Below are 42053 nucleotides of genomic sequence, written 5' to 3'. Positions count from 1 at the left end.
CGGGTCACCGCTTCGCAGATCGCTTCGGCATCGGCCGCATCGGTCTTGCCTCGTTTGATATACGGCTTGACATAAATAAACAATGTAATCCCCCGGCTTTGCCGGGGTGACTCCCAAATGTTTGACGTATCAGGGAGTCCATCGTGACAATCACCGTCGTGAGCCGCCAAAGCACACGAAAGGTCAAGTCACGATGGACGAGTTTGAGAGTCTAAGTCACACGAGGTGGGAGTGCAAATACCACATCGTTTTCATCCCAAAGGGTCGAAGAAAGCAGCTTTTCGGGCATATCCGATCAGATTTGGGGGAGGTATTCCGGCGACTGGCCGAGCAGCGAGAGAGCCGAATTGAGGAAGGGCACCTGATGCTGGATCATGTACATATGATGATCTCCATACCGCCGAAATACGCGGTTTCGCAGGTGATCGGCTACGTCAAAGGCAAGAGCGCCATTCACATAGCGCGCGTCTACGCCGGAAAAAGAAAAAACTTCACAGGACAGCACTTCTGAGCAAGGGGATACTTCGTTTCGACGGTTGGGCGGGACGAAACCATGATCCGGGAGTACATCAAAAACCAGGAAAAAGAGGATGCTCGGCTGGATCAGTTGAGCCTCTGGAGATAACCACCTTCAGGTGGTTCCCATTCGTTGGGCCGCGTCAGCGTCCCAGTCCAGCCGCTTTGAGCGGCTCACACCATAAAGCCCCCGGCTTTGCCGGGGGATATTTACTTCAACAGCTTGAACGCCCCGCAGTTGCTGTTCTGCATCGGTTTGCCGGGCGTGCGCGAGGCATTCCTTGGTGACGTCGTCGATGATGTTCAGGATGCGGAACCGGCGGCCGTTGGCGAGCTGGTCGTGGACGAAGTCCAAGGACCAGCGGGCGTTCGCCACCATCGGGACCGGGACCGGACGCCGGCAGTCCGATGGCCCGCTTGCGGCCGCGCCGGCGGCGGACCGACAGCCCTTCCTCACGGTAGAGCCGCTGGATCTTCTTGCGGTTCACCACCTTGCCCTCGCGTCGCAACAGGATGCGCAACCGTCGATAGCCGAACCGGTGGCGCTCGGCCGCGAGTTCGCGCAGGCGCGTCCGCAGCGCGGCATCGTCCGGCCGGCGGTGGCGGTAGTGTACCGTCGAGCGGTCCGCCCGATGATCGCGCACGCCCGCCGTTCGCTCACCTCGTGCTCGCGCACGAGATAGGCGACGGCATCTCGCACCACGGCAGGCGTCACCATCTGTCTGTTTGCTATAGGGTCTTTCCGGATCGTGAATGCTGGCCGCAGCCTGCGCGTATGTAAAATCGCATATCGCACCTAAATGCTGCAAAACGCAATTTTTTAGTGGAAATATGCGCCTCCAGAGGGCATTGTTACCGCGACCTTAACCGAAGGCGGTCGCAATGGCGAGACTGGTCCCCTCGGCGGGGGCACTGCTGGTGATGACGGCTGTAAGTGCGTTCGCCCTTAGCCCGAGCGAGATCTGCCGTAACCCCGAGATTGCGCAGCGGTGCTTGGCCTCCTGCGAGGCCGCTTGTGCCGACGCAAAATTCTTATCAGAGCACGCCCGCTATTGCCTAGACAATGGATTGATCGGCGTGACCGGGGCGCGGCCGCCGCGGGCGGATGCGCCCGAGTGTCAAGATGCGTTCCGGGCCGAGAGCACGAGCCAGTCGTCGGCGGATGCCCCCCGATCTGCGGGCGAGCCGAAGTGTGCGGAGGCGAAGAAGCTGTCCGAGCGCCTGAAATGCGAGTCCTTGGGGATGACGCCCGCGTGCGCGCCGAGCCCGCGGGATCTCGAGCAGAAGGCGAATCTCCTCACCTTCGAGATCGAGACGGAACTCACCAAGTACGGCGAGCTCCTGAAGCGCGACTGGACCCACGTCAGCAACAGGCAGCGACTGTGTGCGTTCTCCATGGCCGAGCTCGACCGGAACTACGAGATCGCAACGCAGAACCCGAAGATCCTGGGCGCGCTGCAGGAGCGTGCGAGTAGCATCCAGAACTGTCAGACCGTATGGGAGCGGCACGTGTCGCCACGTCAGGTCGAGGACATGAGCGCCGTAGGAACGGACACGGCGCCGAAGTCGCTGGATGGCTTGGCCGGTGGTGACAACCGGCGCGGCCTCACGCCTGTACCGTCGCCGTCCGACAGCCTGCCCGACAACTTGGTTCGGGACATGCGGACCCAACTCGACAAGCTGAAGCCCGGCATGGCTCGCTTGAGTGAATCCGTCCGCATCCTCCAGAACGCGACGAAGACGATCGAGCAGGTCGCGCGGTTTCACATGTTGTTCTGTGACCCGAATGGGACGGTGAAGGCGGGGAAATAATCGTACGACACGTGCCGGTGCTGGAATGTTCGAGAGGGAAGAATGAGACCGAGGTTCGGACGCGAGTTCGCGTGTGTCGCCGCGCTTGCCGCGGTGCTGGTCGGCGCGGGCGCATCGCACATTGTTCAGGCGCAGGTGCTCGGGCGGACACCCGACACGCAGACCACGCGGACCCAGGCCCCGTCGCCCGGGCGCAGCGGGGACTCCAAGATCGCCGAGATCTCCAAGCAGGTCGACGAGCTGTTGGCGGCGATGGAGGCGCAGTCGAAGCAGTTTCCGGCGGTCCTGGCGGCGATCAAGGCCAAGCGGGAGAACATCGAGAAGGCCGATGAGACGGTCACCGCGATGATCGAGCGCCTGAAGCAGGTCACGGAGAGCATGGACGACAAGTCCACGTTCCGCGCGGAGATGGCGTCGATCGAGCAGGCGATCAGTAGTCTCATCGACGAGGCGAGGGCCTCGAACGACGACGTCATCAAGGCGACCCTGCCGAATCTCGAGCGCAAGCTCGGCGAGCTCCGGGCGGCCGAGGCGCTGCGGGGGAGCACGATCATCGAAGCGCGCAACGTGATCCGCGAACTCGAAGACAACAAGACCCGCTTGAAGTTCCTGATCCGTGCCGGCGAGGTGGTCCGCGCCATCGATATGATCGTCGCCAATGTCGGCGAGTTCGCGAAGATCGTCGAGAAGGGCAAGATGGTCACGCGCGGCCTGCTCGACGCGAGCAGCCCCTGACGGTTCTCGCCATGCCGAAGACCGAGCGAACGATCGCCGCAACTGCCGTCGGCTGGTTCTTGGTGGTCGGGGCGAGCTACCTGCTCGCCCTGACCATCGCGCCGGCGATGCCGGACCTGCTGACGGGCGACGACTATCTGTCCGCGATGCTCAAGCGCAGCATCTTCTCGCTGTTCCAGGCACCGATGCTAGTCGGCTGGATCGCGCTCGTGCCTCATGCGGCCTGGCTGGCGGCCCGCCATCCGACCCGGGAGACCGCGATAGCCTACGACACGTTCGGCGCCTGGGCGCAGACCTTGTTCACGTCCTTCGGCTTCATGGGGACGGTCGTCGGAATCTCGGTCGCGGTCGCCGGACTTCGACAGGCGATGGACGCCGGTGACCCGAGTGCCCTGATCGGTGGGCTCTACACCGCGTTCGACACCACGTTCCTCGGCCTGTCGGGTGCGTTGACCATCATGTTCTTCCGCAAGGCGGCGCGCCTGTGGCTCGACACGTGAACGCGGACACAGATGCTGATCGGGCGTTCGGTGGGTTCGGGATCGTCATGACCGACATCTTCATCGCCGCGACCTCCTCGCTCATCATGGCCCTGGCGGTGTCCCGTCCGCACGAGCCGGTTCGGCTGCCGATCCAGGCCGATCTCGTCAGCTTCTGCCCGCGCGCGGGGCAGGCGGCGTTCCTCGTCGTCGCGGCCGATGCAGTGACGCGCTCAGCGCCGCGCACCGTCGCCGCGGCGGACGCGGCCGACTTGGCGCGCGCGGTCGGTCTGCTCGGGCTCCCGGACCGTCCCTTCTACACGATCGCGCTGGCATCGACGCCGTCGCGCCCACCGGGGCCCCGCTGCCTGCGCGAGTTCCAGCGCGACCTCGTCGACCGGCACAATCGCGACGTGATCGAGCCGGACGCGCCGCCCGATGCTCGGATGATCTTTACCGTCACGCCAGTCGCCGTGTCGCTCGATTTCGGAGAGTGAGCAACGTGCTGGGCGAGGATGAAACCGCCGCGATCGACCTGTCCGTCGGGTTCTTCGCGGCCGTGCTGGTGGCCTTCATCTTCGCGGCATTCAGTGCGGCGCCCGATGCGCCGCCGGTGCCGGTGACCTCGATCGGCCAGACTGCGGAGACGGTCGAGGTCCTGCCCGCGACCTGGAGCCCGGTCCGCGAGCGGGGCGGCTTCGCGATCGTGTCGGGGGGCATCGTGACGATGCTCGACCTCGGTGCCCTGGCCCGCGAGATCGTCGCCGCGCCGCCGGGCACCGCGGGGGGCGAGGACGGTCACGCCAGCTTCCACGCGGGCCAAGGCGCCGCACCGAACGAGTTCGCGGTCAATCTGGTGTTCACGCCCGGTGCGCTGCCGGCCGCCTGGGTGCGGGAAGTGACGCCCCTCGGCGCCGGCGCGCCGTGCCCGGGGAGCGTTCGACGGCTCCTCACAGCTTGGGTCGACCAGCGCGAGCCGTCCATCGCGCCGCTGCTGTCGTGGGCGTCGGCATGCCGGATCCGGCTTCGGGTCGAGGTGCTGCCGGCCGCGGCCGAGAGCGGTCGCGTCTCTCGCGCCATCGCCCTCGATGCCGGCAGCTTCGCCGCACAGAGGATCTTCCGGTGATTTGGCGGGCGTCCATGGTGGTCACCGTCGCCGCGGTCGTGTCGATCGCGACGGCAGCGGTCGCCAACGACGGCTGTGCGCGGAGCGATCCGGCGGGTGCGGTGGCACCTGCGGCGACCTGGACGCGGCACGGGCTCGAGTGGGTCTGGTCTGCTCCGGCGCCCCACATCGTCGACCGCTGCCGGGTCCGCGAGCAGCGTGAGGCGGGGTGCCAGGAGGGAGACGTCCGCTTCGGTGACACGGCGGCGATGCGCGGCGCGCTCGACGACATCGACTGGCCGCCGAACGTACGCCGCATGATGTCGGCTGCCGCCCTCAGCGACGTGCCGGAGCAGGCCTACGCCCTGATCGATGCCGCCCTCCACAGCGAGGGTCTCGACGGCACGCACCGGGCGATCCTCCTCAACGAGAAGATCCTCACCGCCCTGCAGTTCCGCGACACCTCCGCCGCGAAGCGGGTGCTGGAGGAAAGCGGGCCGCCGGGCGACGTGCCGGCGGCGCTGCTGTCGGATCGATTGTTCTTCCGGGTCCTAGTCGCCGAAGACGGCGCGACGCCGCGAGACTGGGCGAGCGTGCTCGACGAGCTGCTTACCGAGGCGCTCCAGAAAGACCCATCGCATTTCTCGGTGCGGGTGTGGCGCCTCCTGGCGTGGTTCAAGGGGCGGGCTGCCCGAAGCGAGGACAGCTGCCCCGGCGCGATTCGAGCGCTCAGCACGCGCGCGCTGGATGTTTCGCAGGCCAGCGCCTGCCCGCTGCTCGTTGGGCATGTCGACCACGTCATCGCGCGGCGGCTCGAATCGCCGGGCCTCGCCGGGAGCGGCCCCGACGCGTCCTGGCGCAGCTTCGTGACCGGCCTCCTCGCCCACGTGACACGCAATCGGCCGGTCGAGGCGGCCGCGCTCGGCGACCTCGCGCGGCGGGCGCGAGCCGGCAGCTGCGAAGAGCTGATGATCCGCGAGCTCGCCACCTTGGGGGAGACGCGATGAGCGCGCTCTTCGCAGCCACGGCCGTCGCCGGCGTCCTGCTCCTGCTTCCGCGGCCGTGCGCCGCTGTTCCGGTGGCCGCGGCGCTGGGGGCCGCGACGGTCCTGTGGGTGACAGCGTGGTCGATGCTGCTTGATCCGGCGGGCGCGCTGCTGCCGACGCTCGCGCGCCTGGCCGGCGGTCTCCCCGCGCAGGTCGCGGTCAATGTCGGCGTCGCGGTGACCGCCTGGGCGCTGGCGGCCGGCGTGCTGTGGGTGACGATATCGCGCCTGCCGCGCGGCGGGCTGGGCGCATCCGCCTCCGTGATCGTCGCGGTGTTGTGGGCTGTCGGCACTATTCTCACCGGCCTCGGGCGGGATGGTGCCTGGCCGTGGGAGTCGATCGCCGTCGCCGCGGTTACGGTCGGCCTCGCCGCTGGCCTCGGACTGCTGGCGCGGCGCGCCGGCGGCCAACAACCCGAGATATGACGTGATGTTCTCGCTGCGATCTGTATCCTTCACCTACGGCCAGAACACGACGGCGTGCGACGCTGTCCAGGGCGTCGTGATCGACGCGCTCGACACGCCGAAGACCGGCATCACGGCGATCATCGGGCCGTCCGGTTCCGGCAAATCGACGCTGCTGTCGATACTAGCGGGCTTCGTCCCGCCGACCATCGGCGAGGGCGGGCATCTGCGCTTCGGCGACGAGGATGCCCGAGGCGGCGGTCACGCGGCCGGCGACGTCGCCTTCGTCTTTCAGTCGTCGATGCTGCTCGGCGCGGCGAGTGGCGCGGCGAACATGCTGCAGGGGCGGGTCGCGGCCGGGACGGCCGGGCGGCCGCCGACCCTGGCGGAGACCCGCCGGCTGCTCCGCACGCTCGGCTTGCTCGATACCGAGCACACTCTGCTGGCCAAGCGTACCCGCCTCCTGTCCGGCGGCGAGGCCCAGCGCTTCGCGGTAATGCGGGCGCTGCTGACCGGCGCCCGCGCAATTCTCTGCGACGAGCCGACCAGCAGCCTCGACCGGGAGAATGCCGACGCCGTCATGTTGGCGCTGCAGCACTGGTCGCAGAGCTCCGGCCGCCCGGTCCTGTGGGTGACGCACGATCTCGACTTGGCGTCCCGCTACGCCGATCATTTCGTGTTCCTCTCCCGTGGCAGGATCGCTCGCCCCGACGGCGAGACTGCCGAGGCGCTCGATGCCGGCGAGCCGGAGCGGCGTCGTGCAGCGCTCGAGGGCTTCGCCCGCAAGCTCGATTGCCGCGGCATCAGGACGGCGAGTGGCGACGATGCTGATCGCGATGCCGCCACGCTCGACGTCGGCAAGTCGACCTATGCCCACTGGATCGCCAACGCGCTCTCGACCGACCGGCCGGGGGCCGTGCGCGTCGAGGACGTGCGCGCTGACCCGTTGATGCCGCTTGGCCTCCAGGCGCTGATCGGGCGGGTCGACCCGGGCTTCGCACTGCCGGCGACCGGTCGCATTCGTTACTGGTTCCGCACAATCGTCGGGTTCCCGCTCCGCTATTCCGGGTGGGGTCTGGCGATCGTGCTCACGGTGCTGCTCACCCAGATGTTCCTGGCGCTCATGCTCGGTCGAACCGCGACCGTCTATTCCGATGTTCGTCTGCAGGATCCGGCCGTGGCGCGCATCGTGTTTGAGCACGAGATCGTGCTCGATTCGGAGCGACGCGGCATAGGCACCGCGGAGCGGCTCTACGCGGCCACGACGCTGGTCGCGATCCGCGACGCGATCCGCGACGGACTGAGCAGGAGTGATCTGGCCCGGGGCGACCCCGACCGTGTAAAGGTGTTCGGCCGCCGCACCGTCCCCCGCTCTGAGATCCGGTTTTCCGAAGGCCGCGACGGCTGCGGGGAGTGGACGGCGCTGGACACGGTGGCGCTTGATCGGGACGACCCGCTGCTTCGCCAGACCGAGCTGGTTGGAGCAGGGGTGTCCCAAGCACGGATAGCCGCGATCGCGCAGCGTGCAACCGAGTCCGCCGGCCTTGCGGATGCCCCCGCACTCGCGATCCTCGACGTGCGCATCGTGGAACTCCTACGCCGCCACTGCGGGTTCGCTTTCGACGGCCCAGTCGAGGTGGAGTGGGCGGCCGTCGATGCGAACGGGCGGTCCGCGCCGGTTCGTCTCGAGATTGTTGGCGTCGCGCGTCAGATGCCTCCGCTTCATCCCGCCCCCGCACAGTTGCTGGTCCTTGAGCAGGACGTGCAGCGCATCGCCAACCGGGGCGAGATGCCGCCCGAGCCGTTCCGGATCGCGACCGCCTATTTCCCTATCTCCGGCTTCGAGACTGCCAAGACTGTGCTCCACGCTCGGGGCTACGTCATTCGGGACGACAGCGAGGCCGCGGTGCGCACGCTGCAGCAGATCGCCACTGCCGCGGACTGGCTACCCAGCGGGCTCGTCGCGCTCAACTTCTTCTGCCTCGGGTTCATCGTCTTCATCGTCGTCAACGGCCTGCTCGAACGCAACAAGCGGGTTCTGGCGCTGTTCCGCGCCCACGGTTTCGGGCAGCTCGACATGCTGAAGGTGATGACCTTGCACCTTGCGCCCGGACTTGCGCTGGCACTGGCGGCGCTGCTCGTCGCGATCCACGTTTCCTGGCCGGCACTTCGCGCCGTCGTGCCGGATGACTTCGGGAGCATGGAGCCGCATCGAGACCTCGCCTTTCTCTACACCAGTCTGATCGCGATCGTATGCTGGCTCTTCTCCGTCCTCGTCACCGTCGGTTCTTGGTGGCACTCCATGGGTAAACGTCTCACGAAATACCTGCAGGATTGAGCCGATGACCAAGCGAGCCTATCGCGAGAGCGGATTGTGGCGTGTCCCGGCAGCGCCGGTGGTTGCGCTGGTGCTGCAGCTGGTGATGGTCGCGCCGTTGGCGGCACAGACTTTTACGCTGCCGGCAACGCCGACCGCGGAGGGGAGCGGCGCCTCGACGCGCGCGGAGCCGGCAACCTGCGGCGACGCGCAGACACTGCTGGCGAGCGAACTGGTCGCCATGCACCGCCGTTTCGAGGAGATGGCGCAGAAGCTCGACGCCTGCACGGCACACGAGGCGGTGAACCGCAACAGCAACGCACGGCTCCTCGTCGATCTCGAGGCGTGCAGGGCTTCGGTCGACGACAGGCCGGCGTCGCCAGTGCGGACGTGCCCAACGATCGAATCGCTGCCGCCGCGCCAGCCGCCGCTGGCGTGCGAGGGCGGCGCGGCGCTTGAGACCGCCAATCGACGGATTCGACAACTTGAGGAGCGGTTCCAGAAACTCGGGCTGACGCCGGACGAAGGCTACGCCTATGTCGGCGGCGCGTACGAGTCGTTCGTGGCCAGCGACCAGCTCGTAGCGCGGCTCGGCAATGCGCCTCGTCTCGACGGCGTGAAATGCGGCGAGGCGCTCGAGTGGCTGACGCGGCAGACCGGCAAGGAGCAGCCCTACAAGCTCGCCATCTGGGTATGGCAGCATGGGCAGATCCGCGTCTGTCGCCGCGCGGCGCCGTCCGGCGCCACCGTCGAAGCCCCCGGCTTCGACGAGGAGGCCCACGCTCTGGTCCTGCGATAAGGGGAGAGGACATGGTCCGCCAACTTGGTCTCATCGCCGTTCTGCTGATGATGCTAGCCACGCCGGGCGCTCCGGCCCAGGCCCAGAACTTCGATTGCAAAAGGCTCCTGGGGACCATCAAGCCCGCGATGGATGCCCGCAAATATTTCAGTGACCACATTGAGTTTAATACTGAAATGCGAATTTCATCTCAGGGTATTGGCGGAAAGATCGGATATAAAATAGACGATGTCCTGGAGGTTGGTTTCCAGATTGGAGACAAGAACAATAGCTGTGTATTAGCAAATATTGGGTTCGAGCATATAAGCATTAAAAAAAATGGAGCACCTACGCATTTTAAAAACTTATATAATAATAAAATTGTTTTATTTGCTATACAGCAAGATCAAAAGAAGAGTATTGTTGAGAGGATTAATCAGTGGAAAAATGAAAAATATCGTATAAATTTCACGGCAGGCGAGTATTTTTTCGACAGAAAATACATAGGAAGCGCTGGATATATATTGAATAGAGACAGGTTCGAGTCTAATAAATTATTCGGCGACAAGCCGAGTGATGTATTCGTATTTTTGGGGGACGAAACGAGGCTGCGGGAGGGCGGGTTACCGGCCAAGTTCGCTATCGGCTCGTCCGATGGAAAGATCATCGTGGCGATGCTATGCTTTCCGGTGTCGTGCCGCGATCTCATGAAGCCCTTGGAGCAGAGCTCGCAGTCGGAAGAGGCGCAGTCAGCGAATTCTGCCACCAACGTTCGAGGATCCGGCGTGTCCGCGACGACTCCCTCGACGGCCACTGGTACCCAGGACCGGGGGGGATCGGCTTCGGCCGGCGCCCCACCGCCTGCGGTCGCCATTCAACGCTTCACGCTACGAGAACGCAGTGGGTTAGAGAAGGATCTCGCGATCGGCGAGTTCGGCAACTTCGCCTGCCTCCTGGTCGCGCTGGGTGCCAAGTTCATCGATCCTCGGACGCCCTGCGCCGGCCCATTGTTCGATCTCCTTCGGAAGGAGCGGGCGAGTGTGAACGTCCGCCCGAACGGTGATTGGCAGATCGTCCCGGTCGGAGCGCCTACCAAGGTGAAGATCCGCGTCCCCACCGGCCTGGATTTGAGCAGCTGCAGTCTGGATGTCTCCTACGAGGCGTCCCGCGGAGGGTCCCGGAGGCAGGGTCTTGATCCCAACGCGAACTCCTCCGAGTTCACCGCGTCATTCCGGGACGAGCCGCGCATCGAGGATGGGCGTGTCGCCATCACGGTCCAGAACGTCGGCAACCGGGCGGAGTGCGCCGTGGAGAAGCGGACTGTCGTCGTCGAGGCGTCGGGCGACGTCCTGGAATTCGATCTCGTCGAGCGGCCGTCGGCGACGGCTCGCGTCGTCTATGTTCCCCTCGCCAACGATTCCAGTCTCGACGCGGCGAAGTTCGATTCCTCAGCGCGGGGGGAACTCGGCCGGGTGATCCTTGAGGCGATCAAGAGTGCGCACGTGCGGGCGAAGACGACACGGTCGGACGTGGCCTGGGGTCTACAATCCGCTGAAGTGTTTGCGGTTTCGCAAACCAATCGCCCCCAGTCCCTGGTGCGGATGGAGAAAGCGACTCTACGCCAGAACCCGGAGAGCCAGTTCGTGGGGGCTCGGCACGCCCAACTCGCGGACAGCTCTCGGGACCAGTTGAACCTCGCTTCGGGCAGCCAGATCAGCAACCTCGTCCGCGGACTTCTGCCCCAGGGCGCGATCGCCGGCGACCGCGTCGTCCTGGTACTGATCGGCAACGGTGTCGCGAGGGTCGCCCCCGGCTCGGACATCTGCGACTCGAAGGTCTACGGTGATGTCCTCGCCGACCTCGCCAAGTCCACCTCCGCTTCGCTCCATCTCGTTGTGTTCCCGATCGTCCAGGCCGCGGCCGGGCGGGCCGTTCCGCTCGGCCGGCTCGACACCGCCGTGTCATCGTCCGGGTGGTCGACGGAGATGATCACGTGTCGCTCCCCGGATGTGCGCGTCACCGTTCACCCGTTCCTGGCGGACGAGTGGCGCAGCGCCGCGGAAATTGGCTTTCGCTTCGGCTCGGCACTGTCCGACAGGCTCGGCGCGCTGGTCGACGATCTCGTCTCGAGCAGGGAGCTGCGGTGATGGCAACCTCGTCCCTACGACTCGGCGCCTTTGCCGCCGCCGCGCTCGCCGCGGTCGTGGCCGGGACTCCGGCGCGCGGCCAATCCTTGGTGGAGATCGAGCGCCTTCGAGTCGGCTCACCGGCGGAGTGCCGCGCCCTCGCCGTCGACTTGGCGGGAAAGGCGAGCGGCGGACAATGGCTGGTCGGAGAGCGCATCGATCTGCTCGGCCAGCCGAACGCACGCACGCCGATGCGGCAGCTCGAGCGCGCGTTCCAGAAGGTCAGCTGCTACAACAAGGTCCAGATCGCCGGCCGTGATCTGGTGTTCGTGGCAGACGAGCGCTTCGAGACCTGCGGCTGGGTCGCCCGTAGCGATCTCCTGGACGAGCACACCATGCGGCCGCTCGCGGTCGGGCATCCGACCCGCGCGGTGTGCGAGACCCCGCGGGCGATGCTGTTCACCGAGTTCTGCAAGGCGCTACAGGGGCGGGCTGACAACCAAGCCGCCGACGAGACATGTCGTGGCGTTCCTCATGGGCTCCGCGCCAAGGGTATTCTAACCGGCTCGGCGTCCGGCCAGAAGTCGTACATCGCGCCGTTCACCACCGCCCCGCTCGGTGGCCGCAAGCTCGACACCAAGTCGTTCTTCTCAGTGCTCGAGATCCACGACGTGAAGCCAGGGGAAGGCGGGGCTCTAATGGCGCTTGCCGGCGACGGCGACGGCGATCTGTTCGGTTGGGTGAAGCTCGACGACCTTCAGCTTTGGCCGACCCGCCTCGGCCTGTTCTATGGCCCGAGCGGGCGAGGGGCGATGTTCCAGGCTCGGGGAGAGCTGATCCGCAACTGGCGGAGCGGCGCGCCGCCGCCGACCGTTACCTTCGACGGCAGCGCGGCGAGCCTCGCCGCCTACATCCACGGCCGGCTGCCGCTGCTCAGCTACCCGATCATTCGGACTGTCGACCCCGCGCGAACGCCCCAATATGTGAGCACCGACCCGCCATTCCACGAGGTGGTCTTCCTGGGCCGGATCGGACCGGGATCGGCGGCCCAGCTTATGGCCGAGACTGGACTTGCAGAGGCGATCGATCGCCTCCGTCGGCTGAACGTGATGCTCGTGGTCGATACGACCGAGAGCATGGTCCCCTACCTGCCGCTCGTCCAGCAGGGGATCATGGACTTCATATCGAGCTACTGGCAGCATCGATCCGATCCCACCAACCGCCTTCCCGAGGTCCGGATATCGGTGGTTGCCTACAGCGATTTCGTCGATGCCAAGCGCAAGGGGCTCAATGACCCGATTAAGACCGAAGAGCTCGTGGCGCCGATGCTTATCACGCCGGGCTTCGACCCGCGCGGCTCGCTGGCGCGCGTCTCGGCCCACAAGGGCCTCAGCGACGACGTCGGCGAGTTCAGCGAGGCGGCGATTGAAGCCGTTGCACAACTGAGCGGTCGATTCGACGCAAGAGGGTGGTTTGCAGACGCGCCGCGCGTGATCATCCACATCGCCGACCACGGCTCGCGCGAGGCGGCCGACGTGGCAGAGACTCTCCGCCGTCTCGAATCCAACAAGGTCTATTATGTCCCGATCGTCGTCGTGACGGACGACGAGGGCGACCCCCTGCGCGCCGAAGCTCGAAGACGCCTGCTGGGTCAGGCCGCGATGCTGTTCTCCCCTGTCGCGAGAACACCCGAGAGGCCGAACCTGCCGCAGGTGAACCTGGGGGATCGCGAGCGCTCGACCTCCGCGGTCGTCAAGGGCCAGCTTGATGACGTGCTCGCCGAAGTGGTCCGAACTCTCGGGGATGCTCGCGCCAAGGCTCTCGGCCGGGACGTTTCCGCCCAGGCGATGAATGCGGCGGCGTCTCGGATCGTCCTGAGCGAGCGCCTGCGCCAGCAGTATGGCCTGGACGACGTCGTCAACAAGCTGATCGTCCAGGCGAGCTCCGGCTTCGCACCGCTCAGGGTGCGCGAGCAGGGCATAGAGGTTCCGGTCGACTGGACCTACACGGTCGCGCTTGAGCCCCCGCAGCTCGATTTCCTAGCGCTCACGTTCGCGAACCTGTGCTCCTCGGCCGGCCGGCCGGAGCAGCGCGCCGCTTTTCGTCAGGCCATCGTCAAGCTGGCGGAGGCGTTCTCAGGTGACCAAGCGTGGACCGACGACGAGATTCGGGCCATCCTGGCCGACCTCGCGACGTTGCCGGGCGCCGATCAGAGCTTCCTCGCGGTGCCGGTACAGATCCTGCTCCAGAGGATCGACAGCACCGACCCAGAGGTCATTGAGGGCGTGAAGAAGGACGTGTGCTGGATCGGCTACCACCTTAACAACGCGAAAGCCGGACAGTATGTCGATCCTGCGAAGGTCGCGTGGACTGGCCGCGATTTCGTGTCCGGCAACGGGGTCTCGGCGATCAAGCGCACCTACCTTTATCGGCCACTGGTCGGAGCCGAGACGGTCTATCTGCCGTCGACCTTCTTCGTCCTGCCGTCGACCCTGCCGAAATCTCAGCAATGCGGGTTCTTCGGCTGCCAATAGAGCGACCCGACCAACGGGACTGAGCGATAGATTGCCTCTTGGCGCGAAGCGGCGGGTGCGGCGTCATAGCCTGCCCCATCGTACGTCTGTCCGGGTTCCAAGAAGGGCTCTCGACCGAGCCCGTCGTTTCGGGCGCGCCGAGGAAGCGCCCGGAAGCGGCTTTGGTCATCGGGTACGAAACACATGCCGAGGCTCGGCCGGGCAGCGTCTTAAGCTTCGATTCATCTCTTTCGTGTCGAATGAAGATACGGTCGAGATCTAAGACGCAAGCCGAGAACCACGACCGATGCGACGATCGAGGTGATATGGCGTCCGAGCGTTTCCCTTGGATTCCACGTCTCCAGAACCCCTGATTCGGAAAGGGCTGCCAGTGGCCCGGCTCCGGCTCAGTTCTAACGAAGCTCTCCGGTGTGTTCGACCGGAAGCCAGTGTCCGAGACGTTCACGCGGATGGCTCGATCACCGCGGCCCGCATGTCCGCTTTCGACGGGAGAGACTGTCCGATGCGTGCCTATCTCCAGACCTTAGTACCGAACGACGCGCGTGACGAGAACGGCGGGAGGCTGGTGGAATCCAGCATCGCACTTTCGCTCGTCGTCGGGCTGGCGGTGTTTGCTCTCGGAGGCGTGAGGTCGCTTGAGCCGATGGTCGCGGCTTTCGGCATCCTGCTGCGCTGAGGGGTCGCCCTAGGGAGCGTCGTCGTGCCGCTCGGCCAAACACACACATGGCCCTCAACCTCATCCGCAAGGCTCCAGGCAAGGACTCACTCCGCCTCAAGCGAAAAGTCGCCGCCTGGGACGACGACTTCCTCGCAAGCCTCTTGGCAGCCTGATTTTTTCACCCGATTGCCCTGCTCCAAAAGGAACGTTCACCGGCAAGACAGGCTACGCCAGTTTTACGGTGATGGCTCCTGGCAGCAACGCGAACCCAACCCGGGTCGATGGCTTGCGCCCAAACGGACGCGGTTCGTAGGGTGTCGAATCGGGTCCCAGCGTCTCCCGCAGCGCACGCTTCAACCGCGAGACATGCTCACGGAGAAACTCCTCCTCCCCAGCCGGCTCTTTCAGCCGCTGCCGCAGTCGTACAACGCGCGCAGGCTGCTGGTCCGGAAGTCTGGAATAGATGTCCAGAAATTCCGTCCAGTCGCATGTGCTCCAGCGAATGGCGCCATCCTCAGGGCCGAGGCGTGCGGTCCGCGCCGCCATCCATGCCGCGACGGCGAATGTAACCGGCTTGAGCGGAACCGCGATGCCGCCGCAGAATAACCGCCCCGCCGGCACATCGATCTTGATCACCGGTTGAGACATCGCGCTCTGCGCGGCCGCCACTATGTCCGAATAGCGCCAGTCTGCGGTGAGGAAGCCTCGCGGCAGGCCATCGCGAAGCCGCACGACCGGAATCTCGGCCAAAGTCAGCTGCGCTTCGGCTGTAGAGACGGGGCGCTGGTTGCGGTCCAGCAGCACACGCGGCATGCGTGGTGGAAAGAAGAACTGCGGGTGGGCCTGAAACGGCTCGGATACAAGCACATGCGACAGACGGTCCTGCGGCCGGCCGAATAGTGACAACGTATAGCCCAACAAAAAACCCATCGTCTTGCGACCGCCGGCGATGGAGGCGTGCAGCGCGCACTCCTGGTCGGCCGTGAATTCCCGCACCAGGCGGACAATCAGGTCCGCGGTCGCGGCATTGTCGGCTTCCGAATCGATATCGGCGAGCGGCGTGCCCGCGACATCGACGATCACGTGAATCCGCTCCGGCGTCAGCGCCGCGCGTAGGCCGGCGATGCGAATATCGGCTTCCAGTGCGGAAAGCATTGCGGTGGATTCGTCGAGCAGCGTCAGCATCGCCCGGTGCCGCCCTTCCAGCGTCGTCACCACATGAATTTCAGTCGGCACGAAGGGCGGGCTTGCCTGCGCCAAGCAATAGAGAGTTTCGGTGAGAACCTGCGGCGCAAGGCCGAGCGAGGCGAGCAGAACGCGGCGGGGAAAGTCGGCAGGGGAACGGGGCTCGGGCACGGGCGGCATCATCGTCGTCGCAATCGATCGTGAGCATAGATGACGGCGGTGCACGGCGGCAGTGCCGGCAACCTTGCCGCGCCGGACCTGCGGTCCGCGCCGCCATCCGGGCAGATCAGCCATTTCGGGAGCCGGCACATTATGTTACGTCGGCTTGAGCCGGATCGCGCCGAGCCCAGCGACGACGCCCTTGCCGGCGTGTACCCACTGACCCAGCCAGAGATAGGGAAACAGCGGCTCGAAGCCTTGCATGTCGAGCATGAAGCTGCCGATCAGGCCGCCGGCGCCGACATCCTTGTGCTGGTTGCCCGACCAGCGCATGCCGTCGGAGAAGGCGAGCATCTTTTCGGACGCGCGCAATGCGCGCCAGCGCGCCTTGAGGTCGTCAATGTCAGGCTCCAGCATCACGTCGCAGAACGCGGTGGACAGAGTTTTGACGCGCTGCACGAGGCTGCCCACCAGATTGCCGGGCTCGAAGGTGTCGGGGCCAATGGGTAACCCGTCGTGCACCAGACGCAGCGGCGTCGCCAGGATCACCCTGAGCCGAGGCGGACACGGCGGCACCGCCGGGAATTCCGCCACCGCCGCGGGGCGGAACCCATTGTGATCGAACAGCACGATGTCGACGCCGTCGTTGCGCCAAGCCGCCGTCACCGTTTGGAGATGGCCGCGGCCGCGCGTTTGCGTCCGGCCGTGTCCGGCGCCGAGCCCGACCCGCGCCGCGAAGTCGAAGGCGCCGAGCACCGCCTCCACCGCGCTTGCCGGACGGCCGATCAGCGTCAGCCCTATGCGTTCGATATCGCCACGGGCGACGGGGTGGGTTCCCATCCGGCTGGGCGCGTCGATGACATAGGGGCGCGGCGCGCCGGCGGACCGGCTGCCCTCGCCGATGAAGGTGTCATAGAGTGAGCCGGGCGCGAGCTCGCCGTGCGACAGGCCAGGTAACACGCCTTCATCGATGCGCTTGAGTGCCGGCCCCAGGATGCCGCGCCACAGATTGCCGCGGTTGCCCGGCAGCATCACCGGCTCGTCAATCATGAAGGCAAGATCGAGCCGCAGCAGCGGCAGCACCGGCTCCGCGACAGCGGACCGAACAGCGTCGGAGTGCGTCGCAGTCGACGTTGTGGGCGCCTCCGTGGCACCTGAATCCGGAATGCCTGCGGTCCCTGCGGCAGCTTTCGGCGATGCGTCAACGTCCGTCATGTCCGGCCTCCGAACGGCAACAGGGACTTGTTAGCGGGCGAATTTTTTGCAGTCCAGGCTTTTGGGCTGAAGCGGCTGCGGTGCCCGAGAGCATTCGCGATAAGGATGGCGGGCTGGACAGGCCTGCCTGGCAAGACGGGCAAGGCAGCGGTCAAGCCACGCATCCATGCTTCTGCATGGCAATCAGCCGGCCGATGCATGTTCTTTGACCGAAGCGATCTTATGCGCTATAATAAAAAAATGACAATACAGCCCGATCTGCCTTTGCTTCGCCTCCAGTTAACGTTTCGAGCCGATGAAGATCTGAAACATTTACCTGAGTTCCGCGGCGCTTTCTGGCGCAGCGTATTTGGATGCGGTCTGAGACGCCTTTCGGACCCGACGCGTCCGCTGTCGGAGGTTTGGCCCACTACCGTCACGACGGTCAGCACTGGGGCGCTTCAACGCGAAGACCTCTACAATACCGTGTTCGCGCCAGAAGACGAGAATGACATCCTGCCGAGGCATATCAAGTCGCCGGCCCCTTACGTTATCGACTCGCCGAGTGGCCCAAGAACGATCCCCGCCGGGGGAGTCGAAACCATCGGGCTCACTTTGATCGGCGACCGGGTCGTCGCGTCTGTTCCTGCCATTCTCGCCGCTTTCGCCTCCGCCGCTGAGCACGGCCTGGGAAGCGCCGACAAGACTGGACATCGCGGGCGCGCCACGCTGGTTTCCGCCGAGATTGCGTGGCGGGCGCCGGGCGATTGCCGGCCGGTGCTGCTGCCGACTGGAGAGGTTGCGCCGGTTGCCGCGGAAGTGCCGCCGGTTCCCGATTGCCCATCGGCCGTCGAGATTACCCTCGCGACGCCGCTGCGGCTGGTGCGGGCCGGGCGCCTGCTCGGCGTACGCAGGCTCACAGCCGGTGACCTCATCGAAGCGCTTATCCGCCGCGTCTCGATCCTGCAGCGAACGCTCGGATTTGCGCCGCTCGCGATCGACTTCCGAACGCTGTTCGCGCTCGGGCACGAAGCCCGCATGCGCGAGGCGGACCTCGTGTTTGCCGACCAGCAGCGCTGGTCATCCCATCAAGGTCAGGAGATCAATATGGGCGGCGTGCTCGGATCATTCCGGCTGCCACTTGTTGGCCTTGAACCACTGTGGCCGTTCCTGTGGTTCGGGCAGTTCGTCCACGCCGGCAAGGGTGCGGCGATGGGGCTGGGTGCGGTGCGGTTGACGTAACGCGTCTCGCTTGGAACGCATCCGATTTTCTGCTATTGGGAGAATGGGCGTTCTGCCCGCAACCGGAGAGAAAAGTGAAGATACCTCGAAACCAGACGAGCCGTAATGGCGCCGTGCGATCTAATATCCGCCACAAAATCGACGACAAATATCTCCTGCTCGCGGTGGTTGTGGCGATTGGCTTGGCGCTCGCCTTGAGCATGCCAATTGTGGTGCTTGCTTCACCGAATCAGTGACGGAGCGATAATTCGGCTGGCGGGTTCACTCGCCGGTCGGATTATTTTCGTTCTGCTCTCATGGGAAAAGCCGAGCTTTGGTGCCAGCCTCGTTCCTTCAGAGGATTGAGTCGTCGACTTGCGTGGAAACTAGATCGCACGCTCACGACTCCGCAGCCCTAGCGGCTGTATCGCTCGCATCCATCAGAGCATTGCCAAGCCACCCGCGGTCCGGAAACGGTCCGCGGGTGGTGCATTTTCATGAATGTTCTGGGGAACGCCGCTCAATAGCCCCGAGATTACAAATCGTCATCTCTGATAGATGCCGTTCAATCTCGCTGTCGGCGCCATCGGTCCGGTCCCATGACAACCGGCGCTTCCCGAGCTGGCAGCCGGTTTCCCCGCCTATTCCTTGTGATAGAGATACGGTAGCCCGATCTCGTCCCACAGCGGCGGCAGCGCCAGGCGCGGTCCCTCCGGCTTGTTATCCTTTTTGTTCTCCTGCGCCACGTTCTCGACGAACCACTCGTAGTTCTTGCCCTCAGGATGGGGCGGTACCGGCGGGGTGACCGGCTGGTGATGGCTCGCCCTTGGGTAATGAACCGGCCGTTCGTCCTCGAAGCCCTTCGCGGCCGCGAGGAACGCCTTCACCACCGCAATGTCGTCGAACTTCAGCTTGCCCCTGAACAGCGCCGACAGGTCGCGCTTGAAGGCACCGACCGGGCCATGGCTGGCCACAGACTCGGTGACGGATGCGTAAAGCGGCTGAAGCTGGACGGCCTCAACCTGGGACGCGGCGGGCGCCGTCTCCGCGGAGCAAGCGGATTTTGGTTTTTCGTACAGCGAGTCATAGTCGGCGCGGATCGCTTCGCCATCGGCGAGATCGACGGAGGTCAGCTCGACCCGCACGCTGCCGAAGCCGAGTGGCTTTCCGAACCCCATGCGCAGATAGTGCCCGTCCGGCAGGTTCAGCAGCCACAGCAGCGCGCCGAGTTCTGCCGACGCCAGATTGATCACGTCTATGGTGGCGGTGAACGTCGAGTCCCGCTCGATCCAGCCCTTGATCGAACGGTTCTGGTCATCGCGCCATTTCGTGGGCTCGCCCGGAACGCGCTGGCGCACGAACTCGCGGTAATAGGTCTTGTCGTTGTGCGTGACCGGCGCGGCCGGATTGGCGATCGCCGCCCTGCCGTCCCAATAGCCCGCGGCTGCGGTGGTGTGGCGATGGTGCGGGAACACTTTTCGGCCGCGCAGCGACTTCGCCTCCGCCTTGCCCTTATAGAAGGTCTCGTCGGCACTGCGGGCATTGGCCTGCGGTGTGCCGGCACGGTCGGCGGCGAGATAGAAGCGGGCCTGCTGCGGCTTGGGCGTCGACAGGATCGCCAGCGGCAGGCCCTCGCCGTCGAATTTGGTGATCGGCGCGTTCGCTGGATGCCCCTCAAACTTGAGCGAGTCGATGCGCAACTGGCCACGCACCATGTTGCGGTTACGTTTGGCACCGCCATCCTGGTTCACCCAGCCAAACACCCGGTCAGCCGGCGACAGCTCGTCTATAGTCCGGGCGGGGCGGACATTGGCGGGCAAGGCCTCTTCCGGCGGATAATCCGCCAACTCGCGGGCGATCATGACGGGATAGAGGTCCTTGACCTTGCCGTCGCGGCCGACCAACGCGTAGCACAGGCTGCCGGGACGCAAATTTGTCGCGTCGTCCTCGTAGATGTGGCGGGAAAACGCGGTCTTGCCGGGATCCTTGCCGAGATAGGCCTGCGGAGGAGTTCCGTTTTTCTCGCGCCGTTTCCTGGTGTCTTCGGCCACCTCGCGATAGTCCGCTACGAGCCGGCTCCAGTTCTTCGCAATCGCATCGAAGGGCGGGTGAAGCGAAGCATCAACGAACGGCGCGGTGACCGTGAAATTCTGCCCCGGAGCGGGAACGAAGAACACCCGCTCGTCATGCTTGCGGCTGAAGTTTTGGCCGGTTCTGCAGACATAGCCGATCGCCTTGATCGGCTTCACGCCGTCCACATAAGCGTGACCGCCCCCCCTGAGGGTCTCCGGCGCGTTGGCGGACAGCTTGCTCGTGTCGTGGCCATGGCGGATTTCCTCGACCCGCCAGTAACTGAAGATTGCGCCCTTCGCCACCTTGCGCAGCCAGCACACCACGGGATCGCCATGTTTCGGCTCGCGTTTGTCTGGGGGGCCGTCAGGGTATCGGCACCGGTGCGGGTCAGGGTTGGGGCCGTGCGCGTTGGGCGGAGCATATCTGTCATAGGCCGGCAGCCACGCCGCGTACATCGTGCCGCCCGGAATCCGCCAGCGATTGTTGTTGCCCATTTCGGGGCGTGCTTTGTCCCACTCGTTGGAATTGTGGGGCGTTGCCGTGCCCATCCAGAACTCGACCGAAGTCCCGTCGTCGCCGATGCGCGCCGGCACCATCGCCAGCCCCTCGCCCGCTGCCATGCGGCGGCCGAGTTTTTCGTTATGCCCCCGGAACACCCCCATTCTTGAACAGGTGATCGCCTCATAGGCCGAGCGCAGCACGCCCTTGAACGAGGTGATGGGGATCACCGGCTCTTTGCGATCGGTCAGCACGTCGACGGTGAGGTGACCGTGCCCGTTGCGGCGGCCACGTGCCGCGTCGCACACGATCAGCGGCGTGACGACGGTGAGCTTCACCCCGATGCGGCCTGAATAATGGCCGGGATGATAGGCGTGGTGGCCGACCGGGGCCCTGTGGCCAAGCCCGTTGTTGCTGCTGGGCTGCCCATCCGGCGTTGGGATGAAGTTGTAAGGGTTATGGAAGTGCGGCTTCAGCGCCGGTGGCTTCCAGTTGTCAGGCTGCGCGAACGGCCGGCCCGCCGCAGCTTCGTTGGCCGCGAGCCGCTGCTGCTCCTTCTCGGCGATCGTCTGGTCCGCCAGCCAGATGCGATCGATGTTGCCTGTTTTGAAGGTGAACAGCACATCGAACGCCGCGCCCTCCGGCGCGTCGATCTGCTGCAGCACGGGATCGAGCTTTGGAAAGATGGCACTGTGTCCCCGGGATTCGGCCCGGCCCTTGAACGTCCAGTCGAGCCGCCACGCGATCTGGCTCCCGGTCCGCACCCGTTTGAGCTTGCCGGTCTGCTCATTGCCCATCGTCGTGTTCCTTCTGGTGTTCGGTCGCGGAGACCACCGAAATCCCCGTCAACCTCTCGGCGATGACTGCGGCATTGCCGTGTTTGAAGCGCGCAATGTGCTCGACGGCATCGAGTTGCAGGTATTTATTGGCCTCTGCCTCGACCGGCACCGGGATCGGTGCCACCCGTGAGGATGACAGCCGGCACCAGCCTTTTGCATCCATGGCCTCGGTCTTGGTCTTGCCGAACAGACGGTAGTGGCGGCACAGGCTGCCGGTGGTCTCGATGGTCGAGCCCTTGTCCTCACCAGACAGCGCCTGGATGGTCAGGACGGACATCCGGCCGGTATCGGCGCCGGTGCGCTGCCAGTGCGCGTCCGTCCGCGGCCCGAACAAACGGATTTCGTAGGCGTCCTCAAGCCGCGCGGGATTGCCGGTTGCAACGTACAGCCCAGCGGTACCGACACGGGCGAGATCGAAGCGCCGCCGTCCCATCAGCAGGGCGAAGGCGAGCCCATCGGCAAGGCCGGCTCTCTTCAGCTCAGCGAGAATAACACCAGGCGGAATGCCATCACGCCGGACCTGATAGAGCGGGATTGTCGTGTTGGTTGTCATGCTGCCCCCGCAGTCTGGTCGCGCGCGTGCGGATATGAGTTCCAATATTCGTGCCAGTCTTTGTCGGCCGCCTCGAAACTCTGCAGCGCGTTCTTATCACGTGCAATGAGCTGATCCGCCGTGATCTCCTTGAAGGCGAATGTCTTCGCCTCCTCGCCTGCGGACTCCACGACGATCTTTTCCAGCTTGATCGAGCCAAAACCGCGGGTTGAGCCGAAGCCGACCGGAATGCGCTCGCGTGCCAAGTCACGCAGCACGAACATCAGCAGCACCACGGCTGCGCCTGCAATGTGCCCATTGGGCTCGTCGGACACGATCCGTCGGGTGTCGAGCGTCAGTCGGAACACGCCGCCGTCCGGCGTCGGCGGCTCCAGGCGGTTGAACAGCAGGTTCGCCGCAGCCGCGCCGGTCCAGCGGTCTATGGCGACGTGCTGCGACAGGCGCGCTCCGGTCCAGTTGGCGTCGATGGCATCCTGGGCGGCGCGGACGGCCTCATCGGACTCCGCGCTCGTTGCTTCCAGAATCCGGCGCCAGCGATCCGGCGTGAGCGGCGCGCCGACGATGCAGTCATCGACGCCGAGCGCGCCAAGGCCGACCCTGCTTTGTTGCCGCTTACTTGCGGATACCTCGCCTTCGTTGCCTTGCTTCTTCGCGGCCCGGCCCGGCCCGCCGAACAGCGCCTCGACCAGCGGGATCCTGATCTGCTCCAGAGAAATCTGCGTCAGGAAATCGTCGCCAGGGCAGCCATATGCTTTCGCCTTCGTCCGGCAGATGCGCTCAGCCTGGGCGCGCAGCACGCCCTTGATCGAGGCGCCGGTCAGCACCGGATTGAGAACCGCCTCCTTTTCGCCCCGTCCGCCGCTCACCAGCGGCAGCGCGTCGACCGTCAGGCCCTCAACGCCCGCTTTGTTCATAACCGGCGTGCTGGCGGTCCAGTGTATGAGGAGCACAACGCGACCACCGAGACATCGCTGGGCACCCTCTCTGAGAGCCTTCCAATTAAACGCCTCGCCTTTGCCCTTCAGCCGTGCCAGGATACCTGCCGCCTTATTCACGTCGTGACAGACGATCTGGATACCGCTTGCCAGGAGGCGGCCGAGGCCGCGGGTCTTGCCGCCACCGAAGCGGATGTCGCCGTTCTCCAGCGCCAGCAGCAGTGCCGCAAGGCGTTGCTTGGCCATCTCGACCGTGAGCGCGGGCAGTACGTCTGAGGTGGACGGTACCTCAAGCCGCAATGAGAGGCCGAAGGTGGTGCCAGCCGGCAGCACCTCGCGATCGTATTTGATGTTCTCCGCCGCCGCGCCGGTGACGCGGTCGATCCCCACCCCGTCGCGCAATTCAGTGGGCCCGCCCGCCAGCATCGCCGGTGCATCCTCGACCGACAACAGGCTGGCAAAGCCGAATTCTTTCGCACCTTGTCTGTTCTTGCCTTCGCCCTTTTCCTCGATCCGGCCCCAGATTGTGCGCTGATTTTCAGGGTCTTCCCCGAACGCTTCCTGCCACCAGCTGCGCATCGGGCCGGCGAGGCTGGTGCCGGGCAGATAGGGCTCGCCCTTGCCGTTTAGGGCGAGCGGGGCGTCCTGGCCGAGTTGATCGTCGCGGCTGCCGACGTGCAGTGGCACCTCGGCGGTGAGCACCGCTTGAACCTCGAAGATGGCGCAAAGCTTGCGAGCCATGGTTCATGCCTCCCCGGAAACAGGCGCCGTCTCGCGCTGGCTGCCTTCACTCGCCCGCTTGTGCTGACGTATTGCGGCGAGCAGGAACTCCGCCGTCGCCTTCCTGGCGAAGGTGCGTTTCGCCGCCGCCTCGTTCGAGACGATGAGCGCCTGCGCCAATGCCTGACCAAAGGCGGAGCTGGCTCGGGCAAATATGGTCCAGATCGCCCCCTCAGATGTCTCGGGCGGTTTGAGCAGATCCCGCAGCGTGCCGATCGCCCCGCCCCACGATTTGGCCCGCGCCGATGCTTTGGTCTTATCTAGATAATCGACCGCGGCCCGGAAATCCGGCTCATCGGCGCGCGGGTCGATCCTCGTCCGGATGTTGCCGAGCTGGCTCATCGGCGGTTTCACTTCGGCGCCGAGCGTCCAGCCGAGAAATTCCCGCCGGAGACCAGCATCTGCCGCGGCAAGCTCGGCGAAGGTACGCACCACGCCGAGAACCGCCACCTTCTCCACCCCGCGCAGGAATTTCTCAAGGTCGCCCGCCGCGTTGAACACATCGGACTCCTTGCTCGATCCTTCCGGATCATCCCTCCTGGCCCCCTTCTCCGCTTGGGGATTAAGCTGCACATTGTCGCGCAGGATTGGTGGATCGACGGTGATCTCGCCGAAGCCCTCACCACGGCGCATACCGAGCCCCACTGCCGAAAGACGATCAAGCGCCTCGGCGGAAGCGTTGGCATTGCAGACCACGATCACCGACCCGGCCTTCACCGCGGTCAGCGTCGGGCGTGGCAGACTCCACTGCGCAATCCAGCCGTCGAGCCGGCGAAACCGCAGGTCGCTCCGTACGTCGCACACGGTACCCTCGACCCCCGCCTCCTTCAGCATGTCCTGAAGCACGTCGGTCAGCGGCGCGAGGGCGCCCGCCGGAAGCACGAGGTCGCTGGCGACAAGCAGGACGAGGTCGCGGTCTTTGAATGCCTCCGGCATCGGCGCCAAAAATGGTTTCCCGACCTCGACCATCGCCGCGCCGAAGCCGGCCGCCTTGCCGCGGCCGAGCCGCGCAGGGACGGCGTGGCCTGCCAATGCGGCGGGGTCGGGTACCAGGCGCCCGGGGAAAGACCCGGCGAGCGTCGCGTCGATGATGAGCGCGCTGTAAAGCTTCGTGCCGGGCGGCAGCACCTCGGCGACATAGACGCCGCCGCCGGCGTCCTCGGTCGGCTTCTGGCGCTGATCCTCGACGGCATTGTGGGTGCGCAGCGTCGGCTTTTTTGCCTCGACGAGACGCAGGCCCCCGGTGTCCTCGATCGTGGTCAGGCAATAGCCCGAGCGCAGCGGCTTGTACTGCGCGGCGTCCGGCTCGGACTCCTTGTAAAGGCGGTTGCGCACTCGACCGGGCGGGCGTTTCGAGGCGCGGCCGGTCTCCGACGGCACGGCAGGGCCGACGTCGTCGCCCTTCTCCCACTCTTTTTTCTGTTCGAGCACGATCGGCAGCGGCACGCCACGCGTCCCATCGCGTCCCGGATAGGCCGGGAGTACGCGAATGCGGCCGGCACCGAGCGCCTGGGCAAATAGGTTACCGTGTTTCGCGGCACCGAGCAGGTTCGCCACGGCCTGGATCAGCATGGTGCCGGGCACGTGGTCGAGCGTGCTGATGACGTTGCCTTCGACCCGCGCGATCAGGGTCGTCGGCGTCGTGAGCGTGATCGTTAACGGCAGTCGATACACGCCGCCATCGACCGGTGGCGCGTCGTATTTCACCTCACCACCGGCATCATCACCCGGCACTGTTCGGCGCGGCACCGCAGCCTTGCGCTCGACCCGGGAGGCCAGCGCGGTGACCGCATCGTCGATCACCGCTTTCGGCGTCTTGCCGTTGACGATGACATCCACTTGGCAGCGCCCGGCGCCACGCCGGCGGTCGCCGCCGAGACGCTCGACGAGGCGCAACGCGGCGAGCGCGAAGTCTTGCGCGATTTGGTTGAACTCAGGATTGCCGCCGATCTCCTCGATGGTCGCGGTGGCATCCAGCAGCGCGCCGGTCCGCGCGATCTCGTCGAAGCGCAGGAAGTCATCCCTGGCCCGGCCACTGACAGGATCGATCGCCACTCCGCTCTTGACGAAGGTGAAGGCAGCCTGGGCCGCTTTCTTCTTGTTTTCCTTGATGAACTCGCCCAGTCTGGACGGAAAGCGCGCGTCCGTGACCGTCAGCAGCGCCCGCACCGGACAGTTGTCGAAGCCGCGCCCTTGGTCGATCGCCGGCTGGCTGCCGAACAGATCATTGACTAGGCGGGTGAAAGCGCCGTCAGCGCCCTCGTCGAGGCCATAGGCGAGCTGCTCGGCGGCGTCGCGCCAGATGCCGCGCAGCGTCGTCGACGGCACGTAGGGAAGGCCGCAGGCGTCGCGCGCAACGAGGCCGTCCACCGCGCCCTGCCGGCCGACCCCCGAGCCGATCCGCCAGTCCGACAGCATCTTGAGGCGCAGATTGAAGCTGGTCATTGTGCGGCTCCCGAGGCGGCGACGTCCGGCGTCGGTTGTGATCCTGCAGTGTCCCGCTTGGGGTCGATGTCGACGAGATCCATCGCGTCGAGCAGACGCGTGATCCATGTGATCTCGGTCCGCTCCTGGACCCTACGGCTGTCCTCCTCAACAAACAGGGCTGGCTCCGCGTGCCCCGGCGCCGTGCCGCCGAACGCCGTCCAATCGATCGTGTATCGCGTTGCGATCAGCTTCAGCCGCGCATCGGCGATGGCGCGGCCGGCGAGCACCGCCTCGCGCAACTCGTGCTGCTGCGAACGCGGAAACAGCGGCCGCCCTTCCTGGTCGCGCTTGCGGAGCTGCGCGACGGCAGCTTCAAGCGTGGCGAAATGGCGAAGGTCGAAACGCTCGGGGTCTTTCAAATGCGCCCTGCGTCCCTGATGCGACACCACGTAGGGGCGGGCGTAGGCGAGGCAGACCTCGTCCGTCGTCCCATCCTTCGTCTCGGTCTTCCATTCCTTGCGCATCGCCTGAAGGCTGCTGGAGGTGTCGCCATAGACCACCTGGAAGTCGAGCGCCGTCAGTCCGGGCGATCCGAGGTCCTCCTTCACCAGAGACTTCGCGCTTTTGGTCAGGGCCTCGGCCAGCTCGAACGCGCGGTGCAGGGGATGGTGCGGCTTGACGATGGCGACGCCGGCCGCCGCGCCAAAGTCCTTCTTGCCCTCGCACTTGTGAACGAGCGTGGGGATCACGTTGGCGTTGTCCTCGACCGTCTTCTCCTCGACCAATCGCTCGAACGCCGCCAGATAGGCTTTGGTGAACTGCACTGCCCGGCTGCCATCGCAGATTACGGTGAGATCATCGCCGCCCATCACGCTGACCGCGAGCGGGATTCCTTTGATACTCGTCTCTCTCCAGCGTCCGTCATCGCCGCAGCGACGGCGTTCAAACCATGCCGTTCCGAGCATCGGCAGCGCCGCCTTCAGCGCCGCAACGCCAACCAGATCGAGCGAGACCGACAGCTCGCGATAGAGGTCGAAATAATCGCGGGCTTTGCCGTCTTTCTTGCAATAGTCGGCAAGGTTCAGGAACACTTGGCCGAAGCCGTTGCCGTCGGCGTGGACCACGGCAAGCCAGTCCACTGAGTCTTCGAGATCTCTTGGGTTGCGCGCGATTTCCAACCCATTAAGTTCAAGGTCGGCTTCGGCGCGCTCATAGGACGTCCAGTCGTCATCTTCAGGGCGGCTTTCGGGTTTCGCCGCCTTGCGCTTGGCGATCGACGTCGCCGCGAGCAGCACCGGTTCGGGACCACGATCCACAAAGCCCTCTGCCGGCAGGCCGGTGACGTCGCAGGGCGCGACCATCGGCTGGAACGGGAAGCGTGCCTCGGTCGGCGGCAGATCGAGCCGCAGCCGCTCGATTTCCTTGAACAGACCCTCGACCAGCCGTCCGGCATCTTCGGCCGGCGCATCCAGTGAAAGCGGCCTGCTCACCGCGCCGCGCACGGTCAGGCCCGGCGCCTCCTCCAGCGCCCGGCGGGTCACGCAATAGACGATGTCCTCGCCGACCGCCTGATCGCGCACCAGGAACACCGCCTTGCCCGAGGTGCAGACCACCGGCTCGACCGCCGGCGTGCTACCCGCTCCAAAGCGCGGCGCCGTGTTGAGATAATCGACGCGGTCCTTGATGATCGGGTTCTCGGGCTTCCGCGGTCCGCCCAAACTGGCGGCGGCTTCGATCGCCCATTGCGTGCCGACGCGGGTGATCAGGTCGGATGCTCCGACGACGTCGCGCAGCTTGTTCGACTGGAAGACGAAATCCTGATTCGACGCCGTCTCGATGAGAACGACGTGCACGTGTTGAACGCTCATGTCCCCGCCCTGCTTTTCGCGCAGAAGGTTCACAACCTTAAGATCAGACTGTCAAGTCCGGCAACGTTGCGGCTTGCCCAAGTCTTCGCCTTCGTCGCAAGGTTGTCGTCCTTTAGGAACTCCCGGCGCCGTGCAAATGACAGCGTATCGATGGAGCTTGGGGAGCGACGCAGATGACCGACTGGATTTTCCGCCTGGGCGAGGGCCTCGCCAGCAACATTGTGTCCGCGGACTGGCTGGCGACCGAACTGCCGTCGTTCCTGCTGTTCACGGTCGTGACGGGATGGTTCGTGTCGGCGTTCGAAGGGCGCCGCGAGCGACGTGAGCGCGAGCCGTACGAGAACTGGAATCTTGTCGTCAAAGGCTATGACGACAAGCCGCAGGCCCTCTATTTCGAGGACGTCAAGAAATTCAAATACAGCGAATTCGAGTTCTTCCGGTTCGTGAAGAGCGTATGCTCCACCGCGGGAGACCTGCGAACGAAATCGATGTCCGAGGCGCGCGGGATCTGGGTGTTTTTCGACGAAGCCAAGAGAGAGATCGTCATCGATCTTGTCGCGATCCCGGAACGACAGATCAAATGGAAGGACGGAAGGAAGCCGGCTGCCGCAAACGAGAGTGCCGCCGCGCCTGATCCGGTTTCCGGATAATCCCTTTGGGATCCCGAAAACAATCTTGCCGAAAGAACATTGATAAATAAGGTACTATTCGACGACCGGAATACACGGCTCCGGCCTGATCGGCCGGAGCCGTCTGATGCGTCCTTAGCCATCAAATCCCTGATGACAGCTTGAACGCGTCCCGGCCGGTCGCCAGGGACTGGGTTGGACGCCGTAAAATCCGAACCGCCAGTTTCGGACGGCGATCCTTGCCATTCCCGCGTGTATCAGCGGCAGGCCATCAAGCTGGCGGAGGCAGGAACGCAACCATGGTTCCCCGGGCGACGCGAATCGAGTTTTCTGCTGCTGCTGCGGCCTCGTCGAAGGCGCGATCGAGGTCTTCCGAGACGCCGCGGAGATTCGTGGCGACCTCACGCGCCCAGGCGACGTATTCGAGCCGTCGCTTCACCGTCCAATCCGGCGGCGGACTCAAGGCGATGGCGCGCAAGTTGCTGGTCTTGTCCGCCAGCTTCAGCATCTTGGCGCGGGCCGACTTCGTGGCGGCGTGGGCGACCTGGAGTCGCTTGCGTTCGGCCTTGTCGAGGCTCTTGTCGTCGGTGACCTCATCGACAAGGCCCGCGACGTCCTCGCCGAACGCGCCCGCGATCTCGTCGCGCGGCACCTCCTGGTCCTCAATGGCATCGTGCAGCAGCGCGGCGATGACGAGGTCGAGATCGGCACCGGCGGTCGCGTCAGCGACGAGCATGGCGACCTCGATGAGGTGATTGATGTAGGGCTCCGCCGCCGCGCCCTTGCGGCGCTGATGGACGTGCCAGCGCGCAACCGCGTCGGCCGCGCGCAGCACCTGCACCCAGTCCTTCATTCCGTTCCCCATGTCTTGCGTCAACGCCGCCCGTGATGGCCACCGCCGATGCTCCATTGTTTCCCTTTGAGATCAGGGCGCTGAGCAGGGCGATCTGTATCAACTCGTCATTGACCGCTGCGGTTTCATTCCCTTTGAGATCAGGGCGCTGAGCAGGGCGAAAGGTATTCGAGATCGTCGCGGGGCGCGAGCGTTTCATTCCCTTTGAGATCAGGGCGCTGAGCAGGGCACTTCGCTCACCTCGGCCTGACGGAGGAGGAGTTTCATTCCCTTTGAGATCAGGGCGCTGAGCAGGGCCGCGCAGACCACCGGCTTCGGCTGGGAGAAGGTCGGTTTCATTCCCTTTGAGATCAGGGCGCTGAGCAGGGCGGTTCTCCATCGGTAACCACCGGGGAGGACGCAGTTTCATTCCCTTTGAGATCAGGGCGCTGAGCAGGGCGTTCTGACTCTGGACGGGAGCGACCCCATGGGTTTCATTCCCTTTGAGATCAGGGCGCTGAGCAGGGCTGGCTGAGAAGATGCCCCGTAGCGACCTGAGTTTCATTCCCTTTGAGATCAGGGCGCTGAGCAGGGCTCCAAGCTCAGTTCGATGACCTGACCCGTCGGTTTCATTCCCTTTGAGATCAGGGCGCTGAGCAGGGCTCAACGCGGGCGACTGATCAACGACTCCCCGTTTCATTCCCTTTGAGATCAGGGCGCTGAGCAGGGCGCCGGATCCTCCGCGAGGAGGTGGAGCGGTGGGTTTCATTCCCTTTGAGATCAGGGCGCTGAGCAGGGCAAAGGCCCGGCGCGACGCCGCACGGGCCGACGTTTCATTCCCTTTGAGATCAGGGCGCTGAGCAGGGCATGACCCGTATTCTTAATCTGACCCAGCACAACGTTTCATTCCCTTTGAGATCAGGGCGCTGAGCAGGGCGAAGGACCTCCGGAACGGCACGGAAGTGCCGTGTTTCATTCCCTTTGAGATCAGGGCGCTGAGCAGGGCGAGGGCGGTGGTCAGGCACACGACCACCAAGGTTTCATTCCCTTTGAGATCAGGGCGCTGAGCAGGGCGGCGGAGGTCGGCCGCCCCGAAGAGGGGTGGGGTTTCATTCCCTTTGAGATCAGGGCGCTGAGCAGGGCTCGCCGGACAGCCCTGTGGCCTCACCATCCGCGTTTCATTCCCTTTGAGATCAGGGCGCTGAGCAGGGCGCCGACCTACGAGAGCGATCCGCCCCGGAAATCCGTTTCATTCCCTTTGAGATCAGGGCGCTGAGCAGGGCGTCCTCGTAGAGGGCAACCCCACCGGGGTTGCGTTTCATTCCCTTTGAGATCAGGGCGCTGAGCAGGGCCCAGCCCTTCTGCTTTGCGGACGGGGTTGAGGTTTCATTCCCTTTGAGATCAGGGCGCTGAGCAGGGCGGACAAACGGCGCGGCTGGCGTCTCGGACAAGTTTCATTCCCTTTGAGATCAGGGCGCTGAGCAGGGCCCACCGTCGCCGTCGCCCCGACCTATGCGGCGTTTCATTCCCTTTGAGATCAGGGCGCTGAGCAGGGCGGCTTCGCAAGCCGATTGAGAGCACCCTGATGTTTCATTCCCTTTGAGATCAGGGCGCTGAGCAGGGCCGTCCATCCTCTCGAGAGCCATCGAAAGATTCGTTTCATTCCCTTTGAGATCAGGGCGCTGAGCAGGGCTTTTTTCTCGCGCTTTGCGCCGAGAATGGCGAGTTTCATTCCCTTTGAGATCAGGGCGCTGAGCAGGGCGCACCTCATCCCGCGCTGCGCTGACGTAGTTGTTTCATTCCCTTTGAGATCAGGGCGCTGAGCAGGGCAGTTTTCGCTGGATGATGCCCTTCGGGCGGCGTTTCATTCCCTTTGAGATCAGGGCGCTGAGCAGGGCGCACAGAGTGCGTCTCACTGGGGTTCAACTGGTTTCATTCCCTTTGAGATCAGGGCGCTGAGCAGGGCCCACGCCCCGCCCCCGCCCGCGGGACATCGCGGTTTCATTCCCTTTGAGATCAGGGCGCTGAGCAGGGCCTATTGGGGACTACAATGACCAAGTTCGCCCGTTTCATTCCCTTTGAGATCAGGGCGCTGAGCAGGGCGTTCGCTTCCGCCACCGCCGCCGATTTCGCCGTTTCATTCCCTTTGAGATCAGGGCGCTGAGCAGGGCCGGCGCCCGCGCAGGCGAAGCGCCGTCGCTCAGTTTCATTCCCTTTGAGATCAGGGCGCTGAGCAGGGCGTTCGGGTGGCCTCGGCTGCCGCTGCCCGGAGTTTCATTCCCTTTGAGATCAGGGCGCTGAGCAGGGCCCGGGAAGACACGATTCTACTCACAATCACACGTTTCATTCCCTTTGAGATCAGGGCGCTGAGCAGGGCTTACTTCTTTCGCCGCCGCCGCCGCCACTCTGTTTCATTCCCTTTGAGATCAGGGCGCTGACCAGGGCCCCCAATTTGCCGCAATCCCGCGGCAGGAGGTTTCATTCCCTTTGAGATCAGGGCGCTGAGCAGGGCCCAACACCTGCCGTGGTGCGCACCACATAGCGTTTCATTCCCTTTGAGATCAGGGCGCTGAGCAGGGCGCAGTCGACCGGTTTAGCCGGCCTGCGATGTTGTTTCATTCCCTTTGAGATCAGGGCGCTGAGCAGGGCCAGACCTTCAGGAGACTACTATGATCCTTGTGTTTCATTCCCTTTGAGATCAGGGCGCTGAGCAGGGCTCATGGCTTCCAAAAGGGGCTTACCATGTTCAACGGTTTCATTCCCTTTGAGATCAGGGCGCTGAGCAGGGCGCTTTTTCCTCAATCCTTCAATGTTTTGATGGGTTTCATTCCCTTTGAGATCAGGGCGCTGAGCAGGGCCTTCTTGCCCGTGGTGGCGGAGGAAAGTAACGTTTCATTCCCTTTGAGATCAGGGCGCTGAGCAGGGCTCGCCGCCGCCCTCACCACGGCCTCCGTCGCGGGTTTCATTCCCTTTGAGATCAGGGCGCTGAGCAGGGCTCGGAATGTAATCGAAAAAATGTACGACGGTTTCATTCCCTTTGAGATCAGGGCGCTGAGCAGGGCGTGGCCAAGAGCACGCACCAGAAGATGGTGCGGTTTCATTCCCTTTGAGATCAGGGCGCTGAGCAGGGCTCATGGAAGGAGGATTCCACCATGAACTGCCTGTTTCATTCCCTTTGAGATCAGGGCGCTGAGCAGGGCGCATGTTCTGGTTCTTCAATAATAAAACGACGTTTCATTCCCTTTGAGATCAGGGCGCTGAGCAGGGCCCACGACCTTCCTGAACTCGAACGAGCTGAAGTTTCATTCCCTTTGAGATCAGGGCGCTGAGCAGGGCCCCGGTTGAGGAGGAGGGGGAGTTCTCCATTTGGTTTCATTCCCTTTGAGATCAGGGCGCTGAGCAGGGCGCTTGGGGGAGGTCACTTGTTGAGGTACGTGAGTTTCATTCCCTTTGAGATCAGGGCGCTGAGCAGGGCTTACAGCAAGCGAACCCTGCGCCCCCGCGAAGTTTCATTCCCTTTGAGATCAGGGCGCTGAGCAGGGCTCGAAGCTCGCTTCGAGCGCGACCGCTGCGGGTTTCATTCCCTTTGAGATCAGGGCGCTGAGCAGGGCTCGAGCGCGACCGCTGCGGCGGGGAATAGGTTTCATTCCCTTTGAGATCAGGGCGCTGAGCAGGGCGAATACTGGTTTCACGGTGGCAGGCCCATCGCGGTTTCATTCCCTTTGAGATCAGGGCGCTGAGCAGGGCGGTACCATCATCACAAAAGCCCAACGAATCTGGGGTTTCATTCCCTTTGAGATCAGGGCGCTGAGCAGGGCCATCATCTTCGAGACGCGCAAGCTCTAGCGCGTTTCATTCCCTTTGAGATCAGGGCGCTGAGCAGGGCCCAGTTGGCCGGTTTGTGATGCTCTGCTGCGGTTTCATTCCCTTTGAGATCAGGGCGCTGAGCAGGGCGTCTTCTGCGTCGACGGCTACGTCGCCGTCGCGGTTTCATTCCCTTTGAGATCAGGGCGCTGAGCAGGGCGGTGCCTTCGCGGGCTGGGTCGTCGGGCTCTGTTTCATTCCCTTTGAGATCAGGGCGCTGAGCAGGGCTACAACGACGCGGAGGGCCAGTTGAAGCTGGCCGTTTCATTCCCTTTGAGATCAGGGCGCTGAGCAGGGCTGACCCCCCTCGTTTCAAGGAGAAAGCCATGTGTTTCATTCCCTTTGAGATCAGGGCGCTGAGCAGGGCCGCGACGAACGGGCCCCCGGCCCCTCGTCGCGTTTCATTCCCTTTGAGATCAGGGCGCTGAGCAGGGCGCACCTTCTGGCCTGCTGGGCCATGGGGGTCCGTTTCATTCCCTTTGAGATCAGGGCGCTGAGCAGGGCGGGCGCTCGTTGCTGCTGCCGGGGTCCATCAGCGTTTCATTCCCTTTGAGATCAGGGCGCTGAGCAGGGCGGAATCGTGGCCTCGCTCTGGCAGTATTCCCGTTTCATTCCCTTTGAGATCAGGGCGCTGAGCAGGGCGACGATGACTTCGACCACCACCGTTGACCTAAGTTTCATTCCCTTTGAGATCAGGGCGCTGAGCAGGGCCGATGCTGGTGGGGTGCTGGAGGATACGACGACGTTTCATTCCCTTTGAGATCAGGGCGCTGAGCAGGGCTTTTTGCCCCACTCTCTCCAAGGCAGATAGAGTTTCATTCCCTTTGAGATCAGGGCGCTGAGCAGGGCCTTTCTCGATTATCAGGCCGTTTGCCCGAACGGTTTCATTCCCTTTGAGATCAGGGCGCTGAGCAGGGCCCCGCATGGCCGACTACAACGAAATCGAAAAAATGAGTTTCATTCCCTTTGAGATCAGGGCGCTGAGCAGGGCGCGGCCAACCGGGCTACGAGGCTCGAAAAGCAGGTTTCATTCCCTTTGAGATCAGGGCGCTGAGCAGGGCGGAGACGAAAATGACAACGCGTATTTACGTCGTTTCATTCCCTTTGAGATCAGGGCGCTGAGCAGGGCGCAGGATGAGGAGTACGAAGTCTATATTTCCGTTTCATTCCCTTTGAGATCAGGGCGCTGAGCAGGGCCCAAGCCCCGCTCCAGAGGCCGGCACCCCGGCGTTTCATTCCCTTTGAGATCAGGGCGCTGAGCAGGGCCCGCCGAATCGTGGAGAGGGGCCGCGTGGCCGTTTCATTCCCTTTGAGATCAGGGCGCTGAGCAGGGCAGGGCTGATCCGGGGCGTCGACCCGATTGGAAAGTTTCATTCCCTTTGAGATCAGGGCGCTGAGCAGGGCGGGAAGCTACCAGTAGAGGGGCGGTATGCCTTGTTTCATTCCCTTTGAGATCAGGGCGCTGAGCAGGGCGCTCACCCTCGACGGCACCGACGCAGGCTTTGTTTCATTCCCTTTGAGATCAGGGCGCTGAGCAGGGCTGGTCACCCCCAAATTGTGCTTGGATTCGAATGAGTTGCAAGGGGCCATTCCAAAAAATAATTCAGCCTCGAAGCTGCCATGAATATGTCTGATTTTGTTCATCTTTGTACTCTTTTTGTGTTTCTTATGTTCTCTTTCAGCCGAGTCGCCAGCGTCGCTGCCGGCGCGCCGGAAACCGACATCACATCCCCTCCCGGCACACTGCCAAACCACGCCCCGCTCGGCGCCTCCGGCACCAGATAGATGCGGACGTCATCCTCAGCCGGGTCGATCAGTTTTCGCAGCCGCGCGATCAACTGCCCCCGCGCCGGCTCGGTCAGATCCGCCGCGAACACCGAATATTGGAGGCGAAAGCCGATCTCCGACAACACCTTCGCCACCCGTGCCAGCCGACGCGGGCTGCGAATGTCGTAGGCGACAACGTAAGTGCAGCGCCGGTTCACGCGCCGGCCTCACCTGCGCCGTCCTTGTCCGCCGCGTCGACGTCGGGCTGGCCGCAATCCCGCGGTGGCAGAAGCCGTGCCGCCGGGCGGTCATGGAATCGATAGAGCAGCCCGCTCGCCAGCTCGCCAGCGACGCGATCAATGGTCTGTCGCACCGGTCCGGCGCACCGCTCCTCGAAGGCACGATAGAACGCCCGCCGCCCGGCCTTGCCCATGGTGCAGCCCGCTTCGCCGCGACCGGAGAAATCTTCAGGCCGCAGGTGCGCCTCGGCAAACATCTGGTGCACAAACCGATCAATGTGCGGTCGGGCTGGCTCGACGAGGTCGCAGGCCAGGCTGTCGCGGTCGGCCGCGATGTCATGGAAGACGCCGAGCGTGGGATCGAAGCCGTGGCGCGCGGCAACGCGCAGCGCCTCGCCATAGGCCAGCGAATAGCCGAGCGACAGACAGACATTCACCGGGTCGCGCGGCGGACGGCGATTACGGCCGAAAAAGTCGAGCGCCGGCGCGAAGACGGTGGCAAACGCCGCGAAGAATGCGCGAGCCGCAGCACCTTCACGGCCGCGCAACACCTCAAGGCTCGGCGTCGCGGCGGCGTCTGCGGCGAGGGCTGCCGCCTCGGCCATGCGGCGGCGGGCCTCGGCGAGGTCGCGCGAGGAGCCGGCCGCTGTGGTTTCGATGTCTGCCAGCAGGCGAAGCCCGCCGTCGATCTTCTCGCGCACCAGCGGACGGGAAAAATCGAGACGGGCGACAGGATTGAGCAGCACGTCATACTGGGCAAGGCGCAGCGCCCGGTCGGCCCGCGTCGCCATCAGCGGCGTCGCGCTCGCGGTGCGGCCGACACGATCGAGAACGAGGCCGATGCCCTTGTCGGCCAGCCGTACCATCAGGCGCGTCGTGACGCGCGCCATGCCAGAGACGACGAGACGTTCGATCAGATTGAGCGGCAGCGTACCTTTGCGCTCGCCGTCGACGCGAACGACCAAGCGGTCGCCGTCGATGTCGACATCCGCGCCGCGCTGGTCAATATGTACTGTGGTCATGTCATCATCCGATGTAGTGCAAGTACGGTTCCAAAGTGGACCGCGGCGTGCCGAGGGCCTCGATGCGGGCGCGAGGATCAAGCACCAGCAGCAGCAGGCGGTCCTCTTCCTCATTGAGGAGCGATACCAGCCGCCGCCACATCTCCTCGCGTTCTGCAGCGGTGAACTGGCACTCGTGGACCGAAAGCTGCGCGTCGATGCCGAAACCTCTCACCGCATCGAGCGCTCGCCCGCGGCGGCGGTCGCTGACGACGTCGTAGGCGAGCAGGACAAGATCGCGCCGGGGCATGCGCCATCCTGCCGCGACGCCTGCGGTTCGGAAACAATGACAAGGTTGTCGTGGCGGCCGGTCGCTCAGTCGGCGAGGAGGATGTCGAAGGCGTCCGCGAGGAAGCGGCGGATGCGCGACTCTTCCTCCAAGGCATTCATCACCCGCGGCTCCTCCGCAGGCGCGGCATGAGCGAAGGCGTTCCGAACCTCCTTGAGATCATGGAAGGCGGTAATCCACGCCAGGGTGTCGGTATCGCCGCGGCGTTTCGCGGACCGACGCCATTCTTTGGAGTCATTGACAATACGTCTCTGAAAGTCGCTCCGCGCGTCCTCGTTCCGGAGGTCCTCCTCCGAGAAGGCGCCCTCCAGCTCCATCTCGCGGGTGACCGTTGCCTCGAAACCGAGGACGGCAGCGCGGACATAGTCGCCGGCTTCAAGGTGGATTCGTGCCAAAGCATGCTGGCGGCCGGACAGGGTGCCCTCGCTGGCCCATACAAGCCGGCGCTGGAGTTCCGGGGCGAACAGCGCGACGATCGGGTCGTCCTGCCGCGCCACGGCGCGCAAGGCGCCGCGAAACTGATCCTCGGTGCCGCCCAGGCGAAGAATGCGCTCGCGGAACGCGGCGTGTTCGAGCCGACGCGCCGCCGCCGTGTCGTCCGGCGTCAGCAGCGGAGCCAGATGGCGCAGGTCGCCGGCGGCGTCAAACGCCGCGAGCGCGCGGACCCAGCGCGAAATGGCGAGAAGGCCATCGAGGCGGATCACGGGCGCGGCCGCACGCCCGCGGCTCATTTCGCGCGCGCCATACCAGATGCCTTCGACTGAGGCATCCTTGATCGCCTCGACGACCTGCGCGGCAAACAAAGCGAGCATCGCCAAGTGCCGGAGGCCGTGGGTGATGTCGAACTCGACAGCGTCGCGCCGGCCCACGATCGACGCCAGCAGGCGCACCATGTCGGAGGCCTGATCCGCGGTCTCGGCATAACTGACGAGACGGAGATCAACATCGATACCGACCGCGGCGGACAGCCGGGGCTCCAGGGCGGCGAGCAGCTTCGCGTCGACCCGGTCTTCGAGACCGGCCTGCTGGAGTGCGAGAAAAAGGTTGGTGCCAGCCTCGTCGTCCGCGGCCGGGCGCGCGAGCGAGTCAAGGACGTCGTCCCACATCGAGCCAGTGGTGCCGAGCACGACCAGCCTGGTCGGTCGCCGCCCGGGCATGCTCAGCAGATGGTCGAGCAGCGCGCTGGCGAAGTAGGACGCGGTCCGAACCTCGCCGCCGCCGAAATCGTACGCCATCCGGTCGTATCCGCGCCGCGCTGCGCCGAGGAAGGTGATCAGCAGTCGCGCCATCGTTGTCCTCAGGTATCAATGTCCATCAGGGCGATTGAGCCGTCGTAGGTCGCAACCTGCCCGTCATTGTTGACGTAAGCGACAGTGACGGCACGATTTATCGTCGCAATAGCCGCGGCAATACTGAAAACCTTTGATCCTGGCGTGCAGTCGATCACAATGTCCTCTTCTTTGACCCCCCATTTGGAGCGGGCAAGCTCGATCGCCGCCTTCAAGGATGCCAGGATTTGGTCATGATCCTCGATGTCGACGTCGCCACGCATCCGCATGATCGAGACATGCTGAAAGCCGGCGGCGTCGAGCCGTCCGCGGAGAAACCCCGTGAACTGATCGTAGGCTCCCGCGGTCTCCTTCGAGACGATGACCAGGATATGCTGCAGCACGGGCAGATGAGCACGTGCTGCGCGGACCGGCTGTTGCCACGGGAAGCCGAATCGCAGTTTTTCCACAGTGAGGATCTGGCTTTGGAGCGAAGCCCTTGTGCTGTCACCGAAGCGGGCGTCCCCAGCCTCCAGCCGCTTCTTCAGCCGCTCGATCTGACTCCGCGACGCACCAAGGATCTCCAGGGGGAGCCGCGTGGCCTCCTCCAGAAGCGCGTCTTTTGGCGGAAACGAGACGGTGGTGATCAGGACCCGGCGCGGGTCGACCGGCCTTATCCCGAAGGTCGCGTACAGGATGCGCCCTCGCAGACGATAGACGATCCAGGCCACCGTCGCGAGTAGCACAAACGCGCCGCCCCCTTGAATGAGAAGGCGGATACCCTGGTCCGACCGCGCGGCGGCCAGAAGCCGTCCCCAGAACGAGAGCGTAGGCGACCCGGGATCCGGCGGCTGGGAATTAAGGATGGCCGGCTGGAACGTGTCCCAGAGCGTCTGGAACAGCCAGCTTTGTGAAAGCACGACAATTGTCAGCAACAAGATGGCAAGAGCTGCTGTCGGAAACTTCGCGCCGCGGTTCTTGGAATGCCGCGCCTTCTGAATGGATTGTCGGTCGACAGTAAGTTCGTCGGGGAGGTCGATATGATCGACCCGCCGCACGACGTACTGCACCAGCCGGGCACCGGCGGCGTCCATCTCCTCGACGCTCAACTCGCGTCCCCGCCCGGATGCGTCGAGTTCGAGATCGATTGCTTCATAGACAACCCCCTTTTCGACAAGCGAGGCCGCGAGCCGGAAAGGGAGTGGTCCTATCACGCGGTCTCCAGACTTGAGCGACAACAGCGTCGTGTCGTCCAAAGATGCGATCATCTCGCCGGAGATGCCCCGCGCAGACAGCCACGCCACAATCGGTGCGTGGCGCGTCACAATCAAAGTTCTGGCCATAAGATCAACAATTCAAGCGAGCAGAGCTTGAACGAACCATATATTCCGGATCACCGTCAACCGGTGATTGCCCGAACTGGACAAAGGCATCCAGAACAAGGCTGTCAGAGAGGGGCGTGCCGCTGACGAGGCAAGCCGGTGCGTATAATGTCTTGGTGTCCGCCGGTTGCTGCTGGCGGACCCATGGCCAGGCAAGGACTCACTCCGCCTCAAGCGAAAAGACGCCGCCTTGGACGATGGCTTCCTCGAGCCTCTTGGCAGCCTGATTTTTTCACCCGATTCCCCTGGCGGCGACTCCGAAAAATTTTTGACACAAAACTGCGATGAATATGTTCTGATTTGTTCGTCTTTAGTTTCATACTGGCGGCCACTGCACCGTCCGCCCATCGTTCCACGAGCAAGGCGCGTCGGGCCGGCTGTCCTGCCCGACGCGCGAAGCGGATCCAGTCTCGCGATGGCCCGGCAACCGCATGGTCCGCCACCACGTTCGATTCCCTTTCCCAAATTCACTTTCTCAAGCCGGCAACGCCTTCGTGGTCATTGACCGAAGATCCCGGCAGACCTTTCGTTTCATTCCCCTTGAGGCCGAAGCGACAGCGACAACGGTCGTCCGGGTCGACGGTCGTCCGGGTCGAACGTGAGCCGCACGCGCGGCGGATGACATCTCGCCGCGCATTCTGCCTCGGTTCAGCGCGCCGCTTCTGTTTTGCCACTCTCGAGCAGGGCCGCCGGCGGATGACCCATTTCGCTCGCGATTCTGGTGAGATCGGCGGCGTGTGCGCTCCGCAGGGACGACAAGGCGGCCCGGATCGCCTGCTCGCTCCGCTCAAATTTGCGCTGAGCGGTCCGGCGCGCCTGCTCCCGCATGTCGGCCTCGGCGTCGCCAGTGCGGGTTGCATAGCCGACGGCAGCCGCCGCGATACCAAGAACCAGAAGCGCAAGACCAGGCAGCACATCTTCGGCCGCGACCGCAGCCACTGCAGATAGGGCCGTGAGTTCGATCGCAGCCACGGCTGCGAGGGCCATCTGGTTGGACAAGAACGCATCGACATGCCGGGCTGCCGAACCGAGCCGGTCTCCGCTCACCGCGGCGACGAGGCCAAAGGCCGCCGCCAAAGCGACGCCGGACGGCGAGGATACGGCGACCCAACCGATGACGGCCGCCGTCAGGGTGATCACGACGGCCGTGATGTGTCGCGCCAGCGGCGACAGCGCCGGCGTCTCCCGGCACGGCGCGATCGCCTCGTAGGCGGCGCGGTCGGCGCGAAACGTGGGTGCCAGCGTAACGGCGCGGCTCAGCGCGGTCTCGTAGGGCATTAAGACTTCGACCTGCCCACCACGCCGGGGGTCGAGCGTGGTCCGGGCAATTTCCAGCAGGCTCACGTCGGTTCTCCTTCGATCGACGGTGACGACGGCAACCGTAACGCGCCCCCATGGAGCCTTCCATCTCGACAAGGTTGTCGAAAGGGAAATCCCGACTGCATCCCGCTAGAGAAATGGCATGTCCATGCCATTCGATTCCGATCACGTCTCGGACGACCCCGCCATCTTCCGGGACATCATCTCGAAGACGACACTCGCGGCGGGCTGGCGGCGGGTGCGCCGCAATGGCGGCGGCCCTGGCGGCGACGGCCAGACCGCCGCACAGTTCGCACGCCGGCTCTCGGCGAATATCGCCGCGCTGGCGGCCGACCTCGGACGCGGCCGCTATCAGCCGGGACCGTTGCGCATCAGCCGCATCCCCAAGGCCAACGGCAGCATGCGTACCCTGGCGGTTCCACCGATACGCGACCGGGTCGTGCAGTCGGCCGCCGCCATGGTGCTGGCGCCGCGACTGGACGCCGGCATGTCCCCGGCGAGCTTCGCCTATCGCGCCGGCCTGTCGGTGGAGCAGGCCGCAGCGCTGGTCACGGTTTATCGGCTACGCGGCTACTGCTGGGTGGTCGACGGCGACATCGCCGATTTCTTTCCATCGATCCTGCATGCGCCGCTCATGGCGCTGCTGTCGGGCACCATCCGCTGCCAGCGCAGCTGCGCACTGATCGCACGATGGCTCGATGCCTTCTCGCGGGACGGCCGCGGTCTTGCGCAAGGCTCGCCGCTGTCGCCACTGCTGTCGAACCTCGCGCTGTCGCCGGTCGACCGGGCAATCGACGGCAAGAACACGCGTCTCGTGCGCTACGCCGATGACTTCCTGCTGATGACAAAATCCCGTGCCGACGCCGAAGCGGCGGCAGAGCGCATGGCCGCGCTGATCCGGCCAATGGGGCTTGCGCTCAACGCCTCGAAGACCCGCATCGCGCATCTCGACGAAGGAATCCGGTTTCTTGGCTATCGCTTCGAACGCGATCGGCTGGGGCGGGGCTGAAAGCGTTTTGCGCCCCTTGGGAACTGTCCGGGAATTATCGCTCCGAACCGAGTGAGTTTGGGCTGATGGTGTAATTCCACTCGCCGTGGAAGTCGTGGCGGGTGAGGTTGACGGCTTCAAGGTCGGCGTCGGTGATTTTGACGCCGGCCGG

Annotated in this window: 30 protein-coding genes, 2 pseudogenes and 1 CRISPR repeat array; of the genes and pseudogenes, 16 read left to right on the top strand and 16 right to left on the bottom strand. The window is 64.5% G+C overall.

Annotated features, from left to right (window positions below; all coding sequences use genetic code 11):
- Window positions 1-193 precede the first annotated feature (193 nt).
- Window positions 194-625, top strand: a pseudogene (gene tnpA, locus F1193_RS13680) (IS200/IS605 family transposase).
- A 159-nt stretch (window positions 626-784) separates the two neighbouring features.
- Here tnpA and F1193_RS13675 read toward each other — a convergent pair.
- A pseudogene (locus F1193_RS13675) lies at window positions 785-1237 on the bottom strand (IS3 family transposase); the annotation flags it as partial.
- 347 nt (window positions 1238-1584) lie between these two features.
- Here F1193_RS13675 and F1193_RS13670 point away from each other — a divergent pair.
- From F1193_RS13670 to F1193_RS17140, 12 genes are all read left to right on the top strand, one after another.
- A complete protein-coding gene (locus tag F1193_RS13670) occupies window positions 1585-2328 on the top strand; it encodes a hypothetical protein (protein WP_150098364.1) in 744 nt (247 codons plus the stop codon).
- 93 nt (window positions 2329-2421) lie between these two features.
- On the top strand, window positions 2422-3063 hold the full coding sequence (locus F1193_RS13665; protein ID WP_150098363.1) for a hypothetical protein: 642 nt from the start codon (window positions 2422-2424) through the stop codon (window positions 3061-3063).
- Window positions 3064-3074: 11 nt separating this feature from the next.
- A complete protein-coding gene (locus tag F1193_RS13660) occupies window positions 3075-3563 on the top strand; it encodes a MotA/TolQ/ExbB proton channel family protein (protein WP_150098362.1) in 489 nt (162 codons plus the stop codon).
- Window positions 3564-3610: 47 nt separating this feature from the next.
- Window positions 3611-4039 carry a hypothetical protein gene (locus F1193_RS13655; RefSeq protein WP_150098361.1) on the top strand — a complete coding sequence of 143 codons (429 nt, stop codon included), beginning with the start codon at window positions 3611-3613 and terminating at the stop codon, window positions 4037-4039.
- Window positions 4036-4668: a hypothetical protein gene (locus F1193_RS13650; protein ID WP_150098360.1), complete on the top strand. Its 633-nt coding sequence runs from the start codon at window positions 4036-4038 to the stop codon at window positions 4666-4668. The genes F1193_RS13655 and F1193_RS13650 overlap by 4 nt, the downstream gene beginning before the upstream one ends.
- A 14-nt stretch (window positions 4669-4682) precedes the next feature.
- Window positions 4683-5654 (top strand): hypothetical protein, encoded by a 972-nt coding sequence (locus F1193_RS13645; RefSeq protein ID WP_150098359.1) that lies wholly within the window; start codon window positions 4683-4685, stop codon window positions 5652-5654.
- Entirely contained in the window at window positions 5651-6118 is a 468-nt protein-coding gene (locus tag F1193_RS13640) for a hypothetical protein (protein WP_150098358.1), read from the top strand. The genes F1193_RS13645 and F1193_RS13640 overlap by 4 nt, the downstream gene beginning before the upstream one ends.
- Before the next feature lie 4 nt (window positions 6119-6122).
- Entirely contained in the window at window positions 6123-8435 is a 2313-nt protein-coding gene (locus F1193_RS13635) for an ATP-binding cassette domain-containing protein (protein ID WP_246164401.1), read from the top strand.
- A 4-nt stretch (window positions 8436-8439) separates the two neighbouring features.
- Window positions 8440-9213: a hypothetical protein gene (locus F1193_RS13630; protein WP_150098356.1), complete on the top strand. Its 774-nt coding sequence runs from the start codon at window positions 8440-8442 to the stop codon at window positions 9211-9213.
- A gap of 11 nt (window positions 9214-9224) precedes the next feature.
- Window positions 9225-11339, top strand: a complete 2115-nt coding sequence (locus F1193_RS13625; RefSeq protein ID WP_150098355.1) for a hypothetical protein — start codon at window positions 9225-9227, stop codon at window positions 11337-11339.
- Entirely contained in the window at window positions 11339-13852 is a 2514-nt protein-coding gene (locus tag F1193_RS13620) for a vWA domain-containing protein (RefSeq protein WP_150098354.1), read from the top strand. Before F1193_RS13625 ends, F1193_RS13620 begins: the two co-directional genes overlap by 1 nt.
- Before the next feature lie 502 nt (window positions 13853-14354).
- The gene (locus tag F1193_RS17140; protein ID WP_170263644.1) at window positions 14355-14528 is read left to right on the top strand and encodes a hypothetical protein; all 174 of its coding nucleotides are present in this window, start codon (window positions 14355-14357) and stop codon (window positions 14526-14528) included.
- A 207-nt stretch (window positions 14529-14735) separates the two neighbouring features.
- Here the strand turns inward: F1193_RS17140 and csm6 are convergent, their stop codons facing one another.
- Window positions 14736-15989, bottom strand: coding sequence for a CRISPR-associated ring nuclease Csm6 (gene csm6 / locus F1193_RS13615; protein ID WP_150098353.1), 1254 nt, complete (start codon window positions 15987-15989; stop codon window positions 14736-14738).
- Window positions 15990-16010: 21 nt separating this feature from the next.
- Window positions 16011-16937: a CRISPR system precrRNA processing endoribonuclease RAMP protein Cas6 gene (gene cas6, locus F1193_RS13610; RefSeq protein ID WP_170263642.1), complete on the bottom strand. Its 927-nt coding sequence runs from the start codon at window positions 16935-16937 to the stop codon at window positions 16011-16013.
- Window positions 16938-17174: 237 nt separating this feature from the next.
- Between cas6 (F1193_RS13610) and cas6 (F1193_RS13605) the strand changes: the two genes are divergently transcribed.
- On the top strand, window positions 17175-18290 hold the full coding sequence (cas6, locus tag F1193_RS13605; RefSeq protein ID WP_150098351.1) for a CRISPR system precrRNA processing endoribonuclease RAMP protein Cas6: 1116 nt from the start codon (window positions 17175-17177) through the stop codon (window positions 18288-18290).
- Window positions 18291-18910: 620 nt separating this feature from the next.
- Here the strand turns inward: cas6 (F1193_RS13605) and F1193_RS13600 are convergent.
- From F1193_RS13600 to F1193_RS13580, 5 genes are read right to left on the bottom strand one after another with little or no spacing between them, the layout of a single operon-like run.
- Window positions 18911-21637, bottom strand: coding sequence for a TIGR03986 family type III CRISPR-associated RAMP protein (locus F1193_RS13600; protein WP_150098350.1), 2727 nt, complete (start codon window positions 21635-21637; stop codon window positions 18911-18913).
- A complete protein-coding gene (gene csx19, locus F1193_RS13595) occupies window positions 21627-22232 on the bottom strand; it encodes a type III-D CRISPR-associated protein Csx19 (RefSeq protein WP_150098349.1) in 606 nt (201 codons plus the stop codon). Before csx19 ends, F1193_RS13600 begins: the two co-directional genes overlap by 11 nt.
- Window positions 22229-23908 (bottom strand): RAMP superfamily CRISPR-associated protein, encoded by a 1680-nt coding sequence (locus tag F1193_RS13590; RefSeq protein WP_150098348.1) that lies wholly within the window; start codon window positions 23906-23908, stop codon window positions 22229-22231. Before F1193_RS13590 ends, csx19 begins: the two co-directional genes overlap by 4 nt.
- Window positions 23909-23911: 3 nt before the next feature.
- Window positions 23912-26392: an RAMP superfamily CRISPR-associated protein gene (locus tag F1193_RS13585; RefSeq protein WP_170263641.1), complete on the bottom strand. Its 2481-nt coding sequence runs from the start codon at window positions 26390-26392 to the stop codon at window positions 23912-23914.
- A complete protein-coding gene (locus F1193_RS13580; RefSeq protein WP_150098346.1) occupies window positions 26389-28275 on the bottom strand; it encodes a hypothetical protein in 1887 nt (628 codons plus the stop codon). The genes F1193_RS13585 and F1193_RS13580 overlap by 4 nt, the downstream gene beginning before the upstream one ends.
- Window positions 28276-28415: 140 nt before the next feature.
- Here F1193_RS13580 and F1193_RS13575 point away from each other — a divergent pair, with 140 nt between their 5' ends.
- Window positions 28416-28892, top strand: coding sequence for a hypothetical protein (locus F1193_RS13575; RefSeq protein WP_150098345.1), 477 nt, complete (start codon window positions 28416-28418; stop codon window positions 28890-28892).
- A 250-nt stretch (window positions 28893-29142) separates the two neighbouring features.
- On the opposite strand, the gene F1193_RS13570 is transcribed toward F1193_RS13575, so the two are convergent.
- The 7 genes from F1193_RS13570 to F1193_RS13540 all read right to left on the bottom strand — a co-directional run bounded on the left by F1193_RS13570 (window position 29143) and on the right by F1193_RS13540 (window position 40917).
- Window positions 29143-29736, bottom strand: a complete 594-nt coding sequence (locus F1193_RS13570) for an HD domain-containing protein (RefSeq protein WP_246164400.1) — start codon at window positions 29734-29736, stop codon at window positions 29143-29145.
- A gap of 42 nt (window positions 29737-29778) precedes the next feature.
- A CRISPR array of direct repeats spans window positions 29779-35108; the repeat unit is 37 nt; unit sequence GTTTCATTCCCTTTGAGATCAGGGCGCTGAGCAGGGC.
- A 99-nt stretch (window positions 35109-35207) separates the two neighbouring features.
- The gene (gene cas2 / locus F1193_RS13565; protein WP_150098344.1) at window positions 35208-35552 is read right to left on the bottom strand and encodes a CRISPR-associated endonuclease Cas2; all 345 of its coding nucleotides are present in this window, start codon (window positions 35550-35552) and stop codon (window positions 35208-35210) included.
- Entirely contained in the window at window positions 35549-36676 is a 1128-nt protein-coding gene (gene cas1 / locus F1193_RS13560) for a CRISPR-associated endonuclease Cas1 (protein ID WP_170263638.1), read from the bottom strand. The genes cas2 (F1193_RS13565) and cas1 overlap by 4 nt, the downstream gene beginning before the upstream one ends.
- Window positions 36600-36884: a CRISPR-associated endonuclease Cas2 gene (gene cas2 / locus F1193_RS13555; protein WP_150098342.1), complete on the bottom strand. Its 285-nt coding sequence runs from the start codon at window positions 36882-36884 to the stop codon at window positions 36600-36602. The genes cas1 and cas2 (F1193_RS13555) overlap by 77 nt, the downstream gene beginning before the upstream one ends.
- Before the next feature lie 65 nt (window positions 36885-36949).
- Entirely contained in the window at window positions 36950-38212 is a 1263-nt protein-coding gene (csx2, locus tag F1193_RS13550) for a TIGR02221 family CRISPR-associated protein (protein WP_150098341.1), read from the bottom strand.
- A gap of 8 nt (window positions 38213-38220) precedes the next feature.
- Window positions 38221-39534, bottom strand: a complete 1314-nt coding sequence (gene csx16, locus F1193_RS13545) for a CRISPR-associated protein Csx16 (RefSeq protein ID WP_150098340.1) — start codon at window positions 39532-39534, stop codon at window positions 38221-38223.
- A 687-nt stretch (window positions 39535-40221) separates the two neighbouring features.
- Complete coding sequence (locus tag F1193_RS13540; RefSeq protein WP_150098339.1) at window positions 40222-40917, bottom strand: hypothetical protein; 696 nt, start codon at window positions 40915-40917, stop codon at window positions 40222-40224.
- A gap of 118 nt (window positions 40918-41035) precedes the next feature.
- Here F1193_RS13540 and F1193_RS13535 point away from each other — a divergent pair, with 118 nt between their 5' ends.
- Window positions 41036-41902, top strand: a complete 867-nt coding sequence (locus F1193_RS13535; RefSeq protein ID WP_150098338.1) for a reverse transcriptase domain-containing protein — start codon at window positions 41036-41038, stop codon at window positions 41900-41902.
- Window positions 41903-41936: 34 nt separating this feature from the next.
- Here F1193_RS13535 and F1193_RS13530 read toward each other — a convergent pair.
- A partial coding sequence (locus tag F1193_RS13530; RefSeq protein WP_150096018.1) for an ISAzo13-like element transposase-related protein occupies window positions 41937-42053 on the bottom strand: 117 nt, incomplete at its 5' end.

Origin of the sequence: Blastochloris sulfoviridis, assembly GCF_008630065.1 — a bacterium.
GTDB lineage: Bacteria > Pseudomonadota > Alphaproteobacteria > Rhizobiales > Xanthobacteraceae > Blastochloris > Blastochloris sulfoviridis.
This window is presented reverse-complemented; position numbering and strand designations above follow the sequence as displayed.

Excerpts from the sequence above, each read along its gene's own strand:
- F1193_RS13655 (WP_150098361.1), top strand. The coding sequence starts at position 3,611 with ATGACCGACATCTTCATCGCCGCGACCTCCTCGCTCATCATGGCCCTG.
- F1193_RS13600 (WP_150098350.1), bottom strand. The coding sequence starts at position 21,637 with ATGGGCAATGAGCAGACCGGCAAGCTCAAACGGGTGCGGACCGGGAGC.
- F1193_RS13620 (WP_150098354.1), top strand. The coding sequence starts at position 11,339 with ATGGCAACCTCGTCCCTACGACTCGGCGCCTTTGCCGCCGCCGCGCTC.
- F1193_RS13640 (WP_150098358.1), top strand. The coding sequence starts at position 5,651 with ATGAGCGCGCTCTTCGCAGCCACGGCCGTCGCCGGCGTCCTGCTCCTG.
- F1193_RS13585 (WP_170263641.1), bottom strand. The coding sequence starts at position 26,392 with ATGACCAGCTTCAATCTGCGCCTCAAGATGCTGTCGGACTGGCGGATC.
- csx2 (WP_150098341.1), bottom strand. The coding sequence starts at position 38,212 with ATGGCGCGACTGCTGATCACCTTCCTCGGCGCAGCGCGGCGCGGATAC.
- F1193_RS13535 (WP_150098338.1), top strand. The coding sequence starts at position 41,036 with ATGTCCATGCCATTCGATTCCGATCACGTCTCGGACGACCCCGCCATC.
- cas6 (WP_150098351.1), top strand. The coding sequence starts at position 17,175 with ATGGCGGGCTGGACAGGCCTGCCTGGCAAGACGGGCAAGGCAGCGGTC.
- F1193_RS13590 (WP_150098348.1), bottom strand. The coding sequence starts at position 23,908 with ATGGCTCGCAAGCTTTGCGCCATCTTCGAGGTTCAAGCGGTGCTCACC.
- F1193_RS17140 (WP_170263644.1), top strand. The coding sequence starts at position 14,355 with ATGCGTGCCTATCTCCAGACCTTAGTACCGAACGACGCGCGTGACGAG.
- cas2 (WP_150098342.1), bottom strand. The coding sequence starts at position 36,884 with ATGCCCCGGCGCGATCTTGTCCTGCTCGCCTACGACGTCGTCAGCGAC.
- F1193_RS13630 (WP_150098356.1), top strand. The coding sequence starts at position 8,440 with ATGACCAAGCGAGCCTATCGCGAGAGCGGATTGTGGCGTGTCCCGGCA.
- csx16 (WP_150098340.1), bottom strand. The coding sequence starts at position 39,534 with ATGGCCAGAACTTTGATTGTGACGCGCCACGCACCGATTGTGGCGTGG.
- F1193_RS13645 (WP_150098359.1), top strand. The coding sequence starts at position 4,683 with ATGGTGGTCACCGTCGCCGCGGTCGTGTCGATCGCGACGGCAGCGGTC.
- F1193_RS13625 (WP_150098355.1), top strand. The coding sequence starts at position 9,225 with ATGGTCCGCCAACTTGGTCTCATCGCCGTTCTGCTGATGATGCTAGCC.
- csx19 (WP_150098349.1), bottom strand. The coding sequence starts at position 22,232 with ATGACAACCAACACGACAATCCCGCTCTATCAGGTCCGGCGTGATGGC.
- F1193_RS13635 (WP_246164401.1), top strand. The coding sequence starts at position 6,123 with ATGTTCTCGCTGCGATCTGTATCCTTCACCTACGGCCAGAACACGACG.
- csm6 (WP_150098353.1), bottom strand. The coding sequence starts at position 15,989 with ATGGCTGATCTGCCCGGATGGCGGCGCGGACCGCAGGTCCGGCGCGGC.
- F1193_RS13570 (WP_246164400.1), bottom strand. The coding sequence starts at position 29,736 with ATGGGGAACGGAATGAAGGACTGGGTGCAGGTGCTGCGCGCGGCCGAC.
- F1193_RS13660 (WP_150098362.1), top strand. The coding sequence starts at position 3,075 with ATGCCGAAGACCGAGCGAACGATCGCCGCAACTGCCGTCGGCTGGTTC.
- F1193_RS13575 (WP_150098345.1), top strand. The coding sequence starts at position 28,416 with ATGACCGACTGGATTTTCCGCCTGGGCGAGGGCCTCGCCAGCAACATT.